The organism is Patescibacteria group bacterium, assembly GCA_028717685.1.
GTDB lineage: Bacteria > Patescibacteriota > JAQUNI01 > JAQUNI01 > JAQUNI01 > JAQUNI01.
Window position 1 is genome coordinate 288357 of the sequence record JAQUNI010000001.1, and the last position, 57671, is coordinate 346027.

At 43.5% G+C, this 57671-nt stretch carries 49 protein-coding genes and 6 tRNA genes (2 of these 55 cut by a window edge); 11 read left to right on the forward strand and 44 right to left on the reverse strand.

From position 1 onward, the window contains the following. The 10 genes from PHW01_01500 to PHW01_01545 form a co-directional block, all read right to left on the reverse strand. Positions 1-38 (reverse strand) — tRNA-Asp (locus tag PHW01_01500) (it extends 38 nt beyond the left edge of the window). 149 nt (positions 39-187) lie between these two features. Then, positions 188-260 (reverse strand) — tRNA-Met (locus PHW01_01505). Positions 261-412: 152 nt separating this feature from the next. Continuing rightward, positions 413-484: transfer RNA gene (locus PHW01_01510), tRNA-Met, on the reverse strand. A gap of 189 nt (positions 485-673) precedes the next feature. Next, complete coding sequence (gatA, locus tag PHW01_01515) at positions 674-2131, reverse strand: Asp-tRNA(Asn)/Glu-tRNA(Gln) amidotransferase subunit GatA (GenBank protein MDD5626677.1); 1458 nt, start codon at positions 2129-2131, stop codon at positions 674-676. An 80-nt stretch (positions 2132-2211) separates the two neighbouring features. Further along, positions 2212-2496, reverse strand: a complete 285-nt coding sequence (gatC, locus tag PHW01_01520) for an Asp-tRNA(Asn)/Glu-tRNA(Gln) amidotransferase subunit GatC (GenBank protein ID MDD5626678.1) — start codon at positions 2494-2496, stop codon at positions 2212-2214. 76 nt (positions 2497-2572) lie between these two features. After that, complete coding sequence (ligA, locus tag PHW01_01525) at positions 2573-4603, reverse strand: NAD-dependent DNA ligase LigA (protein ID MDD5626679.1); 2031 nt, start codon at positions 4601-4603, stop codon at positions 2573-2575. 52 nt (positions 4604-4655) lie between these two features. Further along, positions 4656-5027 (reverse strand): four helix bundle protein, encoded by a 372-nt coding sequence (locus tag PHW01_01530; protein ID MDD5626680.1) that lies wholly within the window; start codon positions 5025-5027, stop codon positions 4656-4658. A gap of 99 nt (positions 5028-5126) precedes the next feature. After that, positions 5127-6677: a hypothetical protein gene (locus tag PHW01_01535; protein MDD5626681.1), complete on the reverse strand. Its 1551-nt coding sequence runs from the start codon at positions 6675-6677 to the stop codon at positions 5127-5129. A 5-nt stretch (positions 6678-6682) separates the two neighbouring features. Further along, positions 6683-7222 (reverse strand): hypothetical protein, encoded by a 540-nt coding sequence (locus PHW01_01540; GenBank protein ID MDD5626682.1) that lies wholly within the window; start codon positions 7220-7222, stop codon positions 6683-6685. Positions 7223-7443: 221 nt separating this feature from the next. Continuing rightward, a complete protein-coding gene (locus PHW01_01545; GenBank protein MDD5626683.1) occupies positions 7444-8910 on the reverse strand; it encodes a fibronectin type III domain-containing protein in 1467 nt (488 codons plus the stop codon). 703 nt (positions 8911-9613) lie between these two features. On the opposite strand from PHW01_01545, the gene PHW01_01550 reads away from it, so the two are divergent. Continuing rightward, on the forward strand, positions 9614-10378 hold the full coding sequence (locus tag PHW01_01550; GenBank protein ID MDD5626684.1) for a dockerin type I domain-containing protein: 765 nt from the start codon (positions 9614-9616) through the stop codon (positions 10376-10378). Between the two features lie 216 nt (positions 10379-10594). On the opposite strand, the gene PHW01_01555 is transcribed toward PHW01_01550, so the two are convergent. The 19 genes from PHW01_01555 to pilM all read right to left on the reverse strand — a co-directional run bounded on the left by PHW01_01555 (position 10595) and on the right by pilM (position 27504). Beyond that, positions 10595-11080: a hypothetical protein gene (locus tag PHW01_01555; protein MDD5626685.1), complete on the reverse strand. Its 486-nt coding sequence runs from the start codon at positions 11078-11080 to the stop codon at positions 10595-10597. Between the two features lie 114 nt (positions 11081-11194). Then, complete coding sequence (locus PHW01_01560) at positions 11195-12790, reverse strand: hypothetical protein (protein ID MDD5626686.1); 1596 nt, start codon at positions 12788-12790, stop codon at positions 11195-11197. Between the two features lie 7 nt (positions 12791-12797). Beyond that, entirely contained in the window at positions 12798-13436 is a 639-nt protein-coding gene (locus PHW01_01565; GenBank protein ID MDD5626687.1) for a hypothetical protein, read from the reverse strand. 127 nt (positions 13437-13563) lie between these two features. After that, positions 13564-14394, reverse strand: a complete 831-nt coding sequence (locus PHW01_01570; protein MDD5626688.1) for a hypothetical protein — start codon at positions 14392-14394, stop codon at positions 13564-13566. Then, on the reverse strand, positions 14395-15081 hold the full coding sequence (locus PHW01_01575) for a prepilin-type N-terminal cleavage/methylation domain-containing protein (GenBank protein ID MDD5626689.1): 687 nt from the start codon (positions 15079-15081) through the stop codon (positions 14395-14397). A 57-nt stretch (positions 15082-15138) separates the two neighbouring features. After that, the gene (locus PHW01_01580) at positions 15139-15771 is read right to left on the reverse strand and encodes a hypothetical protein (GenBank protein MDD5626690.1); all 633 of its coding nucleotides are present in this window, start codon (positions 15769-15771) and stop codon (positions 15139-15141) included. A 94-nt stretch (positions 15772-15865) separates the two neighbouring features. After that, a complete protein-coding gene (locus PHW01_01585; protein MDD5626691.1) occupies positions 15866-16318 on the reverse strand; it encodes a hypothetical protein in 453 nt (150 codons plus the stop codon). Between the two features lie 282 nt (positions 16319-16600). Next, entirely contained in the window at positions 16601-16969 is a 369-nt protein-coding gene (locus tag PHW01_01590) for a hypothetical protein (GenBank protein MDD5626692.1), read from the reverse strand. 93 nt (positions 16970-17062) lie between these two features. Next, positions 17063-17782, reverse strand: coding sequence for a type 4a pilus biogenesis protein PilO (gene pilO / locus PHW01_01595; protein ID MDD5626693.1), 720 nt, complete (start codon positions 17780-17782; stop codon positions 17063-17065). Between the two features lie 239 nt (positions 17783-18021). Further along, positions 18022-18576 carry a hypothetical protein gene (locus PHW01_01600; protein MDD5626694.1) on the reverse strand — a complete coding sequence of 185 codons (555 nt, stop codon included), beginning with the start codon at positions 18574-18576 and terminating at the stop codon, positions 18022-18024. A gap of 214 nt (positions 18577-18790) precedes the next feature. After that, positions 18791-19423: a response regulator gene (locus PHW01_01605; GenBank protein MDD5626695.1), complete on the reverse strand. Its 633-nt coding sequence runs from the start codon at positions 19421-19423 to the stop codon at positions 18791-18793. Between the two features lie 15 nt (positions 19424-19438). Continuing rightward, the gene (locus tag PHW01_01610) at positions 19439-20206 is read right to left on the reverse strand and encodes a prepilin peptidase (GenBank protein MDD5626696.1); all 768 of its coding nucleotides are present in this window, start codon (positions 20204-20206) and stop codon (positions 19439-19441) included. A 291-nt stretch (positions 20207-20497) separates the two neighbouring features. Beyond that, a complete protein-coding gene (locus PHW01_01615) occupies positions 20498-20896 on the reverse strand; it encodes a type II secretion system protein (protein MDD5626697.1) in 399 nt (132 codons plus the stop codon). A gap of 212 nt (positions 20897-21108) precedes the next feature. Next, the gene (locus PHW01_01620) at positions 21109-21537 is read right to left on the reverse strand and encodes a prepilin-type N-terminal cleavage/methylation domain-containing protein (GenBank protein MDD5626698.1); all 429 of its coding nucleotides are present in this window, start codon (positions 21535-21537) and stop codon (positions 21109-21111) included. 55 nt (positions 21538-21592) lie between these two features. Continuing rightward, entirely contained in the window at positions 21593-22072 is a 480-nt protein-coding gene (locus tag PHW01_01625; protein ID MDD5626699.1) for a prepilin-type N-terminal cleavage/methylation domain-containing protein, read from the reverse strand. A gap of 108 nt (positions 22073-22180) precedes the next feature. After that, positions 22181-23389, reverse strand: coding sequence for a type II secretion system F family protein (locus PHW01_01630; GenBank protein MDD5626700.1), 1209 nt, complete (start codon positions 23387-23389; stop codon positions 22181-22183). 38 nt (positions 23390-23427) lie between these two features. Beyond that, complete coding sequence (locus PHW01_01635) at positions 23428-24504, reverse strand: PilT/PilU family type 4a pilus ATPase (GenBank protein MDD5626701.1); 1077 nt, start codon at positions 24502-24504, stop codon at positions 23428-23430. 71 nt (positions 24505-24575) lie between these two features. Continuing rightward, complete coding sequence (locus PHW01_01640) at positions 24576-26381, reverse strand: GspE/PulE family protein (GenBank protein ID MDD5626702.1); 1806 nt, start codon at positions 26379-26381, stop codon at positions 24576-24578. A gap of 46 nt (positions 26382-26427) precedes the next feature. Beyond that, positions 26428-27504 (reverse strand): type IV pilus assembly protein PilM, encoded by a 1077-nt coding sequence (gene pilM, locus PHW01_01645; GenBank protein MDD5626703.1) that lies wholly within the window; start codon positions 27502-27504, stop codon positions 26428-26430. Positions 27505-27814: 310 nt separating this feature from the next. On the opposite strand from pilM, the gene PHW01_01650 reads away from it, so the two are divergent. The 10 genes from PHW01_01650 (at position 27815) to PHW01_01695 (ending at position 37062) form a co-directional block, all read left to right on the forward strand. Then, positions 27815-30391, forward strand: a complete 2577-nt coding sequence (locus tag PHW01_01650) for an ATP-dependent Clp protease ATP-binding subunit (protein MDD5626704.1) — start codon at positions 27815-27817, stop codon at positions 30389-30391. Next, positions 30388-31077, forward strand: a complete 690-nt coding sequence (locus tag PHW01_01655) for a ComF family protein (GenBank protein ID MDD5626705.1) — start codon at positions 30388-30390, stop codon at positions 31075-31077. The genes PHW01_01650 and PHW01_01655 overlap by 4 nt, the downstream gene beginning before the upstream one ends. 230 nt (positions 31078-31307) lie before the next feature. Then, positions 31308-31394 (forward strand) — tRNA-Ser (locus PHW01_01660). Positions 31395-31540: 146 nt separating this feature from the next. Beyond that, positions 31541-31627: transfer RNA gene (locus tag PHW01_01665), tRNA-Ser, on the forward strand. Positions 31628-31740: 113 nt separating this feature from the next. Beyond that, a complete protein-coding gene (locus PHW01_01670) occupies positions 31741-31974 on the forward strand; it encodes a GIY-YIG nuclease family protein (protein ID MDD5626706.1) in 234 nt (77 codons plus the stop codon). Positions 31975-32055: 81 nt separating this feature from the next. Further along, positions 32056-33051 carry a hypothetical protein gene (locus PHW01_01675; GenBank protein MDD5626707.1) on the forward strand — a complete coding sequence of 332 codons (996 nt, stop codon included), beginning with the start codon at positions 32056-32058 and terminating at the stop codon, positions 33049-33051. Positions 33052-33127: 76 nt separating this feature from the next. Then, positions 33128-33694: a hypothetical protein gene (locus PHW01_01680; protein MDD5626708.1), complete on the forward strand. Its 567-nt coding sequence runs from the start codon at positions 33128-33130 to the stop codon at positions 33692-33694. A 254-nt stretch (positions 33695-33948) separates the two neighbouring features. Then, a tRNA-Arg gene (locus PHW01_01685) sits at positions 33949-34022 on the forward strand. Between the two features lie 150 nt (positions 34023-34172). Beyond that, complete coding sequence (gene recG / locus PHW01_01690) at positions 34173-36185, forward strand: ATP-dependent DNA helicase RecG (protein ID MDD5626709.1); 2013 nt, start codon at positions 34173-34175, stop codon at positions 36183-36185. 409 nt (positions 36186-36594) lie between these two features. Next, complete coding sequence (locus PHW01_01695) at positions 36595-37062, forward strand: hypothetical protein (protein ID MDD5626710.1); 468 nt, start codon at positions 36595-36597, stop codon at positions 37060-37062. A gap of 389 nt (positions 37063-37451) precedes the next feature. On the opposite strand, the gene radA is transcribed toward PHW01_01695, so the two are convergent. The 15 genes from radA to PHW01_01770 all read right to left on the reverse strand — a co-directional run. Beyond that, on the reverse strand, positions 37452-38795 hold the full coding sequence (gene radA, locus PHW01_01700; protein ID MDD5626711.1) for a DNA repair protein RadA: 1344 nt from the start codon (positions 38793-38795) through the stop codon (positions 37452-37454). A 243-nt stretch (positions 38796-39038) separates the two neighbouring features. Then, entirely contained in the window at positions 39039-39929 is an 891-nt protein-coding gene (locus PHW01_01705; GenBank protein MDD5626712.1) for a thioredoxin domain-containing protein, read from the reverse strand. Positions 39930-40090: 161 nt separating this feature from the next. After that, positions 40091-41224 carry a hypothetical protein gene (locus PHW01_01710; protein ID MDD5626713.1) on the reverse strand — a complete coding sequence of 378 codons (1134 nt, stop codon included), beginning with the start codon at positions 41222-41224 and terminating at the stop codon, positions 40091-40093. A 258-nt stretch (positions 41225-41482) separates the two neighbouring features. Continuing rightward, positions 41483-42703: a pilin gene (locus PHW01_01715; protein ID MDD5626714.1), complete on the reverse strand. Its 1221-nt coding sequence runs from the start codon at positions 42701-42703 to the stop codon at positions 41483-41485. A gap of 221 nt (positions 42704-42924) precedes the next feature. After that, positions 42925-44433 (reverse strand): hypothetical protein, encoded by a 1509-nt coding sequence (locus tag PHW01_01720; protein ID MDD5626715.1) that lies wholly within the window; start codon positions 44431-44433, stop codon positions 42925-42927. Positions 44434-44451: 18 nt separating this feature from the next. Beyond that, the gene (locus PHW01_01725; protein ID MDD5626716.1) at positions 44452-45048 is read right to left on the reverse strand and encodes a hypothetical protein; all 597 of its coding nucleotides are present in this window, start codon (positions 45046-45048) and stop codon (positions 44452-44454) included. A 170-nt stretch (positions 45049-45218) separates the two neighbouring features. Further along, positions 45219-47177: an ATP-binding protein gene (locus PHW01_01730; GenBank protein ID MDD5626717.1), complete on the reverse strand. Its 1959-nt coding sequence runs from the start codon at positions 47175-47177 to the stop codon at positions 45219-45221. Positions 47178-47300: 123 nt separating this feature from the next. Continuing rightward, a complete protein-coding gene (locus PHW01_01735) occupies positions 47301-48053 on the reverse strand; it encodes a hypothetical protein (GenBank protein MDD5626718.1) in 753 nt (250 codons plus the stop codon). 207 nt (positions 48054-48260) lie between these two features. Further along, positions 48261-48668, reverse strand: a complete 408-nt coding sequence (locus tag PHW01_01740; GenBank protein ID MDD5626719.1) for a PrgI family protein — start codon at positions 48666-48668, stop codon at positions 48261-48263. Positions 48669-48705: 37 nt separating this feature from the next. Further along, positions 48706-50157: a hypothetical protein gene (locus PHW01_01745; GenBank protein ID MDD5626720.1), complete on the reverse strand. Its 1452-nt coding sequence runs from the start codon at positions 50155-50157 to the stop codon at positions 48706-48708. Positions 50158-50344: 187 nt separating this feature from the next. After that, positions 50345-50620, reverse strand: a complete 276-nt coding sequence (locus tag PHW01_01750; protein ID MDD5626721.1) for a four helix bundle protein — start codon at positions 50618-50620, stop codon at positions 50345-50347. A 97-nt stretch (positions 50621-50717) separates the two neighbouring features. Then, a complete protein-coding gene (locus tag PHW01_01755) occupies positions 50718-52100 on the reverse strand; it encodes a hypothetical protein (GenBank protein ID MDD5626722.1) in 1383 nt (460 codons plus the stop codon). 47 nt (positions 52101-52147) lie between these two features. Beyond that, a complete protein-coding gene (locus tag PHW01_01760) occupies positions 52148-55519 on the reverse strand; it encodes a hypothetical protein (protein ID MDD5626723.1) in 3372 nt (1123 codons plus the stop codon). Between the two features lie 603 nt (positions 55520-56122). Further along, positions 56123-56965 (reverse strand): formylglycine-generating enzyme family protein, encoded by an 843-nt coding sequence (locus PHW01_01765; GenBank protein MDD5626724.1) that lies wholly within the window; start codon positions 56963-56965, stop codon positions 56123-56125. A 370-nt stretch (positions 56966-57335) separates the two neighbouring features. Further along, positions 57336-57671, reverse strand: partial view of a hypothetical protein gene (locus PHW01_01770; GenBank protein ID MDD5626725.1) — the 3' end only. It continues 5517 nt past the right edge of the window; 336 of the gene's 5853 nt are visible here — the last part of the coding sequence; its start codon lies off the right edge, out of view — the gene reads right to left on this strand; the stop codon is at positions 57336-57338.

The window sequence follows — 57671 nt, forward strand, 5'->3', positions numbered from 1 at the left end:
GTGACAGGGAGGCGTGTTAACCACTACACTACACGACCATATCGCATTTTATTAAGATGAAAATATTGAAAAATATTGAGAGGGAATAAATTTGGGGCAGGGCGGGCATGTAATCTTCTGCGTGACAGGCAGACGTATTTCCAACCGAGCTTGGGCTACCGCTTCAAAAATAGAATTTGAAAATTTGTAGCGGTGGAGGGATTTGAACCCCCGACACGTTGGTTATGATCCAACTGCTCTAACCACTGAGCTACACCGCCCCAATTTCATTGTTCTATTGTTTAATTGTTCTATTGTTAATTAAGACAAATACAACAATAATGAAGCAACGAAATAATAATAACAAAAAATTTAGAAAAATCTTCCTAAATTACTCAAAGCAATTCTGTATTGCCAACTAACATTTACCTTGTTGCGGGAGGGGGATTCGAACCCCCGACCTCGAGGTTATGGGCCTCGCGAGCTACCACTGCTCTATCCCGCGATAATTCAACATCTTATTTTAAACAAAGCATTACTTACAAATATAACATAGATTAACAAAAAAGAAAAGTCCCCATCGGAATTTTAAATTTTAATTTCTAAATTTTAAATCAATTTTAAAATCCTAATTTTAAAATAAATAAAAAGAGAGGAAATTTTAAAATTAAAAAATTTAGAATTTAAAATTAGTTTAAATATTCGGTTTCTTTTTATGCCAATCTGTCGCCTGCTCATACTGATAGGCTACCTGCAAAACCTGCTCCTCACCCCACCACGGACCGATAATCTGCAAACCCACGGGCAAATTATGAGAAAAGCCGCAAGGAATGGAAATCGCCGGCACGCCTGCGATATTCACAGGCACAGTGAACACATCAGACAAATACATAGAAAGCGGGTCTGACGCTTTTTCGCCAATCTTGAAAGCAGGGGTCGGAGAAACGGGAGTAACCAGCGCGTCCACTTTGCGAAACACCTGCTTAAAATCATTGATAACCAGCGTCCGCACCTGCTGCGCTTTTTTGTAATAAGCGTCATAATAGCCCGCGGACAAAACATAAGCGCCGAGCATAATCCGGCGGCGCACTTCAGATCCAAAACTCTCGGCACGCGAATTGAAATAATGCTCCTCCAGATTTTTCGCCTCTTTAGCGGCGTAGCCATAACGAATACCATCAAAACGCGCTAAATTCGCCGAAACCTCCGCAGGCATTAAAATATAGTAAACCGCCAAGGCGTACTTAGTATGGGGCAAGCTTACTTTCCTCACTTTCGCCCCCAGCTCTTTGAGTTGTTCTACCGCGTTATTTATTTGTTCCGCCACTCCCTCTTCCATACCTTCCCCCGCATATTCTTGCGGCACGCCGATTTTCAAATTATGAAGACCGCGAGTCAATGTTTCCGTGTAATCCGGCATAGCATTAGTGCCGCTTGTTGAATCGCGAGAATCATGGCCGGAAATTATATTTAAAACATAAGCGCAATCTTCCACGGTTTTCGCAAACGGTCCAATCTGGTCTAAAGAAGAAGCCATAGCATGCAAACCATATCTGGAGACCCGACCATAAGTCGGTTTTAAGCCCACCACCCCGCACAAAGCCGCAGGCTGGCGGACAGAACCACCGGTATCCGAACCTAAAGCATAAATACATTCATCTGAAGCCACCGCGGCTGCAGAACCGCCGGAAGATCCACCCGGGACGCACCCCAAATTCCACGGATTATGCGTTATCTGAAAAGCGGAATTTTCCGTGGAAGAACCCATCGCGAATTCATCCATATTGGTTTTGCCGAGCATGATTGCCCCTGCTTTTTTTAATTTTTGAACCACAGTGGCATCATAAGGCGGAACATAATTTTGGAGCGTCCGCGAAGCCGAACTCGTAATAACGCCTTTTGCACTAAGGTTATCTTTAAGAGCCACGGGAATCCCTTCCAAGGGACCAAGTTTCTTACCCCTTCTAATTTTCTCATCTACTTTTTCCGCGGCAGCGAGCGCTTGCTCTCCAGTCACTCTTAAAAAAGCATTGATTTGCGGGTCTACTTGTTCAATGCGCCGCAAACAAACCTGGCTTAACTCTGTCGCAAAAATATCTCCGCTCTGGAGTTTGTCGTGCGCTTCTTGAATTGTGAGCTCGTTGAGATTCATTTATTTTAGTTCCTCCCCTGATAAGGGGAGGGTAGAAGGGATTATTAACCCCCTTTAATTCCCCCTTGTCAGGGGGAAAATTAGAGGATTGGCTTTGTCTTCACACATCCCCCCTGATGCTCTGGTGCCATCTCTATAAGCTCTTTTTCCTGACCGAATTTCTCTACTTCGTCTTTGCGCATCACATTGGCAAAACCAGTCACTTGGCTTGTCGGTTCCACATTTTCCGTATCTACCTTATTGAGTTCATTTACATAATTAAGAATGGAAGATAATTCGCTCGCGAATTTTTCTTTCTCTTCAGGAGATATCCCAAGCCGCGCTAAATGGGCAATATGTTCTGTTTGTTGTTTAGTTAATTTCATAAGTGTTTTAAAACTAAATTCATTCTAACATAATAAAATAACTATTGATAGAAATCTGTTTGTACCCATGGGTTTTTCATTTCAACAATTCCGCAAACTCTTTCTCCGTAATAATCTTTACGCCAAGCGCCTTGGCGCGAGCGTATTTACTGCCTGGATTCTCGCCCGCCACCGCATAATCTGTCTTACTAGAAACGCTGGAGGAAACATTACCCCCCAGCTCTTCAATCTTTGCCTTCGCTTCCTCGCGGCTGAAATTTTGGAGCGCGCCGGTTAAAACAAAGGTAAGCCCGTGAAATTTCTGGGGTTTTTTTGTTTTCTCATAGAGAAGCTCAACGCCGGCGCGATCCAAATCGTTTAATAACTTAAGATTGTTATTCGTTTTAAAATATTGATTAAGACTCTCCCCCACTTTTTCTCCCACTCCTTCAATATTCTGCCAATCCGAAGCTTGTATTTTGGAAATGGCTTTAATTAAACCCGGAATATTTATCTTGCCCATCTTGGAAGCCAAATAAGAAGAAATGAGCGAAGCGGTTTCCTCGCCCACATAGCGAATACCCAAGGCGAATAAAAAGCGGGAAAAATTAATTTTTTTGGCGCGGCTTATCGCTATGACTAAATTTCCCGCTGACTTCTCCGCAAAACGCTCCAACGGCTCAAGGTCGCCTAGCTTAAGCGCAAAAATATCTTGGGGGTTAACAATTAAACCCTCTTCCATCAATTTCTCAATAATTTTTTCACCAAGACCCTTGATATCAAAACCCTTCTTGCCGGCGAAATGGATCAGCTTTTCCCGCTCTTGGGCAAAACAAGATTTATTCGGGCAGCGGTAAGCGACTTCGCCTTCGGGCTTCACCACCCTCGTCCCGCAGATCACGCAATGTTTCGGCATCTTAAATTCTTTTTCCGCACCGCTCCTCAAATGCGGTAAAACCTTAACGACCTCCGGAATCACATCGCCTGCTTTGTGCAGGATCACGGTGTCGCCGATCTTAAGTCCCAAACGATGAATTTCATCCTCATTGTGCAAAGTCGCGCGGGAAACAGTGCTCCCCGCCACCCGCACTGGCTCTAAAATTGCCACGGGCGTTAAAGTCCCTGTGCGGCCAATTTGGACTTTAATATCTAAAACACGCGTCGTCGCCTCTTCCGCGGCAAACTTATAGGCAATCACAAAGCGCGGTCCTTTGCCGACATAACCCAGCATTTCTTGTTTCGCGTGCTCGTTCACCTTCACCACAATACCGTCAAACCAAAAATTTTGGGAATCGCGCTTTTTTTGCCAACCTTTGTAATAGCGGAATACCTCATCCAGATTGCGGCAATGGACATAATTTTTATTCACCTTCAAACCCAGCTCTTGCAGTTTTTTAAGTTCCCCCATCTGGTTAGGAGATAAAGGAAAAGAAGCGGCATCAATTTTATAAACATACATATCCAGCCTGCGTTCCGAAGCAATCTTGGGGTCAAGTTGTCTAATCCCGCCCGCGGCGGCATTACGGGGATTCGCCAGAAGCGGCTTTTTTTCTTTTTTAAGCTTTTTGTTTAACGCGTTAAAAACTTCTTTACTCATAAAAACCTCGCCTTCACAAATAATATCCACGGGCTCCTCCAAACGTAAAGGCACAGCTTCAATCGTTTTCACGTTGAGAGTAACATCTTCGCCCACTCTCCCGTCGCCGCGCGTCGCGGCGCGGACAAAAATCCCCTTCCGATAGGTCAACACAACGTGCAGTCCGTCAATCTTGAGCTCACAAATATAATCTAAATCCAAATTCTTCCCTTGTTTCGCTAAAATCTTCTTAAGCCGCTCTTCCCAATCCCGCATCTCTTCCCCTGAAAAGGCGTCATGAAAAGACCACTGCCGCACAGCGTGTTTTACTTTTTTAAATTCTTTCAGGGGCGCGCCGCCTATCCTTTGGGTAGGAGAATCCGAAGTAACAAGTTCAGGATATTGCCGCTCTAAAACTTCCAGTTCGTGTTTCAACGAATCATTGGCGGCGTCAGAAATCTCGCTTTTATCTAAAACATGGTAACTGTAGCGATAGCGTTTAATCTCTTGGCGGAGTTTTTCTATTCTTTTTTGGGCACCATCTTTGTTCATAAAATTACAAATTTAAAGTGAAAAATTTAAAATTGCAATTTAAAATTCAAAATTACTTTCTACCTTTTAGCCTAAGCATAGAAGCACCTAAAATTTTGGAGAGTTCAATTGCCTCTCGCAATAAAGGGTCAACCAATTCTAGCTTGATCATCTTACTATCTCTAACTAAGCACAGCCAATACTTTGTTTCATTAGCAGATTTTAAACTATGATTCATAAAATTTTTAAAATCGTTTTTAGAAGATGCCGCCTGGGCCTCAATAATATTGGCTCCTATAGAGGTTGCTGATCTTAGAAGCTGGTGATTAATAATTTTACAAACCCCGGAAGAAGATGTGCCATTAATTAGCTTTATAATATTGAGGGAGAATTTATAAGCTCTTAACTTCAGATCATTTTTAAATTTTGAATTGCAATTTTGCATTTGTAATTTTGAATTTTACATTATTATCATTATACAAAAAAACCCGCTCTTTTGAAAGGAGCGAGTTTTGGCTTTTTAAATTTTAAGTTTCAAAAAATATTACGGCACTGGATCCAGAGTGGGTTGCCAGGGAGGCTGGTTAGCATTTAAAGTTTTAGCGGTGATACGGGGAGAATAGGCGGAGCAACTGCAGAGATCGCACGCCGCCACTTCAAGCCAATAGCTGGTACTAGGAGTAAGACCAGATTGCAAACGGGTGGTCACATTGCCGACATTGACCGGCGTATTGTTATTGAGATGCGCTAAATAATAAGTGGCGCCAGAAACCGCATTCCAAGCCCAAGTGATAGAGGTAGTGGTTTGAGCCGTAGAACGCGCGTTTAGAGGAGCAGGGAGAGAGGGACAGGTGACAGTGATATTAGTTGTTGCGGTGGTGGTTAACCCGCCACGCGTTACAGTAATGCTGGCAGTTTTAGTCCCAGGCGTAGAATACCTGCATCTAAAAGAGCCACCACTAATATTGGAAATAGTGCCATCAGCGCCGCAACTCCGAGCCGAATAAGTGATAGTGCCTGTGATTGTGCCGCCGACCGCGGTGGTAAGATCAGAAGCTTGGCCAGTGATAACACTAGCTGGACTAGCTGTCAAAGTGGCAGTTAGTGTGCCCGTGACTGTGATGCTAGATGACGCTGTTGTAGTTAACCCAGCTCGCGTTACCGTAATACTGGGATATTTATAGCCTGGTGTAGAATAGGTGCAGCTAAAACTGCCATTGGTATAATTAATGTTGGAAATCGTGCCACCAGTACCGCAGCTCTGACCAGAATAAGTAATAGCGCCTGTGGCTGTGCCGCCGACCGTGGTAGTGAGATTAGATACTTGACCAGTAGTAATGCTAGCCGGACTGGCAGACAAAGCAGCAGTTAAGGTAAGGCAAGATTTTGTGCCCGCGCAGGTGCCGCCACAGCCATTAGAGCAAGTAGAACCAGTACAAGTATTAGCCGCGCAAGCACAGCTCGGAGCCTTGGTGCCCGCGCAGGTGCCGCCACAGCCATTAGAACAAGTAGAGCCAACGCAAGTATTGGCAGCACAAGAACAACTCGGCGACTTAGTACCTGCGCAAGTACCGCCACAACTATTATAACAAACAGAACCGACACAGGTGGAAGCAGCACAAGAACAATCTGTAATTTTGCAACCCACGTAATAGGTGGCACCACAACTATCAGAACAAGTAGAACCGGGACAAGTGTATAAGGCGCACTCAGAACTATGTATGCAACCATCACTACAACTCCCAGTATTAAATGTCTGGCCGTAAGTTTGGCAATACCCGCCACAAGAGGTGTCCTGCCCGTAACGGCTGAAATAATCAAGTCTTGCAGTTAGGACGCTGCCATTAGAGCAAGTCAAAGACGGCGTAGCGCAACCGACATAATTACCTGGGTTGCTTCCTGTGCACGTAGAATCAATAAAAGTTGAGCTACATATTGACCAGCTCCCATCAGCACAATATATACAAATCCATCCTTGATAACAAGCAGTATGACATGTGTAGGAATAGGCGGCATTAGCTGTATGAGTGCCGAAAATAAGAATACCAAAAAAAATAGCAATCAAAATAACAACGTATTTACCTTGATGGATCATAAAAATTATTTTTTATAAACAGCTTTAGCCACGAAAGAATTCTGGTCAGAAATGCCCTGCTCGCTCAAAACAATAACCGTATCGCCAATTTCAAAATCAGTAAAAATTAAAACAGGCCAAGAATCTGCTTGACTTTGTGTGGAAGTACCCGAACCAAGACTAACTATTTCGGTTTGATCGTTTTTTTTAATAATTGAATAGGCACCACTCAACTGTTTCATTAGCGTTTTATCCGCAATTACCACCGCAAAGATCTTGCCTTTAAGAACTGGATTAAGCTCTTTATTATAAGATTTAATCATCAACGTCTGAGCTGACGTATCAATACTTTCAACCGTGCCATTTAATACCGTGGCAGCGCCGGGCTCATATTCAAAGTGTTTGACATCGGCTTGTTCTTTGCCAGTCGTAGATAATGGCGCTGGCTGATTAGTGTTACCGGGTGATATTTTAGAAGGAATGACAAAGAATATCCAATACACCAAAACAGCCCCTGCCAGAACCACTGCCGCGATAATAATAATTATCAAAGTCTTTTTCCCCATAAAATAAATACGTATCCTATATATAAAAAAGGTATTTTATTAGCTGGCTCCATAGTCTACGAGGCTAGTGATAGTAGAGCCAGAATATACAAGATGGAGGCGTTAAAGTCGTTCAGACTTCTTCAGAACTAGAAGATCTGAAGAGATTAAAAATAACGGCCTGTATTTTGGCTCCACAGCCCCTCGCTTCGCTCGGGGACTATGGAGCCAACGATGGAATATTATGGCACCGGTTCCAGAGTAGGTTGTCCGGGAGGCTGGTTACCACTTAGAGTATTAACCGTGACACGAGGAGAATAGGCGGAGCAACCGCAAAGATTGCACGCCGCCACTTCAAGCCAATAGCTGGTATTAGGAGTAAGACCGGATTGTAAACGAGTGGTCACATTGCCGACATTGACCGGCGTATTGTTATTGAGATGCGCTAAATAATAAGTGGCGCCAGAAACCGCATTCCAAGCCCAAGTGATAGAGATGGTGGTTTGAGCCGTAGAATGCACATTGGCAGGGCTGGGAAGAGAGAAAGCGGTATAGCACTGCCCATTCATTACATAGTCGTTGGCATTGCAACAAGCCGCCGTGCCGTCGCAAGCGCGAGCATTGGTGGGACTAATATACACTTCGCTGGCATCGTCGCTGCAACATTGAGCTTGGTTATTGGGCGGGGCAGACTCTGGAAATTGAGAAGAGAGAAGCCAAACTCCGGTGGCTGTGGCTTTATTCGGGTTAGTTGCCGTGTTGTCCCATAGATTGGTTGCTCCTGTGCAGCAAGCCTGGCTCGTGTCAGGAGTGCAAGTGGCAGGGGCAACACAATTCACTGTGCATTCTTGTTTTTCATTAATATTACCACCTGAATATGTATTAGCGGGACAGGTAAAACTACCGGTGTCGGCAAAGCAACCGGCAGTAATCTTTAAATTTCCAGCAGTAACAGGACATTTCACGGTTCGCGATTCACTGCTCCAAGATCCCTGACCATTAATGTTAGAAGATTGACACCAGAGCACATCCCCCGAGCCAGATGTACATCCCGCGGCAGGTTGAATATTAGTAAGCCCCATCCTGACCTCATAAGGAGAGCTAGGTCCGGTGTTGAAATATTCATAAGAAACATTAAAATTGGAACCGACATTAGCGCTAGTCGGACAGCTTAAATTGCGCAAGGAGCAGGTAGGATAATTAGTGCAATCTTTTGTGCCCGCGCAAGTGCCGCCGCAGCCATTAGAACAAGTGGAACCAGTGCATGTGTTCGCCGCGCAAGAACAATTAGGAGTTTTCGTGCCGGCAGGACATTTCTGACCACAACCATTATCTGGCTCCTGACCTAGACAATATGTGGAAGGGGCGGGACAAGAGGGCTGTTTGGTTCCCGGCGTGGAACAACTCCCGCCACAGCCATTACTCGGATGTTGGTTAGCGCAATAAGTGGAAGGATCAGGGCAGGAAGGGGCGCAAGGAGGACTTTGACAGACTCCCCCGACACAATTGTGATTGCAACAATCTCCGGCAGAAATACAGCCTGAGACGCCATCCTCTAAACAAGGACCGCAGCAATCGCAGGTTCCGGAGGCGCAGGCGCTTTCAGGAATTCCGACGGCGGACAACAAATTTGGGCAAACATCATTCCCTACTCTGCAGGAAGCGCTTGTTGCTTGGCTGGTAGCACCCCTATAAGAGCAAAAATCCACATTACAGGCGCGGCATTGCCTCCCTTCGCAAAAGGATCCACCGCAACACTCTGTGGCTGTACTACACGATTCACCAAGGGATTTGCAGGAGGGAGTTGAAGAACATTTACTTCCATATGAATCTTTATTGCATTGACATTTTTCCCCACTAGGACATCCGCTGCCCTCCCAACTATCCGTATGCCCTATAAAAGTATAAGAAGGTGTTCCATACCCCCCTATATCACACCTATGTGTCTCCTCTATATTACAATATACACATAAATCGGGTGTAATATCGTGGCAAGACCTTATCGAACCAGTCGTGCACCAACCACTTAGCTCTTGATAATTGAATCCATAAAACCAACCACTTGGACAACTATAATCTATCCACTTATTATTAGATCCCCACTTAAAATTATCATCCACAATACCACAGCTTTGTTCGCATGGTGTTACAGCTTTAGCTTCAGAATATAGGAAACTGAAAAAAATTATTGTAATAAATAAAGGAGAAATAATTTGAAAAAATTTTACGGATAGCCATGAATTAGATAATTTTGCTATTTTTTGATTTTTATGTTTCATAAAAGCTTGACATAATTAAAGAATTAATTTATACTAAATTTAGTGATTGCTTCTAAAATCGTCTCTGAAATGTTTTGATTAAAGGATGATTAGCAAGAATTTTGTGACTCTTAGATACCATGGAGGGTTTAAAATGAAAAGAACTTTGATTGTTTTAGTTGTGTCCTTTATATTCGTATTAATGGTCAATGCTGATACCTCGGAAATATATATTCAGACGAAAAACCAGTCAGACATAGTGACATCAATTCCCGTTTTGTTTACTCAATCTAGATTTCTCATAATCTCCGTAGGGTTGCCGACATCAGAATTAAACCCGAATATAACCACCGCAAAGGTTGCCCTAAACTGTAAGGTTATTGCTGTAGTAAGTAATTGCATCGCATCTATAAACGAAAACCAAGTTACCTTTAGCTGTATCCGTCCCGAGGGAGGATTTGGTAAAATTCTAGCTGAATGGCAAAGTGGACAAATTCCCACACTACCTAAATGTGATCCCCCTTCCTTGGCGATAGAAATGGAAAACCCTAAGATTTGGTCAGCCTCAGCACAACTACCGTTGGGCAGTATCTGTCAGATCAAAGCAATGGGTAGTACAATATGGGTCAAAGGAAGCAAGGTACGTTGGACCGATTGGAGTAATGTTGAACTCATTAATAGACCCGGCGACATAAATCTGGATGGTGTCGTGAATATTCTGGATTTAGTGGCAATATCAAAACAATTTGGTGTTCCAGTATCTCCAGAGGTCCCGGAGGATATGAACTGGGATGGAGTGATTAATAGAGAAGATCTAATGTTGGTGGGCGAAAAATTCGGTACGAAATATAGTAGTGTCCCCCAACCCGCGCCTCCCAATCGGACCATTATAACCTGGTCTTCCATCAAATTAAGGTGAATTCTGACCACAATCAAAGAGCCTTTCCGTTCTTTGCACTGTGGTCTTTTTTATTATTTCAAAAAGCTCGGATAACCCCCTCTACCCCTTTTGAGGAAAAACATTAGACCCCCTCTCACACTCCCCGCAGGTCAAGGAGAAGAAGTGCAACTGCTGGACTCCATAGTTTTCCGTTCAAGCCGGACTATGGAAACAACGCGCGAGCAAGGTTTGGAATTATTTTATCTCCACCACCTGCACGGCGGCGGCGGTAATAGTGTTTTTGCCGTTGATATTTTCCCCTGCCACAATATTCACTTCATCCCCCACTTTAAGATCGGACAAAGAGATATCCTCGGTTTTTAAAGGATCATCAGGATTAGAAGGAACAACGCGGCGGGAGTAATGTGTGTCTTCCTGCAATTCAGCTGTAAAATCAGTGTCTTCTGCTAAAAAATAATTCTGCTCCTTTTTCGCCTGAACCTTTAACGCGCCATCTTGAATTTCCGTAATCTTACCCATTAAAGAATAAAATACCTCTTCCGTGTTCACGGCGAAAGAGGGATTCTGGGGCGGGGAGAAAACTGCGGGAGTTTTTTCTCCTTTAGGCCAGAAAAAGGCAACAAAGATCAAACCCCCCACAATAACAACTCCAATTACAAAAAGAATAATCCAGGAAGCAAGACCGGATTTTTTATTTTGAGCGCGTAAGGTTGAAGACATATAATTTTAATAAAATATTAGTTTTTATTTTAACGCTAACAACTCCCTTTCATTAGATTATGTTTAGCGGCTTGCTTCTATTATACTACGGACTAAGAATGCCGTAAAATCCAATCAAGGTTTAATGCCAGACCAAGAAGGAAGAAGCGTGGCGGGGTCCAAAAATCCCGGCGGAGGATTCACCAGAACCCGGCCATCATATTTCACTAATTCTGAAGGCGTATTATCGGCGTCTGTATATCTTCTTTCCAAATTCAAAGCATTGCGGGCAACGAGGGATCCCTCAATAACCAATCCCGTGTCTTCGGTATCAGCCGTATAAACATCGCCCCAGACATAAAAATTACCCACGATATGCTTCACATTGGCTTGAATTATTAAATCCCCGCCTATGACAAAGCCCGCCGACGGTATTTTCGCCCGTTCATCCACCGTCCCCATATTCGGATCATAATAAACATTATTGGCAATAGACAAATCGCCATCCACGACCACCGTCCCCCCTCTTGCTAAAAAGAGGGCGGGGGGCTCGCTATTCAAAATAGCGGGCGGCTTTGGAATAATGGGATTCGCCGCGATTGTTAAATTGCCATCGCAGTAACGAATATTGCGGTCGCGCTGGTCACCATTCCCCCATAAAGAAGTGGTTTGGGGTAAAATGGGAGAATCCGGAATATGCACTGCCTGCCAATAACTATCCGAACAATTCGGGCTTAACCCTTCCGTTAAAGATTGTTTATCCACTGCCGTAAAAACAAGATTCTTATGAGGAGGATAAGGAGTGAAAATTTGGTTAATGCCGCTTGTAACATTGCTATTAATGCCTTGTCGGGCGGTAATCACGGAATCGGCTGTATTGTTTCCCCGCGTCTCTCTATTGTTAATGCCGCCATTGCTGTGAATGTCGCCCCAGATCGTCTGCCACCAAGCTTCGCCCACAATCACCCATTTGTCATCTTGACACCCTCCACTCCCACAGTCAGGATTCGCCGCGGTAATCTCAACATGATTTTGCACCGTACTATTAATTCTTAAACTTAACTGAATGCTGTAACTGCCTGGCGCCACAGTATTAAAATCCCAATAAAAAGTGTCTCCCACCCGTCGACTCCAAGTTGGATTAGCGCCTAAAACTACAGCTCCCCCGCCCACGGGTGTATACTTTATTTCTAAACCGTAAGCGTTGTCATTAGCCACGGTATAACTAATGGAATAGGAAGCGGTAGTACCCGCGCTGACCCTTGAGGGACCGCTATCAAAATCAACGGTTAAAAGCGCGTTATTATGAATATCGCAAGAGATGTTAGATGAGGGACTAGAAGTATTCCCATTAATATCAGTGGCTGTGCTGTAAACAGAGTACAGATTCTTAATGGAAAAGCTATGATTTGCCTGCTGCAACGTACCCGAAGGAACAGTACCGGAGCTAGGCGCTCTGGTATTACTGCTGCCATCATTCCAAAAAAATGTGTAGTAAAGCTGATCACCTTCTGGATCGCTGGCTCTGGATTCAAAAGTGTAACCCTGATTTACAAAGCCTATGCAAATGGGCTGACTGAGGCGGCTGCATCTGCATTTGCCGTTAGCGTCAGGGTCACAGTTAAAAAAAGTGGCGGCTTGGGCGATCAAAAGATTAAAAAAGAACGTCGCGGAGACGAAAATAAAAACCGCGCCTAAGATTTTGATGTTTTTTATCGTTTTAGAACTCATAAGAAAATTAACGATAATCACTTTTATCTATTCGGATTGCCCGAAACACCGTATCACGAGCGCTCTTCACCATACCCAAAACAAGAATTTGATCGCCGATTTCAAGTTCACTGACTTTGATCTTGCTCACCTGAAATAATACCTTGCCATCTTCCGCTTCCACGGTGCGCGGCACAGTAACCAATCTTATTTCCGTATCCGCAGTGATTTGCGCTTTGAGCTTTTTCTGGCCTTGTTCCGCGGACGGCTCCTCAAAGGCAAGGAAATCCGACCCTATTTCTGTAATGGAGCCGCTGTGCATAATAATGAATTCACTAGGCGCGCTCGGCACCTTTGGCTTCGCTTCAGCGGTGGAAGATCTAGACCCACTTGCTTCTTGCTCGAGTGTTTCACTGGTAGAAGATGGCGAGGCGCCGCTCGGAGCGCTTTCCTGCTCGCTCCCCTTCGCAATACTACCCTCATAATCGGGAGGGGCTACTGGAATCTTTTGATGCTCCGGAAAATTTGTCGCAACTGGACTGGTATCGCCCGAAGGAAAGGATGGAACAATCTCTTCTGGTTTTTGTACAAAATAAATCTGGTAAACGCAAAACCCAGCAATAACCAATAAGAAAAATAAAAATAGGAAAAGTTTATGGGAAAGCATTAAATGTCCAAATTTTTAATTTTTATTTCTTAATTTTTAGCTAATTTTTATCGTGTTATTGAATTATTGTTTCTATTTACAATGACAATAAAAATTAGTTAAAAATTAAAAATCAAGAATTTGAAATTCACTTGCTTAGGCTCTGCTCGGAAAAAATTACATAGTCAAAATAACCCGACACTCCGGCCTTAGTGCTGCTATAAGTGGACTCGATCGCTTTTTTATAAGACGAAAAAATGCCTACAGAATCAATTCTTACTTTATCCGTAATATCAACTCCATTATCAAAACAAATCTGAAAATCGGAAACAAAATCCTTCAATGGTTTAACGCGCACTAGGTTATTCGGTTTATTCACAAGTTGCCGCACAATTTCTCCTCCTTCACTCTGTAACTCCCCATAATCAAAGGTCTCTTTATAAACCGTCTGCGTTCCCTGCCCAAATTTATAATTAGCTAAACTTTCAGGACCAAAGTCGCTAAAATTGTCTTCCCAGCCCAACCACGTTACCTCCACCTCTTCATTGGCATTACCCAGCCTTTGCGACCAAGACAAATGCATTCTCGTGGAATTGCCTAGATTATCAAAATCTAAGGTTTCATCCATATCTAAACTATCTTGGGTATAATAATTGCTACAATTAAAAGTATCATCCACGGTGTAGCTATAATTGGCGCTCGTCAGTTCGCGAAGGGGGGTATTAGGCATATTACTGGTATTCCCATTAACCATAATCTCATAAAGAGCTCTTTCCATGCCGCTGTCCGCCGCGTAATAAGCAATAATACCGCTACCCACATCCCTGGCCATCTTGATATTTCTCAAGGTGAGGGTGGCAATTATTAAACTAACCAAAGAGACAGTGCCTAATACAAGAAGGGCATAAAGCAAGGCAACACCGGACCTAGATGTTTTCAAAAATACACGGTGATTTAATTTTAATCTTGCTGACCTCATTTATCTTTTATAAATCCTCTGCGTGATTGTGGTCTGAACCCGAATAGAAGCCTGCTCTTCCGGCTTTGCTGTATTTTTGCTCTGGCTTAAACTCAAAACGATTGTTACCCGCGGCTGTTCATTTGTTCCTCCGGAAACAAAAGGGTCAGTCACGGGCACAATCCAGAATTTCAAATCATCCACCTTCACCTGATTACTTAAAATATTCTCTGCCGCCGCCGTCCCTATCTGCATTTTTAATTTATTGTCGCCGCCTTTAAAAAAGGTAATACTCTCCTTGTCCTGACGCACTAAAACCAAGGAAGAGGCGGGGTTATTGATAGAACCACTGTAATCAATACCATACCGCCTTACCGTTTGGGCGATTGTTTCCAGGGCATGAGATGCCTCGAACTGCACCTTTTGATCAATGCTATTCTTGCGTTGAGCTTTTGTGATGGACAAAAAAATGCCGCAGATTGCCACTAGCGCCAAAGCAAATACCGCCATTGCCACCAACATTTCAATGACTGTAAACCCCGTTAGCCCCGTTAAGAATTTATTTCTAACGGGATGAACTTTCTTTAACGGGATAAACCCCCTGCCGCGTTTTTTAAACCAAACCGCGCGCGACAAAAATCCGCATCTCTCTCTTGATGCCGCGAAAATTTCAACATTGCGTGTTTGCGTATTATTTGTTGATCCCATATATTGCTTCATCCACAGCGGGATACCCCATCATGTGGTTTCCCATTTGCTCTAAAACTAAAAATCACGCCAATTATATAAATGCGCTTCTACTTTGACTATTTTGTTTTTCCAACCCACTTCGCTCACAATCACAACCGCATTGCCGCTTGTATATTTACGGATTGCACGGCTGTATTGTGTTGCTGTTCCTGCCGCGTGAGTATAAAACCCGTTTGCGTCTAGATAAAGCTGTTTGTTCGCCGAGGGAGAACATCCCCCTCCTCTGCACCCCAAATAACCAGTGTAATCCACTACGTAATAATCATTGGCGCTGTTGTTGCGGTTATTTTTCATAGGATTACTGCCGCTAAAAAGATTATCGCCTGCGAGCCAATAGGAATCGCGGGAAGCGCGCACTAATTCTATGCCCTCTTCGGCTAAATAGTAGGCAGTGGTTTTTTCCTTCATCTGACGCATCGCCGTAGTGGAATATATGACCAAAGAAAGACTGCCAATAAGTCCAACAACGATGATAAAAATCGCGATCAGAGTCTCCAGAAGCGTCATCCCTTCTTCCCCATTCGCCACGGGCTTACGAGGCGCAACGCGGCAATATGCAGGGCGCTGGGCAGGCGGGAATATCCCGCTGCAGCATCTATAAATAAATGTTAACGGGATGAAAAAGAATCGTTTTAAATTAATTTTCATAAAATTAATTCTTCAGCAAGCCCCGTTAGAAATTTATTTCTAACGGGGCTAACGGGGTAAAGTTCAGGATAATATTCTGAATAAATCCGAAGCATTAAAAACTGCTCTCTATTAACCCTGAACTAGCGTCTACAAAAACTGTGCCTATATGTCCTATGCTATTTGTAAAAGTAATCGTTAAAGATTCATGTCCATTAATCCACATCGCGCCGTGGGGGGACTTGAAAATAATAGTGTCATTTATAGGATTCATCGTGATTTTAGAAGGCAGAGTAATAACCTCCAAAGCCTCGCCTGAATCGCTCTGACCGTTATCGTTTTTGTCCGCGAAAAAAGTATAAACATTGTTTGAGGTCAAATAAACTCCGCACCCGCCAGGGACGCTGCCGTTGATTATCTTGCCGCCAGCAACCATTGTCTGCGCCTGCCTTAAAACATTGGCCATATTTTGCACCGCAAAGCGCAGGTTGGTCTCCTCATTGCCTTTGCGCATATTAGCCACCAAGATCGCGGCAATCAACCCAATAACAAAACTCACTATGAGCATTTCTACTATAGTGAAGCCCCTTTGAAAAAAAACGCTTTTTTTGCGACGCAGTATGTATGGAATAATTTTTAATTTCTAATTTTTCTGGCTTCGCTAGATCTCGCACAGCGAGACAATTTTTATTAAATTTATAATTAACTATTTTTTAAACTTGTATCAATCAGGGGGTGAAAAAGTTTGAAAATTAACTTATTGAAAATTTAATAAAAATTAGAAATTGAAAATTGTTCCAACCTTCTTGTCAACGGTTGGGTTCTTACTTTTGTGAAATGGTTTCATTCTTTACCCCGGGCCAGTCTCGCCACCGCTTTTGTATCCCTCATACGGAATAAAAGGGTTATCCCGCCCTACTGGCCCCACCTCTATAGGCACCTCGCCAAATATAACCAACTGGGAAAAACGCGGATCAGTAAGTAAATCGGTTTTGAGCTTAGAAGAGGGAATATTTTGCGAGGGAGTGGCAATACTGGGGGCAGCCACAATCGCCCCAGGCACTACCGGAGTAATATCAGGCACTGCTCCAAGTTCTGCTGGCACAGGCTCTGAAGATTTCTTGCCAAAAAAACTAGTATATAATAGATAACCAGCTACTAAAATCGCTACCAGAAAAATACCTATAAGTATTGTTTGCTTGCGTTTAGCTTTGTCCATAATAGTAAATTTATTACTCAATTGTTCGATTGCTCAATTGTTGGAATTTAACCTTCATCTTCAACTTCAACAATAGAACAATCAAACAATAATTTATTTTAAGTAGTACGTCCTTAACTCTATTTTAAAAGTTAAAACCCTGTCTTCAAATTTCACTCCACCCACCTCGCCTTCACCGCTCTTACTGGATTGAGAATCGCCTCCTTTGGTGTCAAAATCCACGGAAACTACATCTAAAAACCGTAAGTTTTTTTGCACATCTTCTAAATATCGCATAAAAACATCATACCGTCCGGTTAAAGAGAGAGAGACTTTTAAAGTCGCATAACCTTCGCTTGGAGCTGGAGAGACTAGAGGAACCATCGCGGGAAGATTAGAGGCAGTATTATTATCTTGGGTTTTATTTTGCCCTAAATCCGCCGCGTCTGTCGCTGGAGGCTCTATAGGATTCTCACTCCCCTTCTTAATTTCTTCGCTATAACTCACTTCTTCCATGAGGATTCCATTTTTTATGGCGAGAGCTTCCAGTTGAACCAAAAGATTGGGTATATCCTTTTCCGAAGGCAAGGCTAAACTCAAAGTGCGCACCTGCTCTTTGACGCCCTCATAATCTTTGACTAACTTTTTTGTGTCTTCTAGAGCCTTCTTGCTGTTCGCGAGACTTGTTTCTTCTCCTTTGATCTGCGTCCCTATATTCCTCCAAGCATCATACTGCGGCTTTAAGAAATAAAAACCCGCCCCTATCGCCACCAAAATGACTACTATAATGATCAGATTTGAATTTTTGTAAATCGTCTTAATGTTAAATTGCATAATGTCAGAACTTTTTAATTTTTAATGCTTCGGCTTTGCTCAGCGCCTCTTCAAGCTCTTCGAGTCTGAAGACTCATCCCGTTCAGGATCTGAGACCCTTCAGGGTCGAACGACAGAGTCTGAACGGCCTGAACTTTGCTGGAGGGTTAATTTTTTAGCCCAAGGCGCCCTAGAAGCGCGGAAATTTTGAATTTATCCCGCAACTTCGTGAGAGAATACCATGTAGGGAGGCGCGGGATTTATTTTTGCCACGCCTCTTCCTTAAAGGTTAAATCAGCCTGGAAAGAAATCACGGCTTGATCTTCAGTAACATCCAAGCTCGCAGATGCGACCTCCACTTTTTCTATAGATTGTTGCTGCTCCCAGGCTTTAAGTTGGCGGGCTAAAGATTGATAATTTCGCGTATAAGCGGGGAGGCTAACCTTACGGCTATCAATATCACCTTTGAAACTCGTATAAAAAACATCGGGAATAGTAACATCACCCAAGGTCTGAAAAAACGCGACCCAATACATCCGACGGTTCAAAAGCCGATCCAAACTATCCAACTGTTTCTGGGCGATAAGCGCTTGAGCAAGCTGTGCTTTCGAATCTTGGATTTCTTTATTCACCCCTTCAGCCTGGCTCTTTAGACCACTTAGTTTGGCATCCTCTCTCTTCTGCAAGAAAGAAAAACCAAAATATACCCCTCCTCCTAAAAGTATAATCAAGGCCAATACAAAAATACTGATGTTGCGCAACTTCTTCTTGCGTTTTTCCCCTTCATCTTCAGGGATTAAATCAATTTTGAGCATAAAATTTTAATATTTTATTTTGATTTCGTTGAGAACTAATTATCTAACTGATGTGATATAATTATCCTCCTTAATTTGATAATTTTAAATTTTAATTCAATTTTAAAATCCTAATTTTAAATTTTAAAACCAAGGGAAAGAAGAAAGGGTTTTAAAATTAAAAAATTTAAAATTTGGATTTGATTTAAAATTTAGAATTTAAAATTCAAATTATTTACTCTACTTTCTTCCCGCATCTCAAGCACTTCAAAAATCCCGTAACCCATTTCCCTTCCCTGCCCGTGTCCTGCACCACATCTAAAACTAAAGAGCCGCCGCAACTTCCGCAAGAAAATTTGGGATCCACCCCTAAAGCTTTTGCCAACCGCACTGCATCGCCACGGTATTGATCTAACCTTAAATTAAAATGCCCTCCTAATTTCTCACCCCCTGAAGATACTACAGACTTCGGTCTTCCTAGATGCCCTCTCACTTTTTCCACGACATCATCAGGCGAAAAGGTCGCTTGAATCAAAAAATCATCCGCCCCCAAAGATAAGGCTTTGTCAATATCCTCCTGACGACCTAAATGTGAAAAAACCAAAACCGGAGTATCCTTCATCTGGGCGTCTTTTTTTAAAGTATTGATTACTTCAAAACCATCTACGCGCGGCATCATAATCCCCGTAATCACTAGATCCGGCTTTTTCTCAAAAGCGACGTTTAAACCATCTAATCCATCTTTTGCTTCAAAAACATCAAAGCCTTCCTGCTTAAACTTTTTAGCATAAATTCCCCTTAAATCTACCGCGTCATCAATAAGTAAAACACTAGATCTTTTGCTTTGATTTTGATCTTTTTGATTCATAAAATAAGATTTAAATTAAGTAATTAAATTCAAATACCATTTCAAAATTCTCTCCCCCTCCAGCATAGTAATGATAGCCGCGATGGTTAGAAAAGTGCCAAAAGGCACCGCGCTCTTTAAAGTCTTCTTCTGGAGAGCTATCAATAACAAACCAACTATACTGCCCAAGACAAAGGCAATAAACAATGCGACTAAAACTTGAGACCAGCCCAAAATGAAGCCTAAAAGAAATCCGAGTTTAACATCCCCTCCCCCCATCCACTTGCCTTTGGACACTAAAACAATTATAGCAAAAAATCCTCCTGATATCAAACTGCCTAAAAGCGCTGCCGGAAAACTAGGCTTCCCTAAGAAGATAGTTGCCAGAATTGCCAATGTCGCGCCCAACAAGATTATTTTATCAAGAATTAAATAATACTTCAAATCATACACAAAGATCACAACGAAAATACTAACAAAAAATAAATTAAAAAACAGCAAAGGATTTATACTTCCGACTTTTATATAGAAAAGAGCAAATAAAACGCCGCAAGTCAGCTCAACCAAAGGATACTGCCAGCTTACTCTTTTATGACAGTAACGGCACTTGCCGCCTAGGATAATAAAACTTGCTACCGGAATCAAATCATACCAAGCTAAGCGGTGTTTACAGAAAGGGCAAAAGGAGGAGGGGTGAATAAGAGACTTTTTGATTTTGGAGCGATAAATGACGACATTAAGAAAACTGCCGACAGAGAGACCGAATAAAAATATAATTAATAAATTTAATGTAGGTATTAGCAAAATTTTTAATTTCTAATTTTCAATTTTCATTAAATTTCTATTTTTGAAATTTCTAAACTGAAAAAGTTAATCTCTCAACGTTTAAAAATTAATTCATTAAAAATTTAATAGAAATTAAAAATTTAAAATTAGAAATTATTACACAATAAAGCAAATATATTAACGTTTTACTAAAGGCGTGTCTTCTAAAAGAAACTTAAAATCCACGCCCTTAGTGAGGTAGTGAAATCCTAGCCAGGATCCTGTTCTGCGCACATCCAGGATTTGCAATCTACCCCACTATAACCTAATTTAAGGCTTGCACCAACCGCCGACAGGATTACTATTCTCCAAAGTCGTGCAAATCGTGTAAGAACTAGGCGGGGTGCCAGTAGGAGTGTAAGTATATCCCGCTCCTTCCGCTGCGCAGGCATTTTGAGGATCGCAAGGCACTTTCGCGGTGGGGAAATATTTATCAAGCCCCGCATCTGTCAACGCTGCCGGGTATTGAGGGGTAGTCTGATCATCATAATACATCTCTAAAGCAAGACTGATATTAGTAACATCGCTCTTCCTTTGGGCATCGCGGGCTTTGCTACGCGCCGAGTTTAAAGAAACCATTACAACTGCCGCCAAAATACCGATAATCGCGATCACAACCAGCAACTCAATCAGGGTAAACCCTCCTTTTTTACGAAAAATTTTACGCATTGAAGTCACCTCCTTTCTTTGATATTGATTTTTAAATAAATCGATGATTTATTTTTGTTTAAATTTACCTTCGCACCAGAAAGCCACGAGCTTAAAGCCCTGTAAACACGAAGACTGATTTTTTCCCAACACCTTTTTTTGTTCCTTAATCCGCTCTTTTGAAGAAGGATAATCTATCTCTCGCCGGTCCCTTCAAGACAAATTGCGGTACCCTACGGTTTGCCAAAATAGTCTGTATCATTATCCAACTGAGCGGACAGGCAATAATTACTGCAGGGTTGAGCGGCGCAGGCAGTGCCGCAGGCACCACAGGAACCATTAGCGGCTTTAGGCACAACGGCATTACAACCTACATAAGTGTATGTATGACCACCGGGGTCGGTGGGAATTTTCGGCATATAAGTTGTCAAAACAGCTAAACCTTGCGCTGTGGTTGGATAGCTAGGGGTCGTTTGGGCATCATAATACATTTCTAATGCCAAACTAAAATTGGTAATATCACTTTTTCTCTGGGCATCGCGGGCTTTAGCGCGCGCTGAATTGAGGGAAACCATCACAATCGCAGCTAGAAGTCCGATAATCGCGATCACAACCAGCAATTCTATTAGGGTAAACCCTCTAGACCTGAAAATTTTGCGCATTTATTTTATCCACCTCCCTTCTGATGAAATTTTAAATTCAGAATTAAAAATTAATTTACGGACCTGTGGTGTGCTGACCTTCGCTGCCAGCAGTAGAATTGGTCTCTAAAGTATACCGAAATTGATACTTCTTTGTGGTTGACGCGTAACAATATTCATAAACCTGCGCCGGATACAAAGGATCATGCGGCGCGTCTCCGACTGAAAAAAGTTTTTGACCAATAAGAGCGGCAGATAAGGCATCGCTCGCGCCATTCATAGTAATCCACGTATTATTATCGCAATCACCTGCCACGACATAAGTACCAATATTATTATTATAAAACTCTAATCCGGTTTTAATATTCTTCACATCAGCAATCCTTCGCGCGTCCCGCGACTTCGCCTTTGTATTAGTCAAGCTTACCACCACTATCGCCGCCAACAAGCCAATAATGGCGATTACAACGAGCAACTCAACTAAGGTAAAACCCCACGCCAAAGATTTTGGTATGGGAGTAATTCCATTCTTGTTTTGTAATTTCTTATTTTGCATTTTTATTTTACCTACTCGCCTTGCAGAGCGAGGCGGGCGGGCGTTTTGTGTTATACGCTTTCCGCTTTCAGCAGGACGAAATTAGCTTTCAGCGTGACAAAGTCCGTTTTATATCGCATTGGCCATACCATAAATCGGCATTAGAATCGCCGAGACCATCACCGCTACTCCGAGACCCAAGATGACCATAATCGCTGGCTCAATAAGTGAAACAAGACCCTTCACCGCCTCATTCACTTCCCGATCATAAAATTCTGAAAGCTTCTTTAAAACATCTACTAACCTTCCGGTGCGTTCCCCGACCCGCGCCATTTGGGAAACAATGGGTGGGAAAACCGGTTCGCGTTTAAAGATGCGCGCCAAAGACTCCCCGCTCTCAATCCCCTGCCGCACGCGCAAACAAGCGTCAGAGTAAATCCAATTATCCATCACTCCACTCACAATCTTCAAAGCCTCGCCAATGGGCACACCCCCCGCGAGAAGCGTGGACAAATTGCGGGTAAACCTCACTAAATAAATACGGCTAAAGAGCATGCTCACCACGGGAATTTTGATCTTTAAAAAGTCGACGATACGCTGACCGGAGGGATAGTGCAAGAAAATACGGCCGCCCACAACAAGCCCCAACAATCCCATTAAAAAAGCCCACCAGTAACCCTTCAACGCTTTACTTGTCCCAACCAAAATCCTCGTCGTGAACGGCAGTCCCTGTCCCCCTTCTTCTAACACGCTCGTTAGTTGAGGAATAACAAAAATCATCATTAAAATCCCCACTGCCACCATACCGACGACAATAAAGGCAGGATAAATCATCGCCCCTTTTATCTTGCTCATTAAATCATAATCTTTCTCAGTTTGATCAGCAAGATAAAGCAGTGTTTGGTCTAAATTGCCGCTCGTTTCTCCAGCACGAATCATTCCGATGTAAAACTCAGAAAAAATACGCGGATATTGAGCAAGGGCCGCAGAAAGAGAAGACCCCCCTTCCACCTCTTGGATAATATGATCAATCATATCCTTCAACTTAACCTTCTTAGTCTGGCCGCTTAAGATCTTTAAGGATTGAAGCACAGGCAAAGTCGCTTCAATCATAGTGGCGAACTGCCGGAAAAACATTAGTTTATCCTTGGCAGTGATGCGGTTTAGAAAATTAAGGGAAATACCCAAGAGAGGAGGCTTCTCCCGAGCCTCTAAAGAAATAACGGTCAAACCTTGTTCATGCAAGGTGTTTTCAGCAAGGGTTTTGTTGGAGGCTTCCACAATCCCTTCTTGAATCTCTCCTTTGCTGTTACTCGCTTTGTAAGAAAATGTAGGCACGGAAATAAAGTTAAAAGTGAAAAGTGGAGAATGAAATCTTATTTGAGCAGGGAACGAAAGTTTCTGGGATCTTGAGAATACATTAAAGCATGAGTTATATCAACCACTCCCTCCTTAACCAAACGGGCAAGGGATTTATCCAAAGGAACCATCCCTTCCTCGGCTCCGGTCTGTAAAACACTTTCAATCTGGTGAGTTTTTTGTTCGCGAATAAGATTGCGGACCGCCGCGTTAACCATCATAATTTCACAAGCCACGGCCAAACCCCCGCCGATGCGGGGCAATAGTCTTTGAGAGACAATTCCGCCTAGGACATTAGCCAATTGAAAACGCACTTGATTTTGTTGATGCGAAGGGAAAACATCAATAACCCGATCAATCGTCTGGGGAGCATTATTGGTATGGACCGTGGAAAAAACTAAATGTCCTGTCTCGGCTACGGTCACCGCTGTCGCAATCGTATCCAAGTCCCGCATTTCTCCCACCATCACCACATTCGGATCTTCTCGGAGCGCCGCGCGCAACGCTTCGGGAAAAGAATTGGTATCCTGGTATAACTCTCTTTGGTCAATGAGACACTTGTCTTGGGTAAAGAGATATTCGATAGGATCTTCAACAGTGATAATATGTTCGGCGCGCTTATGATTAATTAAATCCAAAAGGGCAGCTAGGCTGGTTGATTTACCATGCCCGGAAGGACCGACGAGAAGAATGAGACCCTGGATTAAATCTGTCAACCCCTCTAAAATCGGAGGGAGACCCAATTCGCCAATCGTTCTAATCTTCATAGGAATAAGGCGAAAGGCAGCACTCAAAAAACCGCGTTGATAAAAAACATTAATCCGGAAACGCGCTTTCTCTTGAAATTCATAGGACAAATCTACCGATTTTTCATTCATTAAACGTTCTTTTTGTTTTTCATTCAGTAAACCTAAACAAATTTTTTCCGTATCACTCGGATCAAGCATCTTTTCTTCTTTCATGGTGATTAATTCACCATCAATCCTTAAGGTAGGATAGCGACCCACCGAAAGATGAAGATCCGAAGCATTCCTCTGGGCAGCGGCAAGAAGAAATCGCTTAATTGTTAATTGTACATTATCATAAAAAGCCATAAATTAAAAGTTAAATCTTAAGTTCATTTTATCCCTAGCCTTAACTTTTGCGATCTGACCTCTAACTTTTTCTAAATGTTCGTTGCCTTAAGCACTTCTTCTAAAGTAGTCTCACCACGCAGAACCTTCAGAATCCCATCCTGTCTCATATTAATAAGCCCTTTTTTAACCATAACTTCTTCAATTTGATTTTCGGAAGGTTTGGAAAGAATTAATTCCTGCAAGTCAGGTGTTAAAGGAATGGTTTCAAAAATACCAATTCTCCCCTTGTAGCCTTCGTTATTACAGTGCTTACAACCCTTACCCTTGTAAATAATAACTTTGTCTTTGTTCGGATTAAGCCCTTCTTTTTCAAAATCCGGAATCATCTCCCACTCTTTAAGGATAATCTTGCGAATTTCCTCACTAGCTTCCACCTTCTCCATGCACTCCCTACAAAGCTTCCGCACAAGCCTTTGGGCGATCAAAACGTTTGTCGCCGCGCTGATTAAAAAGGGTTGGATGCCCATGTCAATCAGGCGAGGCACGGCGCCTACCGCGCTATTAGTGTGCAAAGTGGAAAGAACGACATGCCCTGTCAGTGAAGCATGAATAGCCATTTCCGCGGTCTCCTGATCGCGAATCTCGCCGACCATAATAATGTCCGGGTCCTGACGCAAAATAGAACGCAAGCCTGAGGCAAAAGTCAATCCCACTTCCGGGTGAACCTGGGCTTGAGCAATACCAGGGATAAAGTACTCCACAGGATCCTCCAAGGTCACAATATTCACATCTTCTTGATTTAAAATCCCTAAAATTGAATAAAGCGTGGTAGACTTGCCGCTCCCCGTGGGACCCGTCACTAATAATAAACCATGCGCTTTGATTATTTCCGCTTTAATATGTTGCAATCTTAAACCCGTCAAACCTAATTCCTCCAAAGAAAACATTCTTGCCCCAGTTTCCAGAATTCTCATTACGATCTTCTCTCCGCTCATTGTGGGCAGTGTGGAAATCCGAAAATCTACCGGATGACCGCCAAATTCCAGACGAATGCGACCATCTTGAGGAATCCGCGTTTCGTCAATCTTCATATTGGCAAGCACCTTCACCCGGGAAACAATACCCTCGCGAATTTTAATAGGTAAGGAAAGGGTAGTCCGCATCACACCATCAATCCGATAACGCACCCTCACCATTTTATCTTCAGGTTCAATATGAATATCCGAAGCCCTCGCTTCCACCGCGTGCTTGATAATCCCTTGTAAAATTTTGGAAATGGGAGCCGCTTCCACTAATTTAACAATCTCTTTTTCTCTATCTTCTAAAACCTTCTTCTCTTCGTGCTTTTTCTCCACGACCTCTTCCAAGGCTTTCGTCACTTCCTCCTTAAGACTCTGCTCATACTGCCGAAGAACAAAATCCAAGCTCGCCTTATTGGTAATATAGATGGCTGTAGAAAAACCCTGTCTCCCCGTCGCAAACTCTAAAGCTTCCAGAGCTTTAAAATCCGCAGGATCAGCCATCGCTACTTTCACGACATTATCTTCCCCGCGCTCAAAAGCAACCATATGATAAGAGACAGCGACTTCTTGAGGAATCAATTTTAGGATATGCGGCGGAATAGGACGCGTCTCTAAATCTACAAACTCCACGCCTAAAAATTCACCTACTACTTGGACTAAGGATTTCTCCGGCACGAGATCTAAATCACGGATTAGCTGTTCTAAAGGAAGGTCGGTTTTCTGGGCTTCCTTTTCAATCAACTTCCGCTTTTCTTCATCAATCAGTTGCTTCTCTTCTAAAACATCTAATAAATTTTTTTTCTCCCACTTTCTGCCCCGCATTTTTTGCAAAACAGCTTTAGTGGAATTCTCTGATGATTTTACTTCCTTCATAAATTACTTCTTACGCTTTAGGATGTCGCTCGCGAACGACATCCTTTTAGGGTAATAATTCCCGCAGAGCTAAGCCGACCGCCACATCAAATGTGGGGCCCAGTTCATCCAGAACCTTTTTGAGCTCTTGGGGAATAATAATTTTACTCCAGGGATCAGCCACGACAATCTTATTGTCTAAAAAGAGAGATAAATAGCTCGTGAACTCGGGTAATTTCGCGCTCCCGCCAGAAAGGATAATTTGCGACACTTGACTGCCGCCGCGGTTATAGAATAAATTCAAACAATGACGAATCTTTTCCACAATCACATCAATTACAGGCTTGATGGCGCGCGGAATCTCCCCTCCCATCTTCTCGCGGGATACACCGAAATCTTTTTTAAATTGCTCGGCGCGCTCAAAACTTACCTGAAGACTATGGGCAATGACGCGGGTGAGGGCGTTTCCGCCCATATCTACGCTCAAATTTAACTTAGGGAAACCATCTTCAATAATACAAATCTCCGTCGCCGTGGCTCCAATATCCACAATCATAGCCCCTTCTTTTTGCGTATCTACCAAGACGCGCGCCAAAGCCATTGCTTCAGGTTCCAGACCCACTAGCTCTAAATTAGCCTTCTTGAAAACATCACCATATCTTTTCACGATATTCTTGGGCACAGCGGTTAAAAAAACTTCTATTCCTTCTTGAGGTTTTAAGGCTTCAGCCTTCTGATTTTTCCGGGAGGATTTGGGCGTAATAACCTCCCAATCTAAAATAATTTCCTCAATAGGAAAAGGAATATAGCGCTTGGATTCCCACTTGACCGCGGAAGCCAATTCTTCTTCTTCCATCTTCGGCAGATTTAAAATCGTCGTAAAAACCGAGAACCCGGGCAAAGAAGCGATCGCGCGCGAACCCTTCGCTCCACTTTCTTTAACAATTCTTTGAAGGCTTTTGCAGATTTTTTCCCGTACCGCGGGTGAATCGCTTCTAATCACATCGTCGGCTAAATCAATCGCGCCATAGGTAGATAAATTCACTCCCCCTTTCCATCTATTCAGCTCCACAATTTTTAAATTAGAAGTGCCAATATCTACGCCCAAATAACGATTTTTGGATTTAATACCAAAAAATCCCATTGTATTGATGTCAAAAAAAATTTAATATTTGATCTTTATTTTTTAAAACCCATAAAACTAACTCTTTTTTTATTCTAACACAAAAAAGGATATCCGCCAAACAGATTGTGCATAAATTACTAAGGAGAGAAAAATTAAAAAGCGCAATCGCCGAACAGTTTCCAGTTTTAGAAAGTCACGAAAAAAATTATGTCTTGACCTTCACCTTTGGCTAAGGTCTTCACCTTTATGAAAGGTGAAGACTAAAGGTGAAGGTCTTGCTGAAAGTCCTAATTTATTATACAATAAACTCGCGAAAATTAAAATATGTATGATTAATAATAAATTTACCGCCCAATTTAAACAAACATTAAAGACCGCTTCTTCTCTAGCGCGCCAGGAAAATAAAGACTACATCACGACGGCCCACCTCTTATCCGCTTTAATCCACCAAAAAGGCAGTTTGGCTTGGAAAATTTTGCATTATAAAAAAACTCCAATTCAAACACCAAACAAAAAAGATGACGCGCTGAATATTCCCGGAGGAAAAGAGGGAAAAAATAGGGAGAAACAATTTAGGCTGGACCATTTCCGCTTCTCCCTAACCGCCAAAGAGGCTATTGCCAAAGCAGTCGCCCTCGCCTATGAAGGTCAACATTGTTTCGTGGGCACGGAACACCTCCTCTCCGCTCTCGTTAAAATGAAAAGGGGGCGCGCTTATCTTCTCTTACGAAAAAATAAGTTTGATCTGGATGATTTAGAAAAACACTTGGAACTGCTCCTTGAAAATGCCACGAAATTTTCTCAAATCATCCAACCGTTCGCGAGGAACAAAGGGAAAAAATATAAAAAAGATTCAGATAACTTTCTTCGCTGCTTTGGCACGGACTTAAATCAAAAAGCTATTGCCGGCGGCATTGATCCGGTTATTGGCCGAGAAAAAGAACTTGAAAGAATCATTAATATCTTGGGCCGCCGCAAGAAGAATAATCCCGTTTTAATCGGCGAAGCGGGCGTCGGGAAAACCGCGATTGCAGAGGGTTTAGCCTCCAGAATCGTCCAGGATAGCGTGCCTCCTTTTTTAAAGAATAAAAGGATTCTGCTTTTAGATCTGACGGCTCTTGTCGCAGGCACAATGTTTCGCGGAGAATTTGAATCGCGCCTCAAAAAGATTCTAAACCAAATTGAAGCAGATCCCAACATTATTCTCTTTATTGACGAATTACATACTGTGATTGGGGCGGGCGGAGCCTCGGGAGGCTTGGATACGGCTAATATTCTGAAACCAGCCCTTGCCCGCGGCTTACTGCGCTGCATCGGCGCGACCACGCTTGCTGAATACCAAAAACATATTGAAAAGGACCCCGCCCTTGAGCGCAGGTTTCAACCTGTAATAATCAAAGAATCATCTCCCGAAGAAACCATTGAAGTATTGGAAGGCGTAAGGGAAAACTATGAAAAATATCATCAAATCCACATCACTCCTCCAGCTATTCGCGCGGCGGCTTATTTAGCGCACCGCTACATTACAGACCGCGCTCTCCCTGACAAAGCGATTGATTTAATTGATGAGGCAGCCTCCCGAGAAAAAATGAAAGTGAAATTACCTCAAGTAATTTTGAACTTAGAAAAATATGAACGAGAACTCCAAAAAATTCAGGAAGCAAAGCAAGAAGCAGTCAGGGCGGAAAATTACCACGAAGCAAGCATCTTGAAAAAAGCAGAAGTCAAACTCCAGAAAGAAATTAAGAGAGTCAAGCAAAAAATTGAAAAGCTGCCGCAACTTTTTCGGGGTCAAATCACGGATCAGGAAATTAAATTGATTGTAAGCGAAATGACGGGAATTCCCTTGGAATCCCTCACCCTCTCTGAAAAAACAAAACTTCTCAATCTTGAGAAAGCATTAAACGCGAAGGTCGTCGGACAAGAAGAGGCTATAAAAAATATCTGCCAGTGTATCCGGAGAATGAAAGCGGGGCTGGCTAACCCGAACCGCCCTTTAGGTTCTTTTATTTTCCTCGGACCTTCGGGGGTGGGCAAAACCTATCTGGCTCAAATTCTAGCACAGGAGATTTTCGGGGACATCCAAAATTTAGTCCGCATTGATATGTCCGAATTTCATGAATCATTTAATGTTTCACGCTTGGTGGGCGCCCCAGCAGGTTATATTGGCTACGAAGAAGGAGGACATCTCACGGAAAAAATCCGCCATCAGCCTTATTCCGTGGTTCTATTTGACGAAATAGAGAAAGCCCATCCTGACGCTTTAAACCTTCTCCTCCAAATTCTGGAAGACGGACAATTAAGCGACGCCCAAGGGCGCGCGATTAACTTTAAAAATACTATTGTGGTGATGACTTCCAATATTGGCGCGGCGAAATTGTCCCAAACGCAAAAATGGGGTTTTCAGATGGCAACGCAAAATAAAAAAACCAAAAATTTAGAAGAAGAATGGGCGTTAAAATATGAATATCTTAAAAAAGAGATTTTAAAAGAGATTGAAGATAAATTTAAACCCGAGTTCTTAAACCGCATTGACAAAGTGATTGTTTTCAGATCTTTAGATCTTACCGAACTTGCCAAAATTGCCGCGCTCCAAATTCAAGAGCTGCAAAAAAGAGTGGAGGACCAAAAAATCTCCTTGAATTTACAGCCCCAAGCGGCTTACTTTTTAGCCGAAAAATCATTTAATCCGGCGCGCGGCGCGCGACCTTTGCGCCGCTTAATTTCAGACCTCGTGGAAGATCCCCTCTCGGCATTGATCCTCGCTGAAAAAATTAAGGCGGGTCAAAAAGTATGTGTCAAATTGGAAAAAGGAGAAGTGGCTTTAAGGATTAATGGAAAGGAATCCCCGCACCAAAGCAAGCTTGGTCCGGGGCAAGCAGGAAGTATGAACGAAGAATTATGAACGAGGAATCAGAAGCTAAAAATTGGCTGACTAAAATCGGAAAATTTATAGCCGATTTGATTTTTCCCGTGCAATGTTTGGGCTGCCACCGCGCCGGAAAATGGCTTTGCGAACGTTGTTATTATCAAATTAAGTCTCACTGCTCCCCCTTTCCTCCTCATTTAAAAAAATCCCCGTTCAATAGATTGATTGCGCCATTTTCTTATCGCGACCCCCTCATCAAAAAACTGATCAAGGCTTATAAATATCATTTCGTGCAGGATATCAGCGAAATTTTAAGCCGGCTCTTAATTGAATACTTAAAACCGCTCTTCAGAAACATTGAACCGCAAAATTTTGTTTTAATCCCCGTCCCTTTGCACAAAAGGCGCTTGCGCTTCCGCGGTTTCAATCAAGCCGAACTCTTAGCCGAACATATAGCGCGGGAATTTAATCTGCCCTTTGCCAAAGATATTTTAATCCGCCGCAGAAACACTACCCCGCAAGCGCAGCTTAAAGAAAAAGAACGGCGGCAAAACATCCACGAGGCTTTTGCCGCTGTCCGCAATCCCTCTTTAAAAAACAAAATTATTATCCTGCTTGATGATGTGCTGACGAGCGGCGCGACTTTGGAAGAGTGCGCCCGCGTTTTGCGTCGGACCTGCCGCCCAAAGGCAATTTGGGGATTAGCGGTGGCGAGAGGATAAGGCAGGAAGCAGGAATCAGGAATCATGAATTAGGAATAAGGAATGAGGAATCAGGAATGAGGAGGTGAGGAAAAATAAAATTCATTATTCATTATTCCCAATTCCCCGCCCGCCATCGCTACGCTTCAGGCGTTAGCGGGCGCGGTCGGCTTGCGTGGCGGGCGGGCTTATTCCAAGATTGGTGGGTTGGCAGAGTGGTTTAATGCACTGGTCCTGCCCCGCAACAGAACGGAGAGGTGCTAGAGCGGTTTAATAGGACGGTCCTGAAAACCGTTGTCCCTTCAACGGGACCGTGAGTTCGAATCTCACCCTCTCCGCCCTTGTGCGGGGTCGCGAAAAACCAGAACCCGCTTTTTGCGGGTCGTAGGTTCAAATCCTACACCCACCGCATAACTTAATTTTAAATTTTTAATTCTTAATTTTTATTCCTCATTCATAATTCCTGATTCATAATTCCCAATATGGAGAGGTGGCTGAGTGGCTGAAAGCAGCACACTGCTAATGTGCTGACCTCGTAAGGGGTCCGTGGGTTCGAATCCCACCCTCTCCGCCTTCGCCACGCTGAAGCGTGGCTACGGCGTGACGAAGTCCGCTTCCAGCAGGACGAAGTTAGCTTCCAGCGCGACGAAATCTGCCAGTAGACACGCGAAAGCGGGCCATCGTATGTACTACGTTTACAGCTTAAAGTGTAAAGGTGGTTATTATATTGGTTGTACCGATAATCTTAAAGATAGAATTGATAGGCACCGAAAGGGCCAAGTGTCAGCTACAGTAAATAGGCTACCCATAAAATTGGATTTTTATTTTGCAATATCTGATAAATATAAAGCATTTGAATTTGAAAAGTATCTGAAGTCTGGTTCTGGGAGGGCTTTTATAAATAGACATATATTGTAGCCTAATCAGACAATTGAAACTATGGCAAAAATCGCCAAAGGATTAAGTGTTTTAATTGATGATTTAATGAAATAAAAAAATATGCAATGGAATGATAAAGTAAAATTGATTATTTCTGATGTGGACGAAACCATTGCTGATTTGTATATTGAGGCAAAGCCCGAAATGATAGCAGAATTGGAAAAATTACTTGCCGATAATAAGGTGTTATTTTTGATATCCGGTCAGAGTGTAAAAAGTATCCAATGGCGCATTATTGACCATATTAGAAAAGATTTGAGACAAAGAATTATCGTAGGCCACTGTAGCGGCGCTGAGGTGTGGGGTTTTGACGAAGAAGGAAAATTAAGAGATACGCCGTTCTATAGTCTCTACGAAACCGCTTTGTCAAAAGAGCAAAAGAAAAGTTGGCGAGAAGTAATTCGTGAACTTGTTGATGAATTTAAGCTGAAAACTTTACCAACAATGCCAATTGCGGAGTTTGAGAAGAAGTCCAATGGAGACCCGCTAACTATTATGCTCGAAGACCGTGGTCCACAAATAACCTTTGAAATAATAAATGGCTACGATCTATCTCCAGAACAAGAGCAAAAACTTGAAATTGAAGTGCCGGAAACTCATGGCCATTACGATTTGCGAATTCCCATTTTAGAGTGTGCTGAGAAATTATTTGAAGAAAGAGGCTTGCCCGTTACACCCAGAGTAGCAGGTGTGTTTGCGATTGATTTTGCCATTAAGAGAGTTTCCAAAACGACCGCGGTTAAATATGTCATCGAACACGATTCAATTTTAAACTCGCTAGGAATTCGAAAAACTGATATTGAGAATCCGGAAAGTATGGAAGTTTGGGGAGATAAATTTTCCGTTGTTCGAGGTGGCACGGATAGACATATTAGCGAAGCTTTACCGAAAGAAGTTCGTTCCATAACTTTCCGAGAGGAAAGACCCGAAGAATTTTTGGGAGGATATAATATTGTTGTTTGGGACGGAAAAGAGCATTTGCACGATGGTCTTTTGGAATTTTTAAAATCAAGGAATTTGAAAGAATTTGCCGCCAAAGAGGAAAATCAGTTATGATTTCCCTTGCGGGCTACCGCCCGTGAAAAACTTGAAATCGTAAAAAACATTTTTAAAAAAATAAAAAACACATTCTATGCCTCAAAATCAAATCATGGCTACGCCGGACTTCAGTCCTGAGGACTCCAGTCCGAAGGATCTTCAGACAAACAATCCCGCTGCGCCTCGAGAAAATTACGGCAAAATTTTAATATCCTGGCGCGCGCCAGAATATGAAAAACAACCCAAAAGCCGCAATTGGTATATCGCCACTTTTTCCATCGGCGCCTTTTTGGTGGGTTCCAGCATTTGGATGAAAAATTATCTCCTCATTATTGTCGTCGCGATGTTCGGGATCGTGCTTTACATTCTGAATAAAAAAGAACCTCTGACGCTTGATTTTGCCCTGACGGAAAAAGGAGTGAAGATGGGAGAGAAATTTTACCCTTATAACACCCTCCAAGAATTTTGGATTATTTACGATCCGCCGGTAAAAACCCTCAATTTCAAGAACAACCGCACTTTTTTCCCGGAAATCTCCATGCAGATTACGGATCAAAACCCCGTAAAAATAAGGGAGATTTTACTCCCCTTCCTGGATGAAGACCTAGAAAAAACCGAGGAATCAACCACCGACCGTTTATCGCGGTTATTGAAAATATAAGAAGGGCGGAGTATAATAATTTTTAATTTTTATTGGCTTATCGTGTTATTAAGTTTCCAGCCTGTCCGCGGCAGGCATCAATGAAAATAGGACTTCGCGTTTGATGTCATCCCCGACCTGATCGGGGATCCAGATTAATAGCACTAATTCTGGATTCCCGCTTTCGCGGGAATGACAATAAGCATATTTGATTGAATTGTTACCAAACGTGAAAGTCCTGGAAAACAAAAATTAAGAATGAAAAATTGGCTTTCGCCCTTGTAGCTCAATTGGATAGAGCGTGAGCTTGCGGAGCTCAAGGTTGCAGGTTCGATCCCTGCCAAGGGCACAATAATAATTTTTAATTTCTAATTTTTAATTTTTATTGAATTTTCAATTCTAAAATTTTCAAACAGAAATTTTAATATTTAATGCTATTGTTTAAAAATTAAGTCATTATAAATTTAATAAAAATTAGAAATTGAAAATTAGAAATTATATGCTATCCCCTTCCTCTCCCCTTTCCTCCCTCTATGGCGTGGGGGCGCAAAAACAAAAAGCTTTGAAAAAATTGGGTCTAGAAAAAATTCATGACCTAATTTTTTATTTCCCCTTTCGTTATAATGATTTTAGTAAAATCGTTACCATCCGAGATTTGCAACCTGGAAAAATCATCACGGTCTTGGGAAAAATCCAAAAGATTCGGACGATCCGCACGCCGCGTAAAAGAATGTTTCTGACAGAGATAGAAGTGGCGGATGAAACCGGAGTCATTTCCTGCCTCTTTTTCAATCAGCCGTATCTCGCGGAGACTCTTAAAGAAGACATGCTTGTATATTTAAGCGGTCAAGCGGCATACGGGATTCCTTACTATACAATGCAGAATCCGGAATACGAAATCTACAAACCCCGCACTACGCATACCGCTCGGATTGTTCCGATCTATAATGTGACCTACGGCATCTCGCCGAAATGGTTGCGCTATTTGGTAAGCCTGGTGATGCCCTCAATTCAAAAAATTCCTGATTATTTACCTTCTCAAATCCGGCAAAAATACCACTTCCTTCCTCTTGCCAAAGCCTTAACCGAGATTCATTTTCCTTCCACATTCCCCAAAATGGAGAAAGCAAAAAGGCGCCTTGCTTTTGATGAATTTTTTATCTTGCAAACCGCGGCTTTAGCATATAAAAAAAACTTAGCCAAACAAAAGGCGCCCTCCATACCTATGGATGTGAAACTCGCCCAGTCATTCGTTCGCTCTCTGCCTTTTCTTTTAACTTGCGACCAACGCAAATGCGCTTATGAGATTTTGAAAGATCTCGAAAAAACGCAGCCTATGAACCGTCTTTTAAACGGCGATGTGGGGAGCGGCAAGACCGTGGTCGCGGCAATGGCGCTACTGCAAACCGCGGCTGCCGGATGGAATGCGGTTCTGATGGCGCCCACGGAAATTTTAGCCGAGCAGCATTTTCAAGAAATCTCCCGTTTGCTCCAAAAATTTAAAATAAAAATTGGCCTTTCAACCGGCGCAAAAAAAATAAAACTAGAAGCCCAAATCTTAATTGGCACCCACGCTTTGATTCAAAAAAAGGCGCGGCTTAAAAATTTGGGATTAGTGGTCGTGGATGAACAGCACCGCTTTGGCGTAAAGCAACGCGGGGAGCTTCAGCATAAAACGACCTCCCTTATTCCCCACTTTCTTTCTATGACCGCCACGCCGATCCCCCGCTCGCTTGCCCTCACCCTCTATGGCGACTTGGATATCTCGCTTATTCGGGAAATGCCCCCGGGGCGCAAAAAAGTAATCACCAAAATCGTTCCTCCCGAAAAAAGAAATCTCGCTTATGAATTTATCCGCAAAAAGATCCAGGCTCACGAACAGGTCTTTGTGGTCTGCCCCCTCATTTTGGAATCTGACAAACTCGGCGTGAAATCCGCGACTAAAGAGTACGAAAAACTGCGAAAAGAAATTTTTCCGGAATTTAAAATCGGCCTGCTCCACGGCAAACTGAAAACAGGAGAAAAAGAAAAGGTGATGATGGATTTCAAAGCGGGTCACACCAAAATTTTAGTCGCCACCGCAGTGGTGGAAGTAGGGATTGATGTGCGAAACGCCACGATTATGATGATTGAAGGGGCGGAACGATTTGGTCTTGCTTCTCTGCACCAGTTTCGCGGCCGGGTGGGACGCGGCGAGAAACAAGCCTACACTTTTGTTTTCACGGAATCAAACGAGCCAAGGACTTTAAAAAGATTGAAGGCGCTGGTTTCGGCGCGTGATGGTTTTGAGCTGGCAGAATATGATTTGCAATTTCGCGGTCCAGGCGAAATTTACGGCACGCGCCAAGCGGGTTATTTAGATTTAAAAATCGGCTCTCTTTGGGATTTAGATTTAATCAAAACCGCAAGGCAGGAGGCGAAAGAGCTTTTAGAAAAGAATCCAAACCTAAATAAATATCCCCTCCTCCAAGAAAAAATAACAAAAAAACTAAGCGAGATTAGCTTAGTATAAAAAAAGACCCCTTTTAGAAAACAATGGCAGAAAATCTTTTCATTCAACTATTTATATCGTCTCTAAATGGGGGCTGTAATGGGGAGGCGCAGGGAAAACCTCGGGTTGCGGCGGCATGGGGTATTACACCAAAGATTATTTCCCTTTGCCTTGACTCTATTATATTACATATCCTTAAAATTTGTCAAATCTTGACATTTACAATGATTCAGTTATAGTGAAAGTAATGGATCTTTATGTCTTTGGCGATTCTCTCGCTAAGAAGACACAACTGCAACCGGAGGCACGATATGAACGCTATTTGGATTCGTGATCACCACCCCCCCTGATTTTGCTCCTATCTTACTTATCTTTTTGGAAGGTATTATGAAATGCGGCAATGGCAAAAAGTGTAAGAAGGAGCGGAACAATGTCGAAGAACTATGACCAAAGGATAGATGAATGCACTGGGAGTGCGTTCACTGCGGAAATTTTGCATTTAGGAAATGGTGTCCACGTCACTGCCCATCAAAAGGCAGAAGAAGACAGGAACCACAGGATGAGATTAAGGGAATTAGAAACGTATACTGTAGATTTAGAACTGCCTGAAGCAGTAAAAAACCGTGGATGGTTTCCTGTTGTACAAAGTGGATCTTTTAAGATCGTTAAAGATCCGCGGGGAATTATTCCCCTGAACGGAGAAATTCCTCAAATAACGTCGGAGCAGGCTCAAAATGTCCTTTTTTTGTCCCGCAACACAATTGTTCAAAGTGGAATAGATAAATATGGTGGCATGATGCTGACTAAGACTGAAGTGCCTTACAGTGAAATTATAGATTATATGAATAAGGCTAGAGTCTTTAATATTTGCCATGAGGCAAATAAGCTTGGTCTATAACCTCCCTTGGATTCCCGCTGGAATTTAATTTTATTGCGAGGGAATAGCAACAAAGACAACGCCATACCTAAACTGGATTGTGCAGGTATGGCTATTTTTTCTAAAAATAAAAACAAAAAATACGGGCTTTTGAGGCCCGATTTTTTATTTGGTGAAAAGGGTGCCTGTCCGCTATGCTCTTAGCGGCAGCATGGCAGGCGGGAGACCTCTTCTAACTCCCCACAGGTCAAGGGAAGGAAGATTTTCACTCCCCCTGCCCGAGGGGGAGATGGAGGGGGTGGGAGCTTCAGAACCCCTCCCATCCTCCCCCTTGGAAAGGGGAGGTGAAATGCACTCCCCCTTCCACCCTAAGAGCGGACACAGTGGCAAGAGGGAGGGTATTATTACATTTATTTTACTTTCTCAATTGCTTCCTGAATTGTGTTGACCTTAATAATTTCCATTCCTCCTGTGTTTTGAAGAGTAGAAAAAGAGGGTAAAATTATTTTCTTAAACCCTAAAATCGCCGCTTCTTTAATTCTTTTTTCTATATTATTTACCCGACGCACCTCGCCCGATAAGCCCACTTCACCCAGGGCGATTAAGTCCGAAGGCAAGGGCTTATCCGTGAGGGAGGAAAAAATCGCCAAGGCAATCGCTAAATCAATGGCGGGTTCAGCCACGCGAAATCCGCCGGCGATATTAGCATAAATATCCTGATTAGCGAGCCGCAATTTAGCTCTCTTGCTTAAAACCGCAATAATAAGTTCCAAACGCCGAGCATTAATGCCGGAAGCCGCTCTTTTCGGATAACCAAAAATAGTCGTGGTGCATAGCGCCTGCACCTCCACTAAAAAAACACGCACGCCCTCAATAGTGGCGGTAACGCAAGAGCCGGGCAAACCCTCCCGCCGTTCCTCTAAAAAAATTTGGGAAGGATTTTTGACCTCTGCCAAACCTTGCCCCGTCATTTCAAAAACGCCGGTTTCGTCCGTCGCACCAAAACGGTTTTTTACGCCACGCAAAATGCGAAAAGTATGGTAACGCTCCCCTTCTAAATACAAAACTACATCTACTAAATGCTCCAGGGTTTTAGGTCCCGCGACATTGCCTTCTTTGGTCACATGACCAATTAAAAAAATCGGGATATTATTTGTTTTCGCCACTTGAGCGAGCTTTTGCGTCGCGAGGCGCACTTGGGTGATACCGCCGGCTTCGCCTGGAATGTCTTCAGAAGACATTGTTTGAATGGAATCAATCACCGCCAAAGACGGCTTCAAACTTTCTATGGTGGCGCAAACCGCGTCAATATTCCGCTCTCCCAGAAAGATAAGTTCGCCCGCGGGAAAACCTAAGCGGTCGGCGCGCAATTTCACTTGAGCGCCTGATTCTTCGCCGGAGACATAGAGAACCTTCTTCAACTCGCTAACCCTGCTTGCGGCTTGCAAAATCAAAGTGGATTTGCCAATCCCGGGCTCTCCGCCTAACAAAATAAGGGATCCTGGAACAATCCCTCCGCCTAAAACCCGGTCAAATTCGGAAAAATAAGTAGTAAGCCGTGTAAAATCTGTGTTTTGGATATCGCCTAAAACTTCTGTGGCGGCTGGGAGAGCGGCGCTTTTCGCGTTCCGCACTTCCCCTCTTGCCTCCGCCACTAAACTATTCCACTCCCCGCAAGTCGTGCATCTTCCCTGCCAAGTCAAAAACTCGGCTCCGCACTTAGAACAGATATAAATTGTCTTGACCTTGCTCATTTTTCCAGAAATCAATACTATCTTATTATTCTAAACAGCTTAATTAAAAATGTAAAATGCAAAATTAAAAATTACAATTCAAAATTTAAAAATTAACTTTGTAAAACCCAAATCAAATTGTCGTCCCATTAATCTCTAAAAGATAACAAAAATCAATTTTAAACCTTAAACTGTAATTTTGCCACGCCCGCCATGCTAGCCTAAGCGGCTAGATTAGACGTTGCGGACGGGCATTTTAAACTTTTAATTTTGAACTTTATTTAGCTCTGCCTCTATGATTCCGCTCAACTCTTCAAACGACACTGCTCCCTCCACTTTTTGATTATTCACAAACAATGTCGGGGTGGCGGAAATGCCGGCGGAAATGCCGGCATCTAAATCTTCCATTATTTTCAACTTCGATTCACCCTGATTCATGCAGGTATTGAATTTTGTCATTTCCAAACCCGCTTTTTCCGCTAAGGAGGCAAGAAGGCTTTCGGTAATACGGGCGCTGTTCGCGAAAATTAAATCGTGGAGCTCCCAAAACTTGCCCTGCTCCCACGCGCATTCCCCCATCTCGTGCGCCAGCGGGGAAAGAGGATGGATATTTTCAATCGGTAAATCCCGAAAAACAAATTTCACCCGCGTGCCATACTTACTTTTTAATTGAGGCAAGGCGGTCTTGGCAAACTCGGCGCAATAGGGGCATAAAAAATCAGAAAATTCCACAATGGTTACTTTGGCGCCCTCCGGCCCCCACGAAGGATTCCCTTCGCCGGCTAAATTATTATATCCCGCGCTTCCCGCCACCATTTGGGACGGATTATCAGCGCTTGGCGCGGAAGGAGCGGCTTCCGTCCCTTCTTCTATTGTTGTTTCGCCGGCGGTATTCTCACTTTTAGCGCGGGCTAAATAACTGTTTTCCGGGGTCTGCAACGCGTGTATTCCCTCCTCATCATAGGCGAAAAGTTTGCCTTGGTCCACATTGTCCGTGTTTGGACTCACGACTTCAGCTAAATTCCCCCCCATTTGCGTTCCTAACGCACTAAAAGAAATCTGCCGGCTCTTCATCCCTCGCCAAAAAAGAACTCCGCCGCCAACGGCGGTTAGAGTGATAACTAGAAGGATAACTTTATCTAAACGATGAATCATATCTGAAGATTACTGAATAAAAAGTGTTAAGTTTAAATCTTGTAACTTGTAACTCATAACCTATAACTCAAGCACTTTCCTTCTTGTGTTACAAGTTACAAGTTTCAAGTTACAAATCCTTTATCTAAATTTTACGTTTTTCGTTCTACATTGTGCGCTATTTAATCCAACCTTAATGCATACACCCCGTTACCCGCGTCGGTAAAATAAAGTTTGTCTTCGGTGGATGAAAGCCAAAGGTTAGTGGCGTCAAATCTCGCGTCCGATTCGGATTCATCATAAAGTTTTCGCTTTTCCCCGGTTTTGGTATTGATTTCCCAAAAATTATCAATGCTTTCATCGTCCACGCTCGCTTGCGCGCCAAGGGGCTCTGAAGGCACGGCGCAATAAAGCTTCTCACTCGTTTTATTCCAGACGCATTTCTCAATAAAGCTCTTGATCCCTAAATTATAATTGTTCGTCCCGGTCAAGTCAACGACCCAGAGATATTGTTCATAATTCTCCGCCGATACCGCCTCGTAAAGCAAACGACTGCCGTCCCGGCTCCACTTTGCTTTTTCGCCATAGCCTTCTAAGCGGATCGGGACGCCCGCCGCCCCATCCTTATAAACCAGATAGACGCTGCGTTCCGCCCCGTAAGCGTAATTCTGCAATATCGCCACGGGTCCGTTTAATTGCGGCGAACTTCCGGCAAGCAGCTTGGCATAACCTAAATCCTTAATCTTTTCCCAGTTATTGCCATCCGCGTCCGCGATAATGAGCTGCCTTTCCCCTTCGTTTTCCTGCCACTCGTATACAATCTTAGTACCGTCGGCAAACCAGGAAAACTGGGTCGCGGCGGGCATTAGTTTAGTGGACTGACCCGTCCCCACATTAAAATGATAATGATCGCCATTCCCGAAACCCAGAATCGCCTGCGTCTTGTCCGGAGACCAAATTACCTCGCTGACATTAGTAAAAACACTGTCGCTGTAAGGAACGGCTTCTCTGCCATCTTGCAAGACGCGAAAAAACTTGCCTTGATCAACATCATAATAAACAATTTCATTGCCTTTCAAAGCGAAACTTAAAACGCGATTCTCCACAACCTGGGTTACTTTAGAAACCTCGGGCACAATGGTTTGACCATTCGCTTGCGCTGGCGCCGTCGCTTGCGGCTCCGCAACGGGAGCGGACGCGGAAGGGGCAGGAGGTAATTTTTGCGGCGGACTGGAAAAAAATAAAAGATAAATAAGCGATCCTAAAATCACCAGAATTAAAACGCCAATAATGATAAGGAAAACTTTACGGGACATAGTAGACAAATTAAAATGTAAAAATCTCCACCCTAGACGGATCGGCCTCGGGCCGAAAAATTAAAATGACAGTGTAAAATTTTAAAATGAGAATTCACCATTTAAGATTTCATTGGAGGTCGCGCGAAAGCGCGACACGAGTCAGTGTCAGACTTTCGTCTTTACAGGGCCTTCGGTCTGACCTCCAAAGCGCGACGCGGTAAATACCGTGGCATGGATTCCCCTAAAATCAAGTTTTTTACTTAGCACAATCCATAATTATTGTGTTTGTAACAGAACTGTATTGCACTTATAGTTATTACCATCTTTTTGACAAAGTCCATACTGGCCGCCTATTGCTTGTTGGCAAGCTCTTTCCATTGCAACATCTTTATCCGTACACTGCCGTGTGGGTTCGGAGGGGGATATTAACAGATGCGAGCTGCCATTGAAGCAAACTGCTGTCGGCGGCTTACTCCAATCAGCTGGGTTAATAGGTTTTCCGTGGCATTTTTCCCTTAAATCCTCTGTCCCCTTGTTAGAATCTCCACTACAGGTAGGGGAACAAATCTCGGTTAAACTAGAACATAGATTTTTTCCTCCCAGGCAAAAACCATCTTTACCGTCTTTTTTACAAGGATACATTCCCTTGCAATTCAGATCTGGCACATCCTTGAGACGGGTGAAGCCGCATTCTGTGTCGTTGGTGCAAAGACTCTGAATATCTAGACATGTCACCACACCAACTTCTTCCAAACAAGTTCCCTGCTTATTGGTATTGATGGCGGTGTAGCAGGCCTTATTTTTACAAATAGTTTTCGGATTGCCATTGCATTCTTCAGCGCAATTGGTTTTGTCGACATCACAAGCGCAAATGCCGCCAACATTGGATTGTGGCGCGCAATAGCCCGGTATGGCACCCTTTTTACAAACATCTCCTACTCGCTTTTTCAAGGCAGGACTGCATTCTGGCACCGAATCCGTGGGGCAGAAGGCGGCGCCGGCTGAATTATCTTGCTCAATCTTAGTCACTGCCTCCCTCAAACTCTCGGACAGCTTTTCGTTGTCCCACGTCAAATTAATTAAATCAGGATTCACAAACCTCAACAGGACAAAAGACGTTAAACCCAAAGCCAAGCCGCCGATAGCGTAAAAAATACGGGTCTTCGCTTGTTTCGCCTGATCCCCGCCCAAAGAGGTTAGGTATTGATAACCGCCGACCATTATCATCACCACTCCCGCGATCGCCATTAAGACTAAACCCAAGTCATAAAGAATGAAAATTAAAACCACGGGATTTTTAATACAGCGGCCGTTCTGTGTGTAGTCTTTCAACGATCCTAACCCTGTCAAATTTCTATCAAATACAACTGGAAGGGGAAATTTTAACCAAGTCCCTTCCGTCTTTTCGCATTCTGTTTGAGTTGCGCGGCTGACGCTAGGCATAGCCAAACCGCCAAGGAAAATCACCAAGAAAATAAGGAAAAAATATTTTTTCATAAGAATTTGTGTTTTGAGATTTGAGTGCTGTGAATTATGGAACTTTCGTAAAATCATAAAATATTCATGAGGAGCCTCTCCCTCCCCCTCTTGTCTCCCCTCTTCGGGCAAGGGGAGTGAAAATCTTCCTCCCCTTGGAAAGCGGGAGGTGGGGTGGGGTTCTGGGTTTTTCCAAATAAAGTGAATTTCATAATTCAAGATAAAAAATAGAATGCTGCAAATTATGGCGGAGTCAAATTCTCCGCGCAATCACACTCCGCGTCCTTGATGCTCAAATGAATATGATTAGCACTTGTGGTCTCGTTCAGAAAACCCGCGTCAAGATTCATCTGTGTGCCACACAAACTTGCTTCCGCCCTTAACCGGACATAGATTTGATCACCAATTTTATTTCTTTTTGTGCTATCAACAGGTTGAACATCAAAAGCCACTGACTGGTTGCAATTATGCCCTCCATAATGGCAGGACCATTGACCATGGGCGCAGGCGGGATCGGTCCAGTTATTTCCCTGACAGGTGGCAAGACCCGCGCCATCAGAAAGAGAGGTAACCTGCCAGGCATTAGTGTCAGCAGGAAAACCGCTATGAATACAATTAATAAAATCAATGAGCTGCGGATCCGCTTCATTTAACTGACTACCCCCCGCGACCAAATTAGCTTGCCAGCCATTGGGCTCTCCCGTCTCGCCAGAAGATCCATAAGAAGAACCGCCCAGATTGCCATAGCCCATGCCCCCTGGCGTTTTAAAAACAGAGCAGAAAGCCTGACCCGAAGCAGTGCCGTCACAGTCTTTTTGCGCTTTGACATAAAAAACAATTACTACCACTAAGATAATGACTAATATAATAATTGCGATAATAAGAGCCACTAACCCGCCTCCTGCCACTATCGCGGCGCCCGCCCTTGCAAGAGCAGAACCTGCCGCCCTTCCTGCGCCTCCCGCAGCTCTTCCCGCGGCTCCCGCGGCCGGACCCGCTTTTGGCACGGCAGCTCGCGGCCGAAGTTTGGCAGGAACTTTGATTTTCGCAGGTTTTTTGGGCGCTATTTTCTCCGGCTGCCGCAACTCCTTCAAACGTCTCTGAAATTCTGCTTCTTTTCTTCTTTTTTTTATCTCTTTCTTACCCCTCTCTTCTGCCGCCTTCTTTATCCTGTCCATTATATCTTCGCCTTCCTCCTCTTCGCCTGCTCCCTCCCCCTCCACCTCCCCCTCGGGCAGGGGGAGAGCCTCTCCTTCCCCTTCTTCGCCCGCTCCCTCGCCCTCCCCTTCTTCCTCCGGAACTTCCCCGAATTCCGGGACTTCCTCTTTTTCCTCTTTCTCTTGGTCTGCCGCTGGCTTCTCCTCTTTCTCCTTGCCCACGCCCTGACCGGATAAAGCTTCTCTCCTTTTATATTCTTCCTCCTGCCTTCTTGCTTCCTCTTCTCGTGCCGCTTGGCGGGCAAGATAGCTTTTCTTTTTTGCCTTTGCCGCTATTCCAGCCACCGCGGCTCCTATTGCTACCTTTTTAATCCTGCGCCGCGCTGTGTCCCATTGCTTCTTATATTCCTCATCCAAAACGCCAGCAACCCCTTGATCTCCTTCCTCGGTAATGCGAGTATCTTTGCGCTTAATCGGGGTTCCGCGAGTCCCGCGTCCTACTGCCTTGAGCGACGCGGACTTTTGCACATCTATATCCATATTCTTACCGCTAAAATCAATATTTTGTCCTTGAGAATTATCACGTTCTGCCATAATGTTTTTTAGAAAATTTTAATCCGCCCAAGAAGCGCGATCCACCCTCCATTCATCTTGACCGGCGAGGTTCGTTTCCACGACCAAATTTAAAAGAAGATTGGCATAATGGCTCTCGCTTACTTCACCCCTTTGGATCGTGCGCTCGGTTACTGCTAAAATCTTTGCTTGTTTCTTCTCTTGGCTCAAAACAACTGTTTCCAAGACCATGGTTTTCCATTCAAATGGTAAGCCGCTATATCGTTCAGCGCATTGTTCTTCAATGATGCCTTCAGACTCGGCGCGGAAACGGCCCGACATATAATCTAAAAGAGCTTTGATGTTTTGACAATTATCCGCGCTGGAAAAAGTGCCCCACACCTCCGTAAAATCGCGGGCTAAGGTTCTCAATTCTGATTCGGCATTTATCCCTTCATCAACAACATCCACGGCTTGCGGCGCTACGGGCAAAGACGGCGCGGAAGACGGGGTTGTCTCCGTCGCTATTCCCGAAGGAGTGATAGAAGGAGACGCGCTTCCATCCCCTGTTTTATTTTTGCAACCGAAACCCCCTGTCGTCATCAGGATAAAACAGAGAGTCATAAAAATGGTGAATTTTTTATTTTTTAAAAGCATGCTTAAAGGATAATTTTCAATTTCTAATTTCTAATTTTTATTAAATTTTCAATGAATCAATTTTTAATGCTTAAATAATTTAGAGGACTGAATAATTTCGAAAGACTGTTTAGAAATTTAAGAATTAAAAATTGATTAAAAATTAAAAAATAAAAATTAAAAATTTATCATCACTCTGCGCTTTTTGTCTCATCTTCATTTAACTCCATACCTTCGTTTGCTGACATTTCCACACCATTTTGCCCTTGCGCTCGCGCGAAATCTTCCTTCGCGCGGGCAATCTCAATCAACTGCTTCGGGTCGGAAGTAATAATCTGGTCCTCGGAATAAGAAGCGACGATTTTAATCGCCACATGCTTATTGCCGGCAAAGAAGATGCCCTCGCCCACATCCGAAGCTAAAAGCAAATATTTCTCTTCTTGGGTGAGATGGAAAACAGAGGCGACCAAATCAATCGCGGCTGGGGATTGCCGCAGAAGGAGCTGAATTGAAGAATTAGTAACAATCGCCTGACCATGCCGCGTGGATAAGAAGTCATTAACGTCCTGGCTAATCGTAGTCAAACCGAGATAATATTTACGCGCTCTCTTGGCAATAGAAAAAAGAAACATCGCGGAATCTTCATGCTCCATCAGCCACCACGCCTCATCCACCATCAGAATCCTTTTTTTGAGTTCTGCCCGCACAATATTCCAGATATAATTCAAAACAATATACATCCCAATCGGACGCAGTTCGTCTTCCAAATCGCGGATACTGAAAACGACGAACTGCTTGTCCAGACTGATATTAGTCGGCTCGTTAAATATGCCCGCGAAAGTCCCCTCGGTAAATTTAGAAAAAACCTGGGCAATGCTCTGCGCCCCTTCGGTGCTTTGCAAAATACGCTCAAAGTCCGTCATCGTCGGCATTTCTTTGCCCTCCCAAGAAGTATCAGGCGTAATGCCTTTGGAAGCATAAGTTTGAATCAATACTTCATCCAGCAGGGCGTCAGCTTCAGGGGTGATGCCGCCTAAGATTAATTTTGCCAACCCTTTAAGATTAATAATCGCCTCCCGTAAAATATCAGTGGGATTAGTTTCGTGGGAGGCAATGGTTAAATCAAAGGGGTTAATGCGATAAGGAGAGGCTAAAGAAATTTCCAAAAAGCTCCCTCCCACCGCGTTCGCCAAATATTTATATTCATTTTCAGGGTCAATCACTAAAACATCCGCCCCCAGCATTAGGCTGCGCAAAATCTCTAGTTTAATCGCATAGCTTTTCCCCGCTCCGGATTTTCCGAAAACGACTGCGTTCGCGTTTTCCAAGGAAAAACGATCAAAAAGGACTAAACTATTATTGTGGCGGTTGATGCCGTAGAGAACTCCCTCGTTAGAAGAAAGTTCATAGGACACGAAGGGAAAACTCGTGGACAGAGGGGAGGTATTGAGATTATTGGTGATAAAAATCTCATCATTGCCCAAGGGAAGGGTGGAAATAAAACCCTGTTCGGCTTGGAAAACCGCCTGTTTGGTGTAAATCAAACGCGAACCGAGGAGATTTTCCACTCTCTTCGTATTTTTATTTAATTGTTTTAAGGAACTGCCATAGATTGTAATGTAGAGAGCGAACTTAAACAACCTCTCGGTCCCCTGCTGCAGAGAATCGCGCAAGGCTTCCACATTCTTGTAGGCATTTTCCAAAACCGGATTGCGCACCTTGCCATGCTCCTGCTCCACCGCGATACTAGAAGATATCTTAGCTAGAGTTTTGGTGAGATTCTTCAAAACCGTGTTTGAGCTTTGGGGATAAATGAACATCCCAACATCAAAAATGGCGTCCATATTGATCACCGGCGTAAACCAATCCGTATGCAAATAACGCGGATAAGTATAAACAAAGAGGGTGCGGGAAAAATACTCGCCAATCTGGACATAGCGCGAAGTAACGCGCATTGCCGAAGGGGCTAAGAGATCTCGCAAGGTCGCTACCCCTTCCAAATATGCCTTTTGCGCCTCCAGAATATTAATCTTCTCCTCCTGGCTTAAACCTAAACGCGAAGGCGCGCCAGGACCAAGAATTTCCAGGATAGACTCCTCTTTTTGAGCAGGAGGAGTATTTTGGTTGACTTTATTTTTATTGTTGAACATCAAAACAAATTAAAAATGAAAAATGAAAAATTTAAAATTACAATTTAAAATGTAAAAAGAATTGGCTTGAAAGATTTTTAATTTTGCATTGTGGTTTTTCATTTTGCATTTTGCATTTTTAATTTATACCACATTCAACTGCTTAATGTCGGTCATCGGCTGATTTTTGGAAGTCGCGGGATTATAAATATTATAAAATAGCTCAATCAATTCTTGGGTGTTCAGGCGCACGCTTTTCAATCCCATGGCATTCAGAAGCCCCTCCACTCGCGCCACGCGTTGATTCAATAAACTATTATATTTTTGAAATTGCTTCTCATTCTGGCTGATCACCTCCGCGGGACGCAATAAATTTCTCATTCTTGCCATCACACCCAATTCTCTCGCTTCCGTAAAGGCGTAAGGAATCACAATGTAAAAACGTTTCCGCATAATCTTTCCCCACTCTACCAGATTGCTCACATATTCCCGATATTCAATGGTCTGAATACGCAAAAGTTCATTAGTCTGCTTTTTCTCTAATTCTTCCAAACTTTTTAGATAACTTTCAATATTGAGTTCCCTGGACTGAATCACAAACTGCATTGGAAAATCTAAAGAGTTGAGAAAATTCTGGTAACCATAAATAACGGAATTTTGTTCTTCCACGCTCTTTAAGGAAAAATTTAAGCTGGAAACCATCAAAATCGCGCGCAAGGTGCCATCCCGCAAAACCACGGTATTGTCTCTGACACCCGTAATATCTAAAAACTGCTGGGTGGATTTCTTGGTTTTTGCCTTCGCCAGTTTGGGCGAATGAAGGTTCTCTCTCTTATTTTGCGGCTCTTTATTGCCACTTGCAAGGTTCTCTTTTGGATCTTTGTTTTTTGAAAACATGAAAGCTTAAAACTTAAAAAGTAAAGCGTAAATAAAAATTTAAAGCTTGGTGATGAAAATTTTGTAACTTGTAACTTGAAACTTGTAACACAAGGGATGGAATACTTGAGTTACAGGTTATAAGTTGTAAGTTATAAGTTGTAAAAAATATGGTTTTACATTTTGCGCTGCTGTTTCGCATTTTTATTTTACTCTTTTACGCTTTCATTACGATGTCTCTAGCGCCTTCTCAATATGAGATAAACTGCCACGTTTCATATGGGCCTTGACTACCTCTCTTTTCTCCGCGCCTTCGGCAAACGAAACCTTGATCGTATTCTTAGCGGTTAACTTGCCTGTTTCGCGGCGCCAAATCCGGATCGGAGGCTTTAAATAGAAACCAAAAACAGCTAAAACAAAATAAATAAACGGCCGATCATTGACTTTTATAAACGCGAAAGCGGAAGTGATCGCGAGGGTCGGAATGGTTATGACAATAAAGAGAGATAAATCAAAGAAAAACCAATAAATCAATTCCACGGCGGCGGCGGCGAGAAAATAAAGAAACTGCTTAATGGTGAGGGGTCCCACCACCTTGTCTTCTATGTCAATAAATTGGGGAACAGTAGCTTGCATAAAAACAAATTAAAAATGAAAAATGAAAAATCACAATTTAGTATTGAAATTTTCTGCTCGCGTCGGCAATAGCGTTGAATTCCTCTTCGGTCAAATAAGGCTCTCCTTGCATCATCCTCCTTTTGGCAATCTCCGTGATCGTCTTGCCTTGAGCAATGCTTTCGCCGCCGATCATAATATATAATTTATAAGGCCCCGAGCCTCGCCAAGCCTCTATACTCTGAAATCGGGCAAGTTCGCTCTTACCCACCAAACTATTCACCTGCGCGACGAGACGACTTGACGCTTCGCTGGGCTGACGAATTTTAAAATTCTCCAAACCCAAATTTTTAAGGTCGTTAACACTCTTGATTGCCTCAATGGCAAGCCCGGCATTTTGCTTTTCTCCCGCGGCAGAATGAGATTCTAATTTCCGCAAAACATCAGTAACGACCGTCTTCTTCCCTTCCGGCAGAGAAAACATGGGGGAAGGAACGTCACTCCCCCTGCTCGCCTCGCTAACGCTCTCGCCTCGCTGACGCTCTAGCGTAGCGGGTTGGCGTAGCGAGCCCGAGGGGGAGGGAGCGGCGCTCACCTCGCGTGAAGACTGTCCAAAAATCGGCGCGGGAGCTTCTATTCTAGAAATATCTTTCTTGTCTTGCAAAGGAGCGGACTCTATCAGATGTTTGCTATCTAACGGGGTAAAAATTTTATCCACTGGAAAACCCTGCACATCGGGAGGAACAACGGGGAATATAGGTGACTCCTCCCACGCCAAATTTTTGGCAGGAGAGGGCGGAGCTTCTTTTTCCTCTAGAACAGAGGACTTGGTCTCTTCTTCCCGGGCTCTAAAATCAACATCCTGCTGCGAATTATTCTTCTGGCTATTCTGATACTTGCTCAGAAAATCCGCTTGCCCTTCTTCGGGAAACTCTTCTTTCAAAAGTTGGGTGATTTGAGCCGCTTCCGCCTGTGAAAGTCCTGCCCCTCCCCGCTCCTCGGGCCGGGTTAGGGCGTCTTCGGTTTCTAATTCGTCCCGAATATCCTTAATATAAATAAGAATACTGCCTTCAAGACGCGATTTCTGCAAAGGAGACAATTTCAACTTTAAATCGCTCAAAACGCTATCCACAAAATCCCTGATCGCCCCCGCGCCCAATTTTAACAGGGTTGATTTTTCGGCGGCGGTCTTGGATTCTGGCAAGCCCTCTGGAGGGACGGGAACTTCGCGATCCAAGGCTTGTTTTTTTTGCTCTGAAGGAATATTGATTACTTTCTCTATAGCCCGGCTTAAATCAACACTTTCCTCAAGCGGCAGATTCAGGTTAATTCTTAGAACGCGCGGCAGATCAGAATTTTTAATCTCCCCGCTCGCGAGCTTCCCTAAAATTCTCGCTTGCAATCTTCTATCTTTTTCCGAGAGACGAAAAGCATCGCCTATCTTCGCGAGGCGCGAGGCTGTTTCACGGGAAGAGAGAAGGGTATTAAGATTTTGAGGGAAATTGGTCATTTTAGTTCAAAGTTCAAAGTCAAAAGCCAAACTGAAGATTGAAAATGACAATTTTTAATTTTTAATTTTTAACTAATTCTTAATGTATTAATTTTTATTGTTTTGTATTATGGAGATTATCTTAGAAAACATTTTAGCGTACCCTTGGACTTCTTGCCACAATTGATGGCACTCTTCTTTTACGCTCTCATCGGCTTGAGCAAGCATTCTTAGCCAGTGCATTTGTTTCTTTGGCTTCTTTCTTACAAATATGGATTTTATTCTTAAAATCCTTCCTTGAAGAAGCTCCGTTAGCTTCCATATAATTTGCCCCTATTGAGGTGCCTGAACGAATTAATTGATTTATCAACGGCGAGGCAATGGGATTCTTGCAAGCTTTCTTTGATAAAATAATAATTTCTTCACCCAAACGCTCAAATTTCTCTTCTAAATCATAATTAACATCATCTTTAGTTTTCTGCATGCAATAATTCGTTAATTCAACAAAAATTAGTTAAAAATTAAGAAATAAAAATTAAAAATTGTCTTTAAACTTTGAATTTTGAACTTTTAACTGAATTTTATTCCGCCCAAAATGGGCTATTTACAATATAGCTTCTTACTTCCGGCGATAATTGGTTAAAGTTCTGACGGATAATTTGCCGCAATCGCCCTTCTTCAACAGGATCTCCTTTTTGCGCCGCGGCTTCTAAAATAGAAATCGTAATTTCTGAATTTGAGGTATCCACTAACTTTTCGCTCTGAACAAAATTTTTGTTCAGCAATGGAGAGGAAAATCCATCCCCCTTTTGGAAAGGAGAGTTGGGGGCGGGAGTAACACTCCCCCTGCCCGAGGGGGAGATGGAGGGGGTGGGAGGTTCCGGCATTCTCTGTGATAATAAATCCGTAGGCTCATTTGGAACAGATGTTTGAGACGGCAATGGCTCTTCTCTTCCGGCAAATGCCGCGGGTCTTTTAATCTCCTCTGTTGTGGGCGGAGCAAATGACGCGGGCTGCTTTGAAACGGCTCCGGCGGTATAGGGAGAAGAGGCGGCACTCCCTCTGTCTTGAGGGGGGAGAAAGACACTCCCCCTGCTCGCCTCGCTAAAGCTCCGGCGTAGCGGGCCCGAGGGGGAGGCGGAGGGGGAGGGAGTCTCCGCGGCTAAAGGCGCCCTGTTTTGCGCTTGGGGAAATCTCGTTTCTCCGTTCGCGGGTCGAATATCCCGTAAATCCTGCGGACCTTGATAACCTTGAGGCGGTCGGTTCGCTCCTTCCGACGCAGTTTGAGCCAAGGCTTGACCCAATCTCACCTGCTTTCTTTCTTCTATACTCACTCCCTGTTCTTGCGTCATTTCCATCTCCGCCATTACTCCCAAAGGCTGCAACGCATTATAAAGCTTTAAAAGCTTTGCCAAAATTATTTTATCCCCTTCTGCTAGCTTTTGAACCTCTGTGTTCTTATTTAAAAAATCCCTTTCCTCAAGCTCTAAAAGCTGCGGCCGACCCGGATAGCTGTGGATAAAGAGGGCGAGCCACTCGCCAATCGTTAAAGAACCTATTTTTTGTCTGTTATCGCGCAAGGCTTGCACCAATTTTTTACAAAGCTCTTCCCGTGGTCCAGTCGGGTTGACCCAAAGTAAAGCTTCCAAACGACCCAATACAATCTCCTCATCCAAAGGCAAAACCTCTTTAATCTCGCCTTGAAACAATTGAATAATCTCACTGTCCCTCTGCGCCGGCAAACTGACATAATTAACTAGAGTCGCCCATTTTTTTAGTTGACCTAAAATTTCCGGCTTCGCGCTAAGCTCTCTTCTTTGTAGGACTTCTTTAAACTCTCTGGACAATTTAAAAGCTTCCTTATCTTCGCAAAAATAAATAATTTCCCCGACCTGCCGGTTCACTTCCTGCAAAACCTCTGGCCGCGTTATCTCTTCTGAATTAAGAGTGTTTAAATCTCGCATAGATATTATCATTATTGTCTATTTCGTAATTAAAGATCATTTCCAATTTAAATTCCGCCCCCCATATTCAGCCGATCTTCGTCCTGACGTAATGTCTCCGCTCTAGAACTCTCTCCTACTGCATCTCTATCTCTACCTCTACGATCACCAGCACCAGCTATTGATCCTCCCTCACCGCCTGTCTGGCCTACTTTATCAAAAAGTTTCTTTAGAATTCTTCTCATATCCTGCGCCTTATCCCTTCTCACCTTGGCAGCCCCTTCCTTCCCCTTCTTTTCTAACCTTTCAGCTTCCTTCTCCATCTCATCAGTGATACCCAAAAGATCCTTCTGGTTCTCTATATATCTTAAGGATTCAATTAGGCGCGGCTGGGCCCAGCTGCCCAATCTATCTACATCTTCATCGGTCAAAGGTTCAACCTGCCCCCTACTGCCAGGAGTAAGACCTAAATATTTAGCCCCAGGCGGCGCATTGGCATATTTTATCTGATCTTCTTTGGACATATCACTAATACTCATATCGCGGAAGAGGAGACCGGGGTGCCACCTTTTTTGATAAGTGCTTCTCTTTGCTTGTTCAGAGCTAATAATTCTTGTCCGATTTTGATTATAAGTATCCACGACTGTAGCGACCCCTTCGCGCAATTTCTCATCGGCGATAAGAAAGTTCCCTTTTTTGTCTTTTCTTTTTAAAATCTCTTCTTTGGAGTAACCAAAATTGTCCAGCATTAAGTTAGACAGTTTTTCAAAAGAAGTATCCACTCCCTCGACTTTTAATTTTTCCGCCTTTTTGCGCAAATATTTTTGAAACACAGCCGTCTTCTCTAAAAAAGTTACCTGCCCTGTTGCATTTTCCCCTTCTGCTAATTCAATCTTCTGCAGATCTTCATCATCTTCAGCCGTGTTAAGAGAGCGATTATCAGCCTCATCAAACGTGGTGGAATAAGAGAATTGAGGATAAGTTTGCTTCATTGCTTCAGCAATATCATTCGCGAACATCGAGGCACGATCCGAATCCCCGAAGAGCCTTCTTAAGACCGCCGTATCTGAACCCATCACCGCCTTTCCTCCGGAAAACTTCCGCGCGTACTCCGAACCCTTCAAAAGATCGTTAATATCACCTCGAGATAAAATTACCTCCAAAAGCCCCTGGACTTCGGCGGTCAAAGCCTGATCTGAACCAAGCCAACCCTTGCCTTCCATCTCTTTCAATAACTCGTCCAAACGGGTATAAAGAGCTTCTGTTTGAACATCGCTTTCATTAAGAGAGCTTGCCACTTCTTTCACTGCCGCTCTCTCCGCGCCGCGAGCATAAAGCTTCTCCCGCTCATAACCCGGACCCTTTTTCTGAAAAAAAGCATGCCAGCCGGCAAGCCTCGGTTGCAGTTCTGTAATCCGTGGACCATAAATTTCTTTCTCTCGCCGTTTGCGCCGTGCCTCTGTTACCGCCTTCCACACCTTAGGGCTAACCCATTTCAAATACTTCCCTGCTCTGCTTTCCATCGCCTTGCCCCAACCATACTTTCCTAAAGCCTTAGCTCCCGCCGCCGCGGGTTTACCCATTGTCAGCCATTCTGACCCTGTTTTCCATAATTTATTCGCGCCTTGCAGAATTCCGGAAGCGCCCATAACGCTCGCTTTGCGCGCCACATAAAGACCCGCCATCATAAAAGCCACAGCGAAAAGAAGCTTCATAAAAACTTGGGGAGAAGCGCCTTGCGCCGGCAATCGCCTTAAAGCCTCGCCTTCTGACAATAAACTCTCTAATGTTCCGGCTTTAGATTTAAAATGAGCGTCTAAATCCGCGCTTAAAACAATCACCGATAAAGTAATGCAAAAAATCATCACCGGCGCGAAGAAAGCGGTGCGCAAAAAAGTATTCCAAAAGCCAGAGACGATTTTCTTCTGCCCGACCGCCATCGCGAGGTAAATCAAAGGTGAAATCGCGGTCATTAAAAGCAGAACCACAATCCGGACAGCCAAAAGGAGCGCGGTCGCACCATAAACAATTACCGCCGACAGCATATAAAGAATCATTAAAATCTGGGCTCCCAAGACAGAGGCGAGAGTAGTAAAATCAGTGGAGCCGGCAAGCCTGTCCACGCCAAAAAGGCCTCCAAGACCCGCGGCTCCGAAAAGCGCCTTAATCGGAGCAATCTTATTCGGATTGAGATTCAAGAAAATATCCGACAAAATTTGTGAGAAATCAACCGCCACGCCGCAAAGCACCTTGGAAAAATTGATTAAAACCACGCCCGCTAAAAAACCAGGCAGCATTTTCTTTAAACTGCGCTCCTGAATGCCCAAGACCGTGCAAAAGGCGATATAAAGCAGAACGACGATAAAGAACATATTGGAAAAATCGCGCAAGAACCGCCAGACTAAATCCACAATCCCAAAATCAATTTGGCTGAAATTAAGCACCCACTCCAAGAAGGCGAAAATAAGAAACAAAAGACCCTGCAAAACACCACAGACGACAAGAGCAATAATGCCAAAAACCACAGAGACCACCAGCCCAATGGAATTGTTAAAAATTTTCCACGCGACCTGGCTTACTAAACTTCCTGCATTGCAATCATATAAAGGTTGAATATTATTCTTAAAGTCATCAAGGTTATTCTGATATTCTGGGATTTGACCAATATAAAAATTTTCTCCTCTACCCGAATTTACATCCCGCTCCATAAAACACGAAGCCGGATCAATAGTATCCCGTGGAGAAGCGCAGTAAGCCTTCTCTCCTATATTAATCTGATAACCTGCGGTTCCTACTGTATAGTTGATTGGTATAGTTACCACAAAAGCGGGAAGCTCGCGCTCTATTTTAGGAGTGCAGGGTTTTTTGGAATCCAAACAAACCTGGGGCAATATTTGCCCGCCTTTTTCATAGACCCCCTTTCCCCCGCCGCAAGCATTGGCTATGGTTGCGCAGGTAAAAACAACAGCAGTTTGAGTACTGGAAACCGAAGAGGGAATCTCTGCACAAAATGCTGGCGCCTTACAACCCACTTTTCCTGAATTAAAAAGAAATTGATATGACTTCGCTTTGTCAGCGGCTGGAATTAGGTTGATATCAAGAAGAGAAGGAGAAAAAAGACTGAAGTTAAATTTTTTTTCTCCAGCATTTCCATAACCATTGCACTTCTCACAATCATCTGTACCTACTATACATAGGTTATTGTCTACGCTTGCACAGTAATTTTCTTGTACCTGTGTAATACCACTAGTATAAATACTAGAAGCGCAGGCTTTATTTTGATTAGTCTCACATGCCGTCTCTCCCTTTGTCAGTGGATCGTTAGCACCATCACATGGCACCATTTCGGCCTGCGCTGTCCCAGATCTGCTAAACAATCCCAAGCCCGCGAGGCAGAGAAGAATCAATATTTTCCAAAAATTTTTGGTTTTAATTTGCATTTTGGCAATCCCCAAATGTGATTTAAGATCGTTGGCTCCCCAGTACACTCTTAGGGCGGAACTATGGAGCCAACAAGTTAACAATAACCCAAAATTCCCCTCCTAGTCGTTGAATTGAAAACTAAAAGGATTTTTCTTTTCCTTTTTATTTTGGATAATTCTTCTGGCTCTATAATTTATTTTGCGCTTTTCGCTTTTAACTACGGCTTTTTATACTATACCACAAAAAAACAATCTCGTAAAAACGAGATTGTTAGTTATCCACATAAAATTTTGAATCCGAGCGTTGGCTCCACACAGACTTAGACCCCTCCCACCCTCCCCTTGGTAAGGGGAGGTGAAATGCGCTCCCCCTGCTTTCCAAGGGGGGAGAAAGATTCTCACTCCCCCTGCCAGGGGGGAGGCGGAGGGGGAGGAAGCTTCAGAACCCCACCTAACCTCCCCTTTGAAAGGGGAGGTTAATGCACACTCCCCCTGCCCGAGGGGGAGATGCCTGCCCGCCATCGCTTCGCTTCAGGCGAGGCGGGGGGGAGGGAGTAAAAAGACGCGAAAATAAAAAACCCAGTATATACTCTTGAAGTATTATACTGGGATTGAGAAATTTCATTTGGTTGCGTCCATGGCGCAACGAAAGCCAAGAGTGATGTCCGTGAGAATGGGAGCGAGACCAAAGCGCATAGCTACGCGAAGGCGATGCTGGTCAGAAGAGCTATATTGCCACTCGCCACCGCGCAACACAGTCCATATTCCAGTCTCTGGTCCCGTTGGATTTGATTCTGGCGATCTTAAATAATAATCAGAATCATACCAATCAGTACACCACTCGTAGGCATTTCCTGCCATATCATACAAACCATACCCATTCGGAGCAAAGCTACCAACAGGGAATGTCAATTGCGGTTTACCAAGGCCACTATATACATATACATCATCATAAGTCAGAGTATCTCCCCACGAATAACGTTTGCCGACAAGACCACCCCGAGCCGCCTTTTCCCATTCAGCTTCTGTTGGGAGTCGCTTACCAGCCCACTCCGCATAAGCCTTAGCATCATACCATGATACTCCGACTACTGGATGATCTGGCCCATTGAGAACTGGGTAATTCCAATATTCTGGTGTTGTTTTGTGTCCAGTTGCATCCATGAACTTTTTATATTGTGCATTAGTTACCTCATAAACATCCATATAAAAGGCGTCAAGATAAACTGTATGCACTGGTCTTTCATCGCTATCGCCTTCATTAAATGAATCGCCCATCTGAAATTCTCCCGCAGGGATGAGAGCCATCGACGCACCGTCTGAACTGAATATCTCATTTGTTCTCACCTGAAGATTAGAATCTTGAGATTCCAGTGGATTCTGACTGTCTTTACCACAACCAACCAACATAACCGCAAGAACCGTAAAAGCCAAAATCACAAAGAAATACTTATAATACAACATCTTTATCACCCTTTTATCCTTCCTACATTTTGTAGTAATTAACGATAAATTGTCAAAGAAACGCCTCCCTAGCAGAAAATACTAGGTAAAATCGGTAAAACCCTGAATCTTTCTTTAGTCTTCATTATAGCACCTTTCTTATGTTTTGTCAATGTTTTACTCCTGAATCAAGGAATACCTGATTTCTTCTAAAACAAGCAGAAAAGCAAGCTGACTTAATATTACCATTTTGAACTTATATTGTCCACTTCCCTGCGCCTTTAGGCGGGGAGAAAAGAGGGGGTGGGAGCGGCACTCCCCCTGCTCGCCGCGCTAACGCTCCGGCGTAGCGAGCCCGAGGGGGAGATGGAGGGGGTCTAAGGGCGCGGGGTTAATCCCCAAGCTTCGCCCTCACATAATTTAAGACTCTTTTAATCCTCTGCCCTAATGTTAAAAACCTTTGAGTACTAGTGCCGAGAGTCTTTGATAACTCTATAGGTACCGATTCAGCCCAATTATTAGATGTATCCTGATCATAATGATCGTCTGTTTCTATTAAAGAGACCGAGACTTTAGCTTTTTTATAATATTCTGGAATAATGGGACCAAAGCAATAGCCATTGAAATCAATATTTTTGGCTGCCCCTGGCAGAAGCTTACCCGTAATTTGTTTCTCAAGCTCAGTTATGTGCAACATCTGACCTGGCACCACCCCACCATCTTCATC

Coding starts and splice junctions, on each gene's coding strand:
- PHW01_01715 (MDD5626714.1), bottom strand. CDS start 42,703: ATGAAAAAATATTTTTTCCTTATTTTCTTGGTGATTTTCCTTGGCGGT.
- PHW01_01570 (MDD5626688.1), bottom strand. CDS start 14,394: ATGAGGTCAGCAAGATTAAAATTAAATCACCGTGTATTTTTGAAAACA.
- pilO (MDD5626693.1), bottom strand. CDS start 17,782: ATGCAATTTAACATTAAGACGATTTACAAAAATTCAAATCTGATCATT.
- PHW01_01650 (MDD5626704.1), top strand. CDS start 27,815: ATGATTAATAATAAATTTACCGCCCAATTTAAACAAACATTAAAGACC.
- PHW01_01560 (MDD5626686.1), bottom strand. CDS start 12,790: ATGAGTTCTAAAACGATAAAAAACATCAAAATCTTAGGCGCGGTTTTT.
- PHW01_01670 (MDD5626706.1), top strand. CDS start 31,741: ATGTACTACGTTTACAGCTTAAAGTGTAAAGGTGGTTATTATATTGGT.
- PHW01_01725 (MDD5626716.1), bottom strand. CDS start 45,048: ATGCTTTTAAAAAATAAAAAATTCACCATTTTTATGACTCTCTGTTTT.
- PHW01_01755 (MDD5626722.1), bottom strand. CDS start 52,100: ATGCGAGATTTAAACACTCTTAATTCAGAAGAGATAACGCGGCCAGAG.
- PHW01_01540 (MDD5626682.1), bottom strand. CDS start 7,222: ATGGGGAAAAAGACTTTGATAATTATTATTATCGCGGCAGTGGTTCTG.
- PHW01_01745 (MDD5626720.1), bottom strand. CDS start 50,157: ATGACCAATTTCCCTCAAAATCTTAATACCCTTCTCTCTTCCCGTGAA.
- PHW01_01730 (MDD5626717.1), bottom strand. CDS start 47,177: ATGTTCAACAATAAAAATAAAGTCAACCAAAATACTCCTCCTGCTCAA.
- PHW01_01580 (MDD5626690.1), bottom strand. CDS start 15,771: ATGAAAATTAATTTAAAACGATTCTTTTTCATCCCGTTAACATTTATT.
- PHW01_01620 (MDD5626698.1), bottom strand. CDS start 21,537: ATGCGCAAAATTTTCAGGTCTAGAGGGTTTACCCTAATAGAATTGCTG.
- recG (MDD5626709.1), top strand. CDS start 34,173: ATGCTATCCCCTTCCTCTCCCCTTTCCTCCCTCTATGGCGTGGGGGCG.
- PHW01_01680 (MDD5626708.1), top strand. CDS start 33,128: ATGCCTCAAAATCAAATCATGGCTACGCCGGACTTCAGTCCTGAGGAC.
- PHW01_01710 (MDD5626713.1), bottom strand. CDS start 41,224: ATGTCCCGTAAAGTTTTCCTTATCATTATTGGCGTTTTAATTCTGGTG.
- PHW01_01535 (MDD5626681.1), bottom strand. CDS start 6,677: ATGATCCATCAAGGTAAATACGTTGTTATTTTGATTGCTATTTTTTTT.
- PHW01_01565 (MDD5626687.1), bottom strand. CDS start 13,436: ATGCTTTCCCATAAACTTTTCCTATTTTTATTTTTCTTATTGGTTATT.
- PHW01_01720 (MDD5626715.1), bottom strand. CDS start 44,433: ATGGCAGAACGTGATAATTCTCAAGGACAAAATATTGATTTTAGCGGT.
- PHW01_01590 (MDD5626692.1), bottom strand. CDS start 16,969: ATGGACAAAGCTAAACGCAAGCAAACAATACTTATAGGTATTTTTCTG.
- PHW01_01600 (MDD5626694.1), bottom strand. CDS start 18,576: ATGCTCAAAATTGATTTAATCCCTGAAGATGAAGGGGAAAAACGCAAG.
- PHW01_01735 (MDD5626718.1), bottom strand. CDS start 48,053: ATGTTTTCAAAAAACAAAGATCCAAAAGAGAACCTTGCAAGTGGCAAT.
- PHW01_01550 (MDD5626684.1), top strand. CDS start 9,614: ATGAAAAGAACTTTGATTGTTTTAGTTGTGTCCTTTATATTCGTATTA.
- PHW01_01530 (MDD5626680.1), bottom strand. CDS start 5,027: ATGCAAAATTGCAATTCAAAATTTAAAAATGATCTGAAGTTAAGAGCT.
- PHW01_01575 (MDD5626689.1), bottom strand. CDS start 15,081: ATGGGATCAACAAATAATACGCAAACACGCAATGTTGAAATTTTCGCG.
- PHW01_01605 (MDD5626695.1), bottom strand. CDS start 19,423: ATGAATCAAAAAGATCAAAATCAAAGCAAAAGATCTAGTGTTTTACTT.
- gatC (MDD5626678.1), bottom strand. CDS start 2,496: ATGAAATTAACTAAACAACAAACAGAACATATTGCCCATTTAGCGCGG.
- PHW01_01750 (MDD5626721.1), bottom strand. CDS start 50,620: ATGCAGAAAACTAAAGATGATGTTAATTATGATTTAGAAGAGAAATTT.
- PHW01_01740 (MDD5626719.1), bottom strand. CDS start 48,668: ATGCAAGCTACTGTTCCCCAATTTATTGACATAGAAGACAAGGTGGTG.
- PHW01_01705 (MDD5626712.1), bottom strand. CDS start 39,929: ATGATTCATCGTTTAGATAAAGTTATCCTTCTAGTTATCACTCTAACC.
- PHW01_01765 (MDD5626724.1), bottom strand. CDS start 56,965: ATGTTGTATTATAAGTATTTCTTTGTGATTTTGGCTTTTACGGTTCTT.
- PHW01_01625 (MDD5626699.1), bottom strand. CDS start 22,072: ATGCAAAATAAGAAATTACAAAACAAGAATGGAATTACTCCCATACCA.
- pilM (MDD5626703.1), bottom strand. CDS start 27,504: ATGGGATTTTTTGGTATTAAATCCAAAAATCGTTATTTGGGCGTAGAT.
- ligA (MDD5626679.1), bottom strand. CDS start 4,603: ATGAACAAAGATGGTGCCCAAAAAAGAATAGAAAAACTCCGCCAAGAG.
- radA (MDD5626711.1), bottom strand. CDS start 38,795: ATGAGCAAGGTCAAGACAATTTATATCTGTTCTAAGTGCGGAGCCGAG.
- PHW01_01615 (MDD5626697.1), bottom strand. CDS start 20,896: ATGCGTAAAATTTTTCGTAAAAAAGGAGGGTTTACCCTGATTGAGTTG.
- PHW01_01585 (MDD5626691.1), bottom strand. CDS start 16,318: ATGCTCATAGTGAGTTTTGTTATTGGGTTGATTGCCGCGATCTTGGTG.
- PHW01_01655 (MDD5626705.1), top strand. CDS start 30,388: ATGAACGAGGAATCAGAAGCTAAAAATTGGCTGACTAAAATCGGAAAA.
- PHW01_01760 (MDD5626723.1), bottom strand. CDS start 55,519: ATGCAAATTAAAACCAAAAATTTTTGGAAAATATTGATTCTTCTCTGC.
- PHW01_01635 (MDD5626701.1), bottom strand. CDS start 24,504: ATGGCTTTTTATGATAATGTACAATTAACAATTAAGCGATTTCTTCTT.
- PHW01_01555 (MDD5626685.1), bottom strand. CDS start 11,080: ATGTCTTCAACCTTACGCGCTCAAAATAAAAAATCCGGTCTTGCTTCC.
- PHW01_01675 (MDD5626707.1), top strand. CDS start 32,056: ATGCAATGGAATGATAAAGTAAAATTGATTATTTCTGATGTGGACGAA.
- PHW01_01695 (MDD5626710.1), top strand. CDS start 36,595: ATGTCGAAGAACTATGACCAAAGGATAGATGAATGCACTGGGAGTGCG.
- gatA (MDD5626677.1), bottom strand. CDS start 2,131: ATGAATCTCAACGAGCTCACAATTCAAGAAGCGCACGACAAACTCCAG.
- PHW01_01640 (MDD5626702.1), bottom strand. CDS start 26,381: ATGAAGGAAGTAAAATCATCAGAGAATTCCACTAAAGCTGTTTTGCAA.